Source organism: Mycobacterium sp. E2238, assembly GCF_001672665.1.
Lineage (GTDB): Bacteria > Actinomycetota > Actinomycetes > Mycobacteriales > Mycobacteriaceae > Mycobacterium.
On record NZ_LZKF01000246.1, the window covers coordinates 57,672 to 105,640 of the forward strand.

The following is a 47,969-nucleotide window of genomic DNA, read 5'->3' on the forward strand; positions in this document are numbered from 1 at the left end:
GCGAGCCGGATGGCGGGGGAGTCGGCCCACGTTTGCGGTACCGACAACTTGCCGACGGTGGCGGATTCGCCCAGACCCGCCGAAACCCCGGCATTGCCAAGGGAGCCCGCGGCCGGCGAATTCGCCAGGGTGCCCATGCCGGCGTCCGCCGGCGACACGTCGGCCGCCGCGGCCGCCGTCGAGGGCAGCGCCAGCCCGTAGAGGCCGCCCATCAGCGGCGTGATGCCGGAAGCCGTGAACAAGGGCCCACTGATGACCAGGGCCCAGTTCCCGATGTTCTGGGTCAATTCGTTGAGACCGGTCGGTCCGCTGCTGGGGCTGAACAGGCTGCCCAGGTGCGGATCGAGGTTCGATGGGCTGACAATCGAGCCCGCCGAGATGTTCTGCAGCATGTTGGGGACGGCGTTGAGTGCCGACTGCGTGCTGGACCCGGTCGCCGATTGCCCGGCCTGGCTGACCGAAGCGGCCTGCATCGTCGTGCCGTCCGGGTTGGTGGTCTGCTGCGGTGCGGCGAACGGCGTCAGCCGGGTGGCCGCCGCCGAGGCGCCGGCGTAGCCGTACATCGCCGCGGCGTCCTGGGCCCACATCTCGGAGTACTGCGCCTCGGTGGCCGCAATCGCCGGGGTGTTCTGCCCCAACAGGTTGGTGGCCACCAGCGACGCCAACAACGCCCGGTTGACCTCGATCTGCGGCGGCGGCACGGTAGCCGCGAACGCCGCCTCGTAAGCCGCCACCGCCGCTCCCAGCTGGCTGGCCGTCTGCTGGGCCTGCGCGGCCGTGCTGTTCATCCACGACACATAGGGCGCCGCAGCGGCCGCCATCGACCCCGACGACGGGCCCACCCACGGCCCACCCGTCAGCTCCGACACGATCGCCCGATAGGCCGCCGCCGCCGAGCCCAATTCGGCCGCCAGCGCGTCCCACGCCGCGGCCGCCGACACCAGGGGCCCAACCCCCGCGCCCGCATACATCCGCCCGGAGTTGACCTCGGGCGGTAACGCCGCAAAATCCACTACAAAACCCCCGTAACCAGCCGACCAGGCGCCAGCTCAAACGCCGCGGGCCCGGACGGGGCGCTGGCTTGGCGATCCGGTTTCGTGCGCCATGGCTTGCGCACGAGTGGCGCGACGCCGAGTTGTTCGCGTCGCCGCACCGCGGCGCCGAGAGACGCTCCGCCGTCTCGTCGCCGTACAACTACCTAATATTCTTAGTTGCACCTGTAACAACCATGGTTAACTCCTGGGAATTTGCTGAAAGTCGATTTTCAGCCGCCGAAATAGTTGTCCGAGGCCCGGTGCCGCATGGGGCCCGGCCGGGCCGGGCGCCCCGGGCGACGGTGAGCATCCGCGCCTCCGGACGGGGGAGTGCGGGACCGGCCGGGGCGCAACCTCGTGGCGAGAGCCCCTTATCCATATTGACTTTGGTGCGAGGCGTCGCCCGATTGTCCCGGCGCGATGTAGTGGCATCGCCAATGCCGCAGCCTCCCCGCCGGTCCGAGGAGGACGGACCGCGCATAGGGATTCGGCGCGCGGCGGCCCAAACGGCAGCAGACAGCAGTATTTGCTACGTGACCAACTAGCAATGACCAACTGTTGGCCTCGGTGTCGTTACCCGGCGGTTTGACCGGGACTAATCTCCTAAGCGCGGGCGCTGGGTGGAGACCGCAAGTAGACAGCCCGACAGGCGGATTTCATAACCCACCTCGTCAGTCGGCGAACGGGCCCCAGGCGTGCCGCTTGAGCGCGGCCGGCTTCTTGCCGAGCTTGCCCGCCCGCACCATGACCGCCAGGCTGTCCAGGATGACGCGGCTGCTCATCAGCGCGGTCTGTTCCGCCCAGTCATACGGCGGTGAGCACTCCACCACCTCGATGCCGTTCAGTCCGGGTTCGGAGATCATCCGGATCAGGTTGAGCGCCTCGCGCGGTAGCAGGCCGCCGGGCTCGGGCCAGCCGGTGCCGGGCACGAATCCCGCGTCGATGACATCGATGTCGAACGACAGGTACACCGCCTTGGCGTCCTTCCACGCCGTCTCCAGCGCGATCTCGGCGACCTTTTCGATCCCGACGCGTTCGACGTCACCGACGGTGATGACGGTGCTGCCGCGCTGGCGGCCCACCTGGACGCCGGCGCGCGGAGCCTGCCATCCGCCGATGCCGATCTGCACCAGGTTGGTGGCCGGGGCGTTCTTGATGTTGGTGGCGTGGAACCACGGGGTGGTGTGCATCCGCTCGTCGAGGTCGGTTTCCTGGGTGTCGACGTGGCGGTCGAAGTGGATGATCCCGACGTTGCCGTCCAGGTAGGGGGCCAGACCCCGCACGGTCGGGAAGCCGATCGAGTGGTCGCCGCCGAGCACCACCGGGAACACGCCCTTGGAGACCACGTGGGCCATCGCCTGGCTGATCTGGTCGAACGACTTCTCGATGTTGGCGGGGATCGTGACCACGTCGCCGATGTCGACGATGTTGAGCTGTTCCCGTAGGTCGACTCCCAGCTCGTAGCAATAGGTGCCGAACAGGTTGGTGGAGCGGCGAATGCCCATTGGCCCGAACCGGGTGCCCGGGCGGTAGGTCGTCCCGGCGTCCAGCGGCGCTCCGAAGACGGCCACCTCGGCGTCGGCGACGTCGTTCACATCCTCCAGGAACGGGGCCTTGAGGAACGTCCCGCGTTCCCCGGCGAAGTGGGGGAGCTCGCCGCGGGCGAATGTCGACAGCGTGCGGTCGTTGATGGTGGGGGCGGCTTCAAGCCCGTGGCTGAGGCAGCGGTCGATCTCTTCGCGGTGACGGCGCGTGGACAGCTCCGCTTCGGCTTGCTGCGCCCACGCACCCTCACGGTTGGGAATGTCGGCCTGGCCGGCGAACGGGTTGAACATCGAAAATCCTCTCGTCGAGTTTCAATTCACGGCGGAGGATGCCCCGACGACCGAAACTAAACGGAGGAGAAGTTCGCAGACCGTTTTCGGTTGACCGGCACGCCAGGCATCCCGCGGTCACCGTCTTGTCGCTCTCCGGGTACGGCGAACTCGTCCGGGCGGCCGTTTCGGCCGCCGCCATACAACGTACCTGTTCGACCTTCGTCTACAACTTTGACGTACCCGGCAGACAGCTGTGACTTTCCTGGCAACGACTGGGCGGTCGCAGGACCACTCGCACGACTTGGCCATGATGTGGTCGATACGCTGCCTACCAACGCGCCCGCGCGCCAACCGCTTCCATCAGTCCGCTGAAAGACACGAGATGCCAACACATTCACACGGCCACCCGCATCCACCCCTCGAGCGGCCGCGACGGGTCCGGCAACCGGGGGAGCCGCTGCGCGTCGGCGTCGGCGGCCCGGTCGGGTCCGGCAAGACCGCGCTGGTCGCCGCGCTGTGCCGGCAGCTCCGCGACGAGCTGTCGCTGGCGGTGCTGACCAACGACATCTACACCACCGAGGACGCCGACTTCCTGCGCAGGCACGCGGTGTTGTCGGACGACCGGATCGCCGCGGTGCAAACCGGCGGCTGCCCGCACACCGCGATCCGCGACGACATCACCGCCAACCTCGATGCGATCGACGACCTGATCGCCGCGCACGAGCCGCTGGACCTGATCCTGGTCGAATCCGGAGGCGACAACCTGACCGCCACCTTCTCCTCGGGCTTGGTCGACGTGCAGATCTTCGTCGTCGACGTGGCCGGTGGCGACAAGGTGCCCCGCAAGGGTGGGCCCGGGGTCACCTACTCGGATCTGTTGGTAGTCAACAAGACTGACCTGGCACCACTGGTCGGGGCGGACCTGCAGGTGATGGCCGACGACGCCGCCGCGGTCCGCGATGGCCGGCCCACCGTCCTGCAGTCGCTCACCGACGACCCGGCGGCGACGCAGGTGCTGGCGTGGGTCCGCACGCAATTGCGCGAGGCGGCCAACGTGTGATGCGATCCCGGGTCCTGGTGGTCGCGTATGCGAACCGGCTGCCACGCATCGAATGTGGCGGGGGTGTGGCGGCCCGCCGCACCTCGCCCGACACGGTCCATCTGGTGTCGGCGGCGGCCACGCCGCTGGGCGGCGACAGCATCGACCTTCGCGTCATCGTCGAACGCGGCGCCCGGCTCAGGCTCCGCAGCGCCGCCGCCACGGTCGCGTTGCCCGGCGCGAATGTCCCGACTTCCCACGCCCATTGGGAGATACAGGCGACCGGCAGCCTCGATATCGACCTGGAGCCGACCGTGGTCGCCGCCGACGCCCGCCATGTGTCCAGCGCCGCCTTCTCCTTGCACGACGGGGCCCAGGTGCGCTTCCGCGAGCGCGTGCAGGTCGGCAGATGCGAAGAGCACCAGGGGTTTTGGTCCGGGTCGTTACACGCCGACTGCGATGACCGCCCCCTGCTACGCCACCGGGTGGAGCTGGGCGCCGGATCGTCGGGCGACGACATCATTTCGGCGCCGCGCGCCTCGATTCACGAATTGCGTTACCCCGAAACGGCTTTCCCGAACACCGCGATCGATTCCGGCTCGACGGTGCTGATGTTGGCCGGCGGCGGACTACTCAGCACGTGGCAAGCCGACCGGCTGGCCGGTTAGCTCGCCCGCCTGGCGGTCGCTGGGCGCTTGGTCTCCGCGGCGAGCACCGCCAGCTGTTCGAGGCGGGTGCGGGCGAACGCCTGCTGCTCGGTGATGGTCAGCTGGCCGCGCCGCGTGCTCAGGAAGGTCACCGTCCACGACAGCAACGTGCTGACCTTGGTCTTGAACCCGACCAAATAGACCAGGTGCAGCACCAGCCACATCAGCCAGGCGATGAAGCCGCTGAACTCCAGCGGACCGACCTTGGCCACCGCGGAAAACCGCGAAACGGTGGCCATCGAGCCCTTGTCGAAGTACTGGAACGGCTCGCGCTCCGCCGGATCGGCGCCGCCCAGTTCGGCTTTGATCGTGCCGGCGACATACTTGGCGCCCTGGATCGCGCCCTGCGCCACGCCCGGAACGCCTTCGACGGCGGCCATGTCGCCGATCACGAACACGTTCGGGTGCCCCGGGACGGACAGGTCGGGCAGCACCTTGACCCGCCCGGCGCGGTCGAGTTCCACCGACGACTGTTCGGCGAGGTCTTGGCCCAGGCCGCTGGCCTGCACGCCCGCCGACCACACCTTGCAGGCGGACTCGATGCGCCGGATGGTGCCGTCGGAGTCCTTGACCGTGATGCCGTTGCGGTCGACGTCGGTGACCATCGCCCCCAACTGGATCTCCACACCCATCTTCTCCAGCCGGGCGCGCGCCCGCGCGCCCAATTTGTCGCCGAACGGCGGCAACACGGCGGGGGCCGCGTCGAGCAGGATCACTCGCGCCTTGGTGGAGTCAATGCCACGGAACGAGCCCTTCAGCGTGTGGGCCGCCAATTCCGCGATCTGCCCGGCCATTTCGACACCGGTGGGTCCGGCGCCGATGACGGTGAACGTCAGCAGCTTGGCGCGTCGTTCGGGGTCACGCGACCGCTCGGCCTGTTCGAACGCGCTCAGGATCCGTCCGCGCACCTCCAGTGCGTCGTCGATCGACTTCATGCCGGGGGCGAACTCGGCGAAGTGGTCGTTACCGAAATACGACTGTCCGGCGCCGGCGGCGATAATCAGGCTGTCGTAAGGGGTTTCGTAGGTGTGGCCGAGCAAATCGGATACCACGTATTTGCCGGCCAGGTCGATATGCGTGACGTCACCCAACAGCACCTGGACGTTGCGCTGCCTGCGCAGGACGACGCGGGTGGGCGGGGCGATGTCGCCTTCGGACACGATGCCCGTCGCCACCTGGTACAGCAACGGCTGGAACAGGTGGTGGGTGGTGCGCGCGATCAGCTTGATGTCGACGTCGGCGTGCTTGAGCTTCTTTGCCGCATTGAGCCCGCCGAATCCCGAACCGATGATGACCACCTGGTGGCGACGTTCGGTTCCAGCTGTGGTTTCTGGTGGGGGGCTCATGTTTCCGCTGCTCCTGACGGGGGCTTTTGGACACGCGACTGCAGTTAGCCACAACGCTAGTCAGGCGGGTACCCGGAAACCTAGTTGATACCCATGTGTTGTTTGCAACACTAAAGGTGTCCGCGGGCGAAATCCCTGGTGAGCGTCCAGCGGTGTGGCGCAGTTATCAGGGTTGTCAGCTATCGGCGCGCGGGCGGCGTCACTGGCTGGAGCCCTCACCCGCACAGTGGTCGTGGCCCGCTTGGATCGTGCCGCCGGGGGCACGCTCGAGCGCCTGCGCTTCGGCTTCTTCGCGGGTCGGACCCCAGCCGCCGAAGTATCGGGATTTGGCCGCATTCAAAACGAGCGCCACGCACCCGCCCTGCCCGCTGGCCAGCAGTCGGCAGTCGCTGATGCTCTTGCGGCAGGTCTCCATCACCGCCTTCTCGGCCGCGCCCTGGCTGGCCGCTCCGTCGGCGATGTTGATGCGGCCGGTGGAGTCCGAGATCGCCATGGCGATCCAGTTGTTGTCGGCATGCGCGATCGGGGGCGCGGCGAACGCCACGCCGGCCGCGACCGCCGCCAGGGCTCTTTTCTTCATGGCCGTCCCGGCCCCTTACCTCTGCGCTGCGCCGTTGTGGCGCAGGTCGACGCTGCTACATCGAAGTATTACCGCGGCGGCACCAATCCGCGACCCCAAAGTGGCGGCGTCGGCGGCTAGAGGCCGACGACCGGGCGCAGCGCCTCGCCGACGGCGCTGATCACGCCGGGGGTGTAGAAGGGCAGATTGATGATCACGCCGTCGATGCCCGCGTCCACCACTTTGGTCTTGATCTGGTCGGCGACCGAATCGGGACCGCCGACCACCATGCGCTGCTGCATTTCGGCCGGAATCTGATCGGGTTTCGCGTTCTCGTCGACCAGCACCGTGGTCAGCGTGCTGGTTTCCAACGTCGCGGGGTCCCGGCCGATGTCCTCGCAGCGCCGCCGCACGACGTCCAATTTCCCTGGCAGCTCGTCGAATCCGGCGATCACATTGAGATGATCGAAATGGCGCGCCGCCAGCGGGATCGTCTTCTTCTCACCGCTGCCGCCGATCATCAGCGGAATGTGGTCACGGAAGCGCGGATTCGCGAGCGCCTCGCGCACCTGGTACCACTTGCCGGAGAAGGTAGGCCGCTCGCCCTTGATCATCGGCAGGATGATCTGCAGCGCCTCCTCGAGCCGGTTGAACCTGTCCGTGAAGGTGCCGAATTCGAAACCCAGCTGGTCGTGTTCGAGTTCGAACCAGCCGGTGCCGATGCCCAGGATCGCGCGGCCCTGGCTCACCACGTCGAGGGTGGTGATGGTCTTCGCCAGTAGGGCCGGGTTGCGGTAGGTGTTGCCGGTTACCAAGGTGCCCAACTGAACTCGTTCGGTGCCGGTGGCCAGCGCGCCGAGGGCGGTGTAGGCCTCCAGCATCGGCTGGTCGGGGTCGCCCAGCATGGGGAGTTGGTAGAAGTGGTCCATCACGAAAACCGAGTCGAAGCCAGCCGATTCGGCCTCGCGGGCCTGAGCCAGAACAGTGGGGAAGAGTTGTTCCACCCCGGTGCCGTAGGAGAAGTTGGGAATCTGCAGACCGAGTCGAATAGCCACGCGATCTACCGTAGTGCGACGCCGAGCGGGACGATACGGCTCGGCCGCGGATTACGCCCTCAGCCGAATTGGGCGAGCGCGCCGTGGCTGACGTGCAGCGTCTGGCCGGTGATGTGGCGAGCCGCCGGGGTGGTCAAGAACAACGCCAACCGCGCCACTTCGCCGGCGACCGACGGGGGCGTGCGAGAAAGGCCGTCATAGCCGGGCTGGGCGCTGCGCCCGCTGGCTACGGCGTTGACCGTGATCCCACGGGTGCCGAAGATGCCGGCCTGCCCCGCGACCCAATTCGACAGGGTCGCTTTGATGGCGGCGTCGACGCTTCCGGCCGGCGGGTTCTCGGGCACCACGCTGATGATGGAGCCACCCGAGCGCAGGTGATCGCCGACGGTCTGCACCGTCAGAACCGCCGACAGCACGGTGGCGTCCAAGGCGTTTCGCCACGCGGTGGCCGTGTCGGCGATCGAGTAGGTGCGTGGGTCGCCGGCTTCCCATGAGGGCGCCGGCACGTTGACGATGGTGTCCAGATGATGGGGGAACGAGGCACGGGCCTCGGTCAGGCTCGCCGGGTCGGTGGTGTCGCAGACGATCGCGTCCACATCCAATTCCTTGGCGGCGATCTCCAGGTCGCTGCGCCGCGCGCCCACGAGCGTCACCTTGTGACCGGCATCGCGGAAGCCTTCGGCCACTGTGCGCCCCAGTTCGGTGTCTCCGCCGGTGACCAGTACTTCCACTGCCATGACCTCCTCGTGTTCAACGTTGAACCCAGACCCGGGCAGTTCCGTGTGGCCATCCACAGGGACCGCCGAGGGGATCTGCCTGGGATCTCAGCGCGTTATGGCATCAATCTGCCTAGATGTTACTGGACAGTAGCTGGTCGGCGAAATTGTTGACGCCGCGACGCGCGGATCATTTGCGTAACTATTCGGCGGGCACTTTTTTGCGCGATTAAGCCCGTAATTGGTCCGCATCGTCGGCGGGCTAGGGTGCATGCATGCGGCGGATCGGGATGCTGGCCGGTGTGGTGTCGATGGTGCTGGCGATGGGCCTGTCCGGGTGCGGTTCGAGACCGCCCTCCGCATCCGGCAAAGTGGTGGTCTTCGCCGCCGCCTCGCTCAAGCCCGCGTTCACTCAGATCGGTGCGCAGTTCAGAGCCCAAAATGCGGGCAGCAACGTCGACTTCGAATTCGCGGGATCGTCGGAACTAGCCATTCAGTTGACGCAGGGTGCGATCGCCGACGTCTTCGCCTCGGCGGACACCGCGCAGATGGACACGGTTGCCAAGGCCGGCCTGCTGTCCGGCAACGCAACGAACTTCGCGTCGAACACGCTGGTGATCGTCACCGCCCCGGGCAACCCCAAGAAGATCGGCGCCTTCGCCGACCTCGCGAGGCCGGGGCTGGGGGTGGTGGTCTGCCAGGTGCCGGTGCCGTGCGGAGCGGCGACCCAGCGGGTCGAAGTCAGCACCGGCGTCCATCTCAACCCGGTGAGCGAGGAACCCAGCGTGACGGACGTCCTCAACAAGGTCACCACCGGCCAGGCGGACGCCGGGCTGGTGTACGTCACCGACGCCCAGAGCGCCGGGAACAAGGTGACCCGCGTCAGCTTCCCGGAGGCCGCCGGCGCGGTGAACGTCTATCCGATCGCGGTGCTGAAGAATGCTCCGCAGCCGGCGTTGGCGCAACGGTTCGTGGCCATGGTGACCGGTGACATCGGTCAAAACATTTTGGCCCAGTCGGGCTTCGCCAAACCCTAGAATTCAGCGGGCCGTTCGAAATCGGTTCGGATCTTGTCGATTTGGGCATAGGCGTAGGTCACGATGTCGGCCGTGGTCATCACCTCGCCCTTGCGGGCGAGCGATTCGTAGCTTTGGTCGCCGAGGACCTTGCGAAGATCGGCGATCATTTCTCCGAGTTCGGGCAAGGTCGTTGCCGCCATCGCACTGACCGCCGCCAGCCCGGCGATGATGGAAGCCGGTTCGTAGCGTCCTAGCCGGTTGAGGAACACGGCGAAGACAGCGAGCGCGTTGTACATCATGCCGATGTTGCCCGACTCGTGGTTACTGCGAATGGCCACGGCGAGATGATCCAAGGCCGCCCAGGGGTCCCCTTGCTCGGCCATGAGTCCGGCGGCCCAGTATGGGAATTGGGTCTCGTAGAACCGGTTGCCGCTGTCCCGCGCGACGAGCAGGCTACGGCGCAGCGCCGCCAGGGCGCGACCCGGATCGGTGGCCCGGACGGCGTACCCGTACACGAAAAGTACGTAAGCAAGCACCCATGGATTTCCGTTCGCTTCGGCGGCATCGATGAGGCTGTCGGCGATTGCCGTCGCCTCGTCGGCCGAACCGCAGACGGCCAAAGCGAAAGCCAGGTTCGCCCTCCCGAACGTGTTGGCGTCGCCGCTGCGCCTCACCTGGGCGCGACAAAGCTCGAGGTACCGTTCGGGCTGCCCGACGAACAAATACGCACTGCCGAGAAACGCCTCGCCGAAGTACGACACTTTGTCGCCTGCGGCGGCGATAACCGTCTGACCGATTTCGCTGTAGCCCACAGCCTCTTGGTACCGGCCGACAAGAACGGACAGCGATGCCCCCACGCATACCGCTGCCAGCCGGGGGTGTTCGACGGCATGAAGGGGTCCGACCATTTCTTCGGCCCAGGCGATGGGTTCGTAGTTCTCGAGAAACGGACCAAGCAAGCCCGCATACGCGGCGATGGCGGCGCCCGCATCCAGGTCGCCGTGGTCGGCGGCCCAACGAAAGGCGATGCGCAGGTTGGCCAGCTCGACCGTGAGCCAGCCGTACGCCTCGCGCTGTCGCGGGCTGTCCCACAGCGCCATGAGGTCGGCTTCCCGTCCGGCGAAGTAATGGGCGTGCGCGGTCCGGACCGCGTCTGCCTCACCCGATGCGATGAGTTGTTCCTCGGCGAACTGGCGGATGGTTTCCAGCATCGAAAAGCGGGTGCGCGCCGCGGACTTGTCCGTCACGAGCAGCGACTTGCGCACCAGGGCGTCGAATACCTCCAGGATGGCGTACTCGTCGAGCTCTTCCGATCCGGCCACCGCGCACGCGCTTTGCACGTCGAAACCGCCCGCGAAAACCGAACAGCGTTGCAGCACAGTCTTTTCGGTGTCGTCGAGAAGGTCGTAGGACCAGGCCACCGCGTGGCGCAGCGTGTGATGACGTTCCAGGCCCCGACGCGAGCCGACCAGCAGCCTGAACCGGTGATCGAGGCGATCGCGCATCTCGCCGGCGGTCATCGACGCCATCCGTGAGGCGGCCAGCTCGATGGCCAAGGGAATCCCGTCAAGGCGCCGACAGATCTCGATGACCGCGCCGGCCTCACCGCCGTCGGCCAGCGAGAAGCCCGGCGAAATGCCTTGGGCGCGTTCGACGAACAGGGTCACCGCCGCAGAATCGACGCCCGCCGCCGCGTCCAGCGAGCGCACCGGCCGCACCTGCTCGTCGGGGACTCCGAGTCCTTCGCGACTGGTGGCGAGGATTCGTACGGCCGCCGAGCGCGCCACGATGGCCTCGATCAGGTCAGCGGCGGCGTCGAGAACGTGCTCGCAGTTGTCGAGCACCAACAGCCGTACCCTGCCCTCCAGTGCCGCGGCCACCGATTCGGTGACGGTCTTGCCCGGTTGCTGGGTGATGCCGAGCACCGCGGCAACCGCGTCGGGCACCGCCGCCGGATCGGTGACCGCGGCCAGCTCGAATAGCCAAACCCCGTCGGGGAACACATCTGCCAGTCGCGCGGCGACTTCCGTCGCGAGGCGGGTCTTGCCGACCCCACCCACGCCGGTCAGCGTGACCATCCGATGCGCCTTGACCGCCGCCTCGACGTCGGCGACCTCAACCTCCCGTCCGATCAAGCTGGTGGTCGCGGGCCGCAGGTTTCCCGGAGGCGTGTCGAGCGCCCGCAACGGCGGAAACTCGGCACGTAGTCCCGCTGCCCGTACTTGAAACACCCCGACCGGCATCGGCACGTCCCGCAACCGTCGCGACCCCAGATTGACGAGGTCGACTCCGCTGAGCAGACCCGCGGTCGAGTCGGCCAACAGGATCTGCCCGCCGTGACCGGCCGCCATCACCCGTGCGGCGCGGTTGAGCACCGTGCCGAAGTAGTCACCCTCGCGCAGCTCGGCTTCGCCCGTCGCCAGCCCCATCCGCACCGGCAACTCCAGGTCGCGCTGAGCGGCCACCGCTGCGTCGACCGCTGAGCGCGGTGACGCGAACGCCGCGCAGACGCCGTCGCCGGTGTGCTTGAACAACCAACCGCCGTGCGCCTCGATTGCCGTTCGCAACACCATGTCGTGGGCGGCCAGCGCCACCCGCATCCCGTCGGCGTCGGCCTCCCACCGACGGGTCGAACCCTCAATGTCGGTGAACAGGAACGTCACGACACCCGAAGGAGCGGGCATCTCAGCAGAATCTCACAACAGACGTGCTCCGAACTGGCTCATCGGCGGAAACTCCCGCGCGTTACCCGGTTGGCGATACGTCCGGCGCTAGGTTGAGGCGGTCCAGATCTCCCGATCCCTGTTAGGGGTGTACGTATCAGCGAGCGCCCTCCGGATCTGCCGCGGTGGGTATACCTACCCGCCGCGGTGGGGGCGGTGTTCGTGGTGCTGCCGTTGCTGGCCATCGCGATCAAGGTCGACTGGCCGAATTTCTGGTCGTTGATCACCAGCCCGTCGTCCCGGACGGCGCTGTTGCTCAGCCTCAAGACCGCCGCGGCCAGCACCCTGCTGTGTGTGCTGCTCGGCGTGCCGATGGCGTTGGTGCTGGCCCGCAGCACGGCGCGGCCGGTGCGGCTGTTGCGGCCGTTGATCCTGCTGCCGTTGGTGCTGCCGCCGGTGGTGGGTGGGATCGCGTTGCTCTACGCGTTCGGCCGGCTCGGATTGCTCGGCCGGTACCTCGACGCCGCCGGCATCAGCATCGCGTTCAGCACCACCGCGGTGGTGCTGGCGCAGACGTTCGTCTCGCTGCCGTTCCTGGTTATTTCCCTGGAGGGGGCCGCGCGCACCGCCGGCGCCGACTTCGAGGTCGTCGCGGCGACCCTCGGTGCGCGTCCCAGCACCGTCTGGTGGCGGGTCACCCTCCCGCTGCTGCTGCCGGGCCTGACGTCGGGCACGGTCTTGGCGTTCGCCCGCTCGCTGGGGGAGTTCGGCGCGACCCTGACGTTCGCAGGGTCGCGGCAAGGAGTCACCCGCACGCTGCCGCTGGAGATCTACCTGCAGCGCGTCACCGACGCCGACGCGGCGGTGGCGTTGTCGATCCTGCTGGTGGCCGTGGCCGCCGTGGTGGTGTTGGGGTTGGGCGCCCGCCGGCTGACCGGCACCGAGACCCGGCAGACCGGACCATGAGCGAACTGCACCTGCGCGCCGTGGTGGCGGAGCGCCGCCTGGACGTCGAATTCTCCGTATCGGCGGGCGAAGTGCTGGCGGTCCTGGGACCCAACGGCGCGGGCAAGTCGACCGCGCTGCACGTCATCGCCGGGCTGATTCGCCCGGACCGCGGGATGGTGCGGTTGGGGGGCCGGGTGCTGACCGACACCGAGTCCGGGGTGGACGTGGCGACCCATGACCGCCGCGTTGGCCTGCTGCTGCAGGACCCATTGTTGTTCCCGCACATGAGCGTTGCCGCCAACGTGGCGTTCGGGCCGCACAGCCGTCGTGGCCGGCTCCGCCCGGCCCGGGCCGCGGAGAGGGCAACAGCGCTGCGCTGGCTGCGCGAGGTGGAGGCCGAGCCGCTGGCGGACCGGAAGGCGCGCCAGCTGTCCGGCGGTCAGGCCCAGCGGGTGGCGATCGCGCGGGCGCTGGCCGCCGAACCCGACGTGCTGCTGCTCGACGAGCCACTGGCGGGCCTCGACGTCGCCGCGGCCGCCGGGATCCGCGCGGTGTTGCGCGGCGCGGTCGGCCGCACCGGCTGCGCTGTCGTGCTGATCACGCACGACCTGCTCGACGTGTTCACCCTGGCCGACCGGGTGCTGGTGCTCGAGGACGGCAAGGTCTCCGAGATCGGCCCGGTCGCCGACGTGCTGACGGCGCCGCGCAGCCACTTCGGGGCGCGCATCGCCGGCATCAACCTGGTCAACGGGATCATCGGCCCCGACCGCTCGCTGCACGCGCGCTCGGGCGCCCGCTGGCACGCGGCCCCCGCCGTTGAGGGAGGCGACGAGCTCGCTGAGGGACGCAACGCGATCGCGGTCTTCCCGCCGACGGCGGTGGCGGTCTATCGGGAGCTGCCACACGGCAGCCCACGCAACACCGTCGAAGTGACGGTGGCGGAGATGGACATTCGCGGGTCGGCGGTGCTGGTGCGCGGCGAGCAGCAGCCCGACGGCGCCCCCGGGCTGGCCGCGGAGATCACCGTCGACGCCGCGTCGGAGCTGCGGCTGGCGCCCGGGCAGCAGGTGTGGTTCTCCGTCAAAGCCCATGAGGTGGCGCTCTATCCGGCGGCGTACTGAGGGACGGGACCGAGCGCGTGGCCGCCCGGTGGGTTGCACATCGGCAACATCGGCAAAACGGCATCGCAATTGTCCGCAAGGCTCCTTGCGTCACAGCGGTAACACGGTAGGTTCGTCGCCATGGACCAGGTGGAACCCAACTCGACACGTCGCAAAGGCCTGTGGGCGACGCTGGCGATAGCCACGGTGACCAGTGCCAGCGCCGTCACGATCGCTTTGCCGGCGACCTCGAACGCCGACCCGGAAGTCCCGACTCCGGTCCCGCCGGCGACGACGACCGCCCCCGCCCCGGCTCCCGCCGCAGGCCCGGCGGCTCCCGCAACCACTCCACCGCCGGCTGCTCCGGCGCCCGGCGCCCCTCCGGCACCGGTCGATCCCAACGCGCCCGTGCCACCGCCGCCGCCGCCCGTCGACCCGAACGCGCCGCCGCCCCCGCCGCCCGCCGACCCGAACGCCGGGCGGATCGCCAACGCCGTAGGCGGCTTCAGCTACATCCTTCCTCCCGGCTGGGTGGAGTCGGACGCCTCCCACCTCGACTACGGCTCGGCGCTGCTCAGTAAGACGACGGGGCAGCCGCCGCTGCCCGACCAGCCCCCACCGGTCGCCAACGACACCCGCATCGTGATGGGCCGGCTGGACCAAAAGCTTTACGCCAGTGCCGAAGCCAACAACACGAAGGCCGCGGTGCGGCTGGGCTCGGACATGGGTGAGTTCTTCCTGCCGTATCCGGGCACCCGAATCAACCAGGAAAGCACCCCGCTCACCGGGGCCAATGGCGTCACCGGCAGCGCGTCGTACTACGAGGTCAAGTTCAGCGACGCCTCCAAGCCCAACGGCCAGATTTGGACCGGCGTCGTCGGACTGCCCGCGGCGAACACGCCGAACGGCGGCCCGCCGCAACGCTGGTTCGTGGTGTGGCTCGGCACGGCGAACGACCCCGTCGACAAGGGCGCGGCCAAGGCGCTCGCCGAGTCGATCCAGCCCTGGGCGGGCCCGCCCGCCGCGGCGGCTGGTGCCCCGCCGGCCCCGGGGGCCCAACCCGCGCCGGCTCCGGCCCCAGCAGCACCGGCGCCAGCTCCGGCTCCAGGAGCCCCGGCGCCCTCGCCGGCTCCGGCGCCGGCACCCGCGGGAGAGGTCAGCCCCACCCCGGCGCTGGCACCACCGCGGACGCAATCGACCTGACGCGGCCCCTCGGCGCGCCGCGATGATGCGCCAACCGTCTCCGAATCGGATCCTTTTTCGTTACGCAAAGCGGGTATACCGAAGTGATGGCCCAGCAACTCGCTGGGCTTTGCCAGCGATTGCAAGGAGACCCGCATGACCGTCATGGCAGCTACCGAATATCTGGCCCGCTCAACGACGTTCACGAGCGTCGGCATCATTGGATACATCATCATCGGTGGTCTGGCGGGTGCGCTCGCCAGCAAGATCATCAGGGGCAGCGGTGCCGGCATCCTGATGGACATCGTGATCGGCATAATCGGCGCCTTGATCGGCGGCTTCATCCTGAGCTTCTTCGTCAACACCGCAGGTGGTGGTCTGATCTTCACGTTCCTCACCGCGCTGCTGGGGTCGCTGATCCTGCTCTGGATCGTCGGCATGGTGCGACGGACCTGATCAGTTAGTACGTTGCGGCCGTGGTGGTTAGCGGCATGATGGACGAATGGTTCCACCGCTGACCACCACGACCATGCGCGCGTGGCGGGTGCGCCGGCCCGGACCGATGGACACCGGCCCGCTCGAGCAAACCACCGCCGACGTGCCGCGCCCGGGGCCGGCGGAGTTGCTGGTCGCCGTGCGGGCCTGCGGGGTGTGCCGCACCGACCTGCACGTCACCGAGGGCGACCTGCCCGTACACCGCGACCATGTCACACCCGGCCACGAGGTGGTGGGCGAAGTCGTCGAGGTCGGTCCCGACGCGGGCGACGGGTTTGAGGTGGGAGACCGGGTGGGGATCGCCTGGCTGCGCCACACCTGCGGCGTGTGCAAGTACTGCCGCCGCGGCGACGAGAACCTGTGCCCGCAATCCCGTTACACCGGCTGGGACGCCGACGGTGGCTACGCCGAATTCGCTACGGTGCCAGCCGCTTTCGCGCATCCGCTGCCCGGCGGTTACAGCGACAGCGAGTTGGCGCCGTTACTGTGTGCCGGCATCATCGGCTATCGCTCCCTGCTCCGCGCCGACCTGCCGCCGGGCGGACGGCTGGGTCTGTACGGCTTCGGCGGCAGCGCCCACATCACCGCGCAGGTCGCGTTGGCGCAGGGCGCGGAGGTGCACGTGATGACGCGTGGAGCCGAGGCGCGTGAACTGGCGATGCAGCTGGGCGCGGCGTCGGCGCAGGGCGCGGCCGACCCGCCACCGGTCCCGCTGGATGCGGCCATCCTGTTCGCCCCGGTCGGGGAGCTGGTGCTGCCCGCGCTGGAAGCGTTGGACCGCGGCGGCACTCTGGCGATCGCGGGCATCCACCTGTCCGATATCCCGGTGCTCAACTACCAGCGCCATCTGTTCCAGGAACGCCAGGTCCGCTCGGTCACCTCGAACACCCGGGCCGATGCGCGGGCGTTCCTCGACTTCGCGGGCCAGCACCACATCGAGGTGACCACGCCGGAATACCCGTTGGACCAAGCGGATCGTGCGCTAGCCGATCTCAGCGCCGGCCGTATCGCCGGTGCGGCGGTGCTGCTGGTGTGACCGGCCTCAGGCCGTCAGGTGCCAGACCAGGGCGGCGGCCAGCGCCCCGAGGCCGTTCAGCGACCAGTGCAGCGCGATCGGCGCGATCAGGCTGCCGCTGCGACGGCGCAGCCAGCTGAAGACGAATCCCGCGGCACCGGTGGCCAGCACCGCGCCGGTCACCCCGGCCAGCATCCCGACGACACCGCCGCCGAGAATCCGGGTGAAGCCGACATTGCTGCTGGTAAGCCCGAGCGACGTCGCGACGTGCCACAGCCCGAACAGCAGCGACCCCGCCAGCGCGACGCCGCGGAACCCCCACGCCCGATGCAGCGCGCCGTGCAGCACGCCGCGGAACGCCAGCTCCTCCGGGATCACGGTTTGCAGCGGGATGATGACCATCGAGGCGATCAGCGCGCCGGAGACCGTCGCATAGCGGTGGTTCAGAAACATCGGCCGGGTCACGGGGAGCAGCACCCCCACCGCGATCACCGCGGCCACGACCAGCACCGCGGCCAACGCGTAGCCCAGCCCCGACTTCCAGTGTTCGCGTCCCAACCCGAGATCGGCCCAGTCCAGACCGTTGGCCCGCATCAGGAAAACCAGGCCGACGGCCGCGGCAGGAACCACGGCGATGCCGGCCCACGGGGTGGTGAAGTGCGCGACGAGGTTGGTCAGCACCAAGACCGCGACGACGACGGCGATGTCGAGGTGGATGCGAGCCCGGTGCAGCGCCGAGAGCTGCGAGATCACCGGATGGTGAATGTCGGGTGTCTCGGCGGCGTCAAGCATTCAACCAGCTTACCGATCGGCGGCCGCCGCGACGGTTCAACGAGATTGCCGTCACGGTCGTGGTAGGCCCCGAAGGGCAACCGTGACGGCAATCTCGGCGCGAATCAGCTCGACTCCCAGGTCGATGGGTCGTCTCGCTCCCATCACTCACTACGTTCGTTCTGCTCGCTCGACTCCCAGGCCGATGGGTCGTCTCGCTCCCATCACTCACTACGTTCGTTCTGCTCGCTCGACTCCCAGGTCCAGCCGGCGATTTGCGGGTCATCCTCGCCATGCTCACGGGTGTAGATGCGCGCGGCGAGCCGGGCGTCGACCATCCGCTGGCGCAGCTCGGCGGCGCGGCTGGCCAGCCCGTCGACCCGGTCGATGACGTCCATCACCAAATGGAAGCGATCCAGATCGTTCAGCATCACCATGTCGAACGGCGTCGTGGTGGTTCCCCGCTCCTTGAACCCGCGCACGTGGATGTGCGGGTGGTTGGTGCGGCGGTAGGTGAGCCGGTGAATCAGCCAGGGGTAGCCGTGGTAGGCGAAGATGACCGGCTTGTCGCGGGTGAACAGCGCGTCGAACTCCTTGTCCGGCAGGCCATGCGGGTGCTCGGAATCCGGCTGCAACCGCATCAGGTCGACGACGTTGACCACCCGGACCGCCAGCTCCGGCAGTTCGCGGCGCAGGATGTCGGCGGCAGCCAGCGTCTCCAGCGTCGGGATGTCCCCGGCGCAGGCCAGCACCACATCGGGTTCGCCGGTGGCGGTGCTCGCCCACGGCCAGATCCCCACGCCGCGTGCGCAGTGCGCGATGGCCTGGTCCATGTCCAGGTAGGCCAGCGCCGGCTGCTTGCCGGCGACGATGACGTTGATGTAGTCGCGGCTGCGCAGGCAATGGTCGGCCACCGACAGCAGCGTGTTGCCGTCCGGCGGCAGATACACCCGGGTCAATTCGGCCCGCTTGTTGGCCACCAGGTCGATGAAGCCGGGATCTTGGTGGGACGCGCCGTTGTGATCCTGGCGCCACACGTGCGAGGACAGCAGGTAGTTCAGCGACGCGATCGGTCGCCGCCACGGCAGCTCCAGGCTGGTGGCCAGCCACTTGGCGTGCTGGTTGAGCATCGAGTCGACGATGTGGACGAACGCCTCGTAGCAGTTGAACAGGCCGTGCCGGCCGGTCAGCAGGTAGCCCTCCAACCAGCCCTGGCACAGGTGCTCGGAGAGCACCTCCATGACGCGGCCGTCGGGCGCGAGGTTCTCGTCGTCGGGCCCGAGCTCCGAGAGCCACACCTTGGCCGTCGACCCGTAGACGGCGTCCAGCCGGTTGGAGGCCGTCTCGTCGGGGCCCATCAGCCGGAACCGGTCGCGGTTGCGCGCGATCACGTCCCGCAGGAAGGTGCCCAGCACCCGGGTGGCCTCGTGGGTTTGCCTCGCCGGCTGCGACACCGTGACCGCGTAGTCACGGAAGTCCGGCAGGTCGAGGTCGTGCAGCAGCAGGCCGCCGTTGGCATGCGGATTGGCGCTCATCCGGCGATCGCCCACGGGCGCCACTGCCCGCAGCTCGGCGCGCAGCTTGCCGTTGCCGTCGAACAGCTCCTCCGGCCGGTAGCTGCGCAGCCACTCCTCGAGCTGCGCCCGATGCTGGGGATTGTCGTGCGTCTCGGCCAGCGGGACCTGATGCGCGCGCCAGGTGCCCTCGACCTTCTTGCCGTCCACCACCTTCGGGCCGGTCCAGCCCTTGGGTGTGCGCAGCACGATCATCGGCCAGACGGGCCGCTGCGTCGCGTTGCCGCTGCGGGCGGCGCTTTGGATGGCCGCGATGTCGTCGAAGGCGTCGTCGAGCGCGGCGGCGAGCTGCTGGTGCACGTTGGCCGGGTCGTCACCGGCGACCGTGATGGGCCGGTAGCCATAGCCACGCAGCAGCGCCTCGAGTTCGGCGTGAGGGATGCGCGCCAGCACGGTCGGGTTGGCGATCTTGTAGCCGTTGAGCTGCAGGATGGGCAGCACCGCCCCGTCCGTGACCGGGTTGAGGAATTTGTTGGAATGCCAGCTGGCGGCCAGCGGCCCGGTCTCGGCCTCGCCGTCGCCGATCACGCAGGCCACGACGAGATCCGGGTTGTCGAACGCGGCGCCGTAGGCGTGCACCAGCGCATAGCCGAGCTCACCGCCCTCGTGGATGGAGCCGGGCGTCTGGGCGGCGACGTGACTAGGAATGCCGCCGGGAAAAGAGAACTGCCGGAACAGCTTTCGCAGCCCTTCGGCGTCCTCCTCGATGCCGGTGTACACCTCGCTGTAGGTGCCCTCGAGATAGGCGTTGGCGACCAGTGCGGGGCCGCCGTGGCCGGGCCCGGTGACGTAGATGACGCTGGCGTCGCGGTCGCGGATGACTCGGTTCAGGTGCGCATAGATCAGGTTCAGCGCCGGGGTGGTTCCCCAGTGGCCCAGCAGCCGCGGTTTGACGTGCTCGGCCGCCAGCGGTTCGGTCAGCAGCGGGTTGTCCAGCAGGTAGATCTGTCCGACCGACAGATAGTTGGCGGCGCGCCAGTATGCGTTGATCAGGTCGAGTTGGTCGTCGGCAAGGGGAGCGGTTGTCTGGGTTTGTAGGCTCACTCCGCCGATTGTCCGCGCCCGCGGTGAACGGCGCCCGACGCGATCGCCGACTACTCCTGATGGCGGCGACCCGCTTCGCCCGGCTCCGCCGCGCTCGCGATCGCCGACTACTCCTCATGGCGGCGACCCGCTTCGCCCGGCTCCGCCGCGCTCGCGATCGCCGACTACTCCTCGCCGCGAGCCCGCGACTCGTAGGCCCTGCGCTTCTCGGCGTCGACGTCGTCGGTGAAGACGTGCTCGCCGCCGAGCGCGCGGTTCAGCCCTTCGGACAGCGCGCGGGGCATGAACTTCTGCGACGCGATGATCGCGCCGGCGGTCTTCGTGACCCGCACCCGCGGCCGGGGATGAGCCACCAGTTTGACGATCGCCTCCGCGATGTCGGCCGGCTCGGCGTTCTTGATGCCCTTGGCGCCCGAGGTGCCGGCGATCAACTCGGTGTTCACGAACGTCGGCATGACGACCGAGAACTTGACGCCCGCCTTGCGGCATTCCAGCCGGGCGGTATCGGTGAAGCCGATCACCGCATGCTTGCTGGCGCAGTAGGTGGCGGCCCCGGCGATGTAGGTCTCCCCGGCGAGTGAGGCGACGTTGATGACGTGTCCGGACCGGCGGGGGACCATGCGCTGGGCCGCCAGCTTGCTGCCCAGGACGACGCCGTAGACGTTGATGTCGAGGACGCGCCGGGTGACGGCGTCCGGCTCGTCGACCATCCGGCCGAGCGGCATGATGCCGGCGTTGTTGACCAGCACGTCGATCGGGCCGAGTTGGCGCTCGACCTCGTCCAGGAAGTCCGCGAACGAGTGCGGGTCGGTGACGTCGAGCTTGCCGTACACGTCCAGGCCCAGCGCGGAGCCGGATTCCTTCACCCGCACCTCGTCGATGTCACCGATTGCCACTTTGGCGCCCAGATTGTGCAGCGCGGTCGCGGTGGCCAACCCGATGCCGCGGGCGCCGCCGGTGATCACGATTACCTTGCCGCGGACCTTCAGCCCGACGGACGCCGTGTCTGCCATTTTCGTACCCTCCGGAGTCTTGACGGGTGTCAACTAGGCAATCTGACCCCAGATCGTCGAATACTGCAACGATGACCCAGGTGCGGGCGGCGGTCCCGGCGGACGCCTACGAGGTGGCCTGTTTACACGTGCGGTCGTGGCAGTCGGCCTACCGGGGGCTCATCGGCCGCGCCTACCTGGACAACCTCACCCCGGAGGCGTTGGTCGACCGGTACACCTTCGGCCGCGTGGGGTTGCGGATGCCGTCCACCTTGGTCGCGGTCGAGGGGTCCGCGATCCGCGGCTTCGCCACCACGGGCCTATGTCGTGAAAACGACCTACCGAACTTTGGTGAGCTGATGGCGCTGTATGTCGACCCGGACCATCTGGGTGCGGGGGTGGGGCGCTCGCTGATGGTGGCCGCCCGGGAGCGGTTGCGGCGAGTCGGTGCGCGAGGCGCCGTGCTGTGGGCGCTGGAGGGCAACACCCGCGCGCTGAGCTTTTACGGGCGTGACGGGTGGCGGCCCGACGGGTCTTGCCGCGCAGCGGATTTCGGCACTGACACGCGGCGCTTGGTCCGTTACCGGATAGAGCCGGTGTAGCGGCGCGATCACCAACCCGTCGAGCCGGGGATGCCTTTGAACGGGCCGGTCACCCAGCTGGTGATCCAGCCGCCGTAGAAGCCGCCGGGTTGGGGCACGACGACCTCTCCGTTGACCGTGCAACGGTCGACATTGGCGGCCATCACCGCGACCGCCCCGGCGATGGCTTCGAATCCGGGCGTCGGACTCACATAGCTCCAAGCCGATTTCGGCGCGACGACGCCGCCGCCCAGCAGATCGTAATAGGTTGCCCGGCCTTTGAATTCACACCAGGAGCTGCCGGACGTCTCACGCAGCGCCCCCTCGGCGAACGCGTCACGCGGGAGGTAATACGTCGGCGGATGACTGGTCTCGAGCACCCGCCAGGCCCGACGGGTGGATGCGATGACTTCACCACCCAACTCGACGGTGATGCGACCGGTGAACGGCTCGACGCGGGGCGGGCGCGGGTAGTCCCACACCGACTCGCGGCGTGGTGCGGCGGCTTCAGATTCGGAGTGGCTCATGCGTTGCCTCGACTCGTCGGTTACTTCGTACCTCCGGCCAGGCTAGGGGCGGCCGGTCTATGGCCAGTATTCATTCATCGGCTGCGCGAATTTGTCGTTGTTGGTGAGGCGGGGAAGGTGCAGGGCGTCTTCGATGGTGCGCAGCAGGCTGTAGTGGTCGTTATGGGTGGCCGCGACGAAATGACCCTGGCGCATACCGGAGTTCGGCGATGGGATGACGATCATGGGCACGTGGTTGCCCTCGTTGCCGATCGTCAACGACAGGTTGTTGTAGTCCTCGTCCCAGGTGATGAAGATCGCGCTGCGTTGGGTCTGGAACGCGGGCGAATTCACGATCGTCGGCAGCACCTGCTGCAGGAACTGGTCGCCGGCCTTGATGTTGTATTGGTGGAACGTCAGTTCGCTGCCGATGAAGCGTACGTTGACGGGGCCTTCCATGTTGTGGTCCTCGTCCGCGGCGAACCACACGAAGTTCGGGGTGGTGTTGGCCGACGCGAGATCCGTAGCCATCCGTGGCAGCGGCAACACATGCGCCTGGCACCGGGCGGCGTTGGACACGATGTCGTGGAAGGCGAGGAACGGGAGCTCACCGGGGGAGTAGCCCCCACTCGACGCGGTGGCACACGGGGTGGGCATGGACTGCTCGTAGCCAGCCCACGTCTTGTTCGCCGCCTCGAGCGTGTCGGCCAGGTTCGGTGCGTCGAAACAGTTCATCGCGCAGTCGTAGTTCGCGCCGAAGTCGGACCCACCGAGGACGGGGAAATAGTTCGGGTTGCTCGGGTGGGTCAGGGCGTAGTAGTTGGACCCGTATCCGTAGGTGTTGATGAGGCTGTTGATGTAGGGCGCATTCGGGCTGCCGACAACGTCTTTGACGCCGTGGTTCTCCATGTAGACCAGGAACACGTGATCGAGGGGGCCGACGGTGGAGTTCGGCGGCGCGGGTAGCGGCGGGGCGGGCAAAGGGACGCCGACCGTGAAGGAAATGTTGTCGGCATACGAGTGGTTGTAGGCGCCGCCCGCCCAGTGGGTGTCCTTGAAGGTCACGGTCACCCGCGCGCGGGTTGTGCCCGCGGGAATGGTTCCCGTGGTGTCGCGTTCGACCAGTTCGGTCTGGAAGCCGCGCTGCAGTATCGAGACCGGCCCGATTTTGGCTGTGCCCAAAGGTGATTGGCCGGGCCCCAAGAAGTCAGCGGTGACCGACGCCTCGGACAGTTCCAGCCGGTTGCCGCCGAGCCAACCACTCAGCGTGAAGGGCACGTTGCCGTTGTTGATGGCCGCCGCCGCGCCGCTGAGATCGACGATTTGTGAGATTGTGGACGTCGCCACGTTTCCGCCGCCGAAGTACTGCGCACCGCCGTCGGGTGGGCCGTGCTGGGCGGACGGAAACGCCAGGAACTTCGGCATGGTCGGCCCCGGCGACCCGAGGGGCGAGGGCAGCCGGACCAGGGTGTTGTATTTGATCACCGTCGGCGTGCCGGTCACGGTCCAGCCGGGGATCGATACTCCGCTGTATCCCGACAGTGAGGGGTCCCCGAGCTCGGCGCCCGGGTTGACCAACAGATTCGGGCTCATCGGAGCGGCGGCGGTCGCTCTGGGTGCGGTGAACGCCGACAGCACCAGCATGCCGGCCCCGATCGCGGCGCCGGCCGCCCGGCAAAGGCGACAGAACATTCAGGCATCCCCCCGGTGGTACGGCGCCGCGCGTTGCTCCGTAGATCGTGAGCTACGTCACTGCTGCGCACCTAGCCGTTGCACGAATCGATACGCAGCAGTTGCCGTTTGGTGACCGAGTCGGTGAAGAGATGGCAGAAGAAATCGTGTAAGCCGTTGCGCGTCAGCTGACGGCGAGCCACACCAGGCTGGCGCCGCCGGCCAGGGCGCAGTAGATGGCGAACGGCGTGAGGGTGCGGGTTTGGAAGTACTGCGTCAGGAACCGCACGGCGAGGTAGGCGCACACGAAGGAGGCGACGCTACCGGCCAGCACCTGGCCCCCTATCCCGCTCGCTTGGGGCCCGAACAACTCCGGGATCTTGTACAAGCCGGCGGCCAGGATGATCGGCGTCGCCAACAAAAAGGAGAACCGGGCGGCGTCCTCGTGGGACAGGCCGCGCCACAGGCCGGCCACCATGGTGATGCCCGAACGGCTGATGCCGGGCAGCAGCGCCAGGATCTGCGCGGCGCCGATCAGGATGCCACGGCGCAAGGGGAGTTGGGCCAGGCGGTTGTCGACGGCCTCCCCGGTGTGCAGGGGTTGTTCACCCACCGGCCGCTCGTGGTCGGCCGCGGGCGCTACCCGCCGGCGCAGCACCTCGCCCGCGTACAGCGCGATGCCGTTGAGCAGCAGGAAAATCGCCGCCGGGACGGGCCTGCCGAGTGTGGTGCGGAACGTTTTTTCCAGGACCAGCCCCGCCAGGCCGACCGGAATCGTGGCCCCCACGATGAGCCAGGCGAGCCGCTCGTCGGGGGTGTTGATCCGGCGATGCCGCAATGACGACACAAATCCGGCCACGATGCGCAGCCAGTCCCGCCAGAAGAACACCAGCAACGCGGCGGCCGTGGCCACATGCAGGCCGACGATGAACGCCAAATAGGGCGATTGGGGGGCCGAGACGCTCAGGTCTTCGGCCCACCGGCCGCCCACCACCGCGGGCACCAGCACCGCATGCCCGAGGCTGGAAACCGGGAACAGCTCGGTGACGCCCTGGAACGCGCCGACCACCACCGCCTCGATGTAGGTCAAGTGCGCGCTCATATCAGATGCCTCCGTCGGATCGTTCGCCCGTGGCTTCGCCGATCGGCCTGTGACGATAGCCGACCGCGAGTCCGCCCTCCCAATCAGCTTGCCCAGTTGGCTTTTTGGCTGGTGGGGGGACCGTCCGCCGGGCCGGCCACCACACCGGCGGGTACGGTGTGCTGATGTCCGACGGGCTGCTTGACGCCGTGCGCGTCCTCGACTTGTCGAGCGGTAACGGCGACGCGGTGACGCGACTGTTCGCCGACTTGGGCGCCGACGTGCTCAAGGTCGAACCCCCTACCGGAAGCCCGGCGCGTGATTCGCCGCCGATGCTGGCCGGCGCGAGCATCCCGTTTGCCGTGCACAACGCCAACAAGCGCAGCGTGGTGCTGGACCCGTTCGACGAGGACGACTGCGGCGTGTTCCTCGACCTGGCCGCCCAGGCCGACATCGTCGTCGACGACGGCTTCTATGGGGAGGCCCCGACCTTCGGGACGTCGGTGGAGGAGCTGGCCGCCCAGCACCCGCATCTGGTCGTGCTCTCGATCACCGACTTCGGCGCCACGGGGCCGCGGTCGCTGTGGCGGGCCACCGATCCGGTGTTGTACGCGATGTCCGGCTCGCTGTCACGCTCGGGTCCCACCACCGGCACCCCGGTGTTGCCGCCGGACGGTATCGCGTCGGCCACCGCCGCCGCCCAGGCGGCCTGGGCAACCCTCGTCGCGTATTACAACCGATTGCGTTGTGGCACCGGCGAATACATCGACTTCTCGCGTTTCGATGCTGTGGTCATGTCGCTCGATCCGGCGTTCGGCGCGCATGGGCAGGTCGCGGCCGGCATCCGCCGCACCGGGCAGTGGCGGGGGCGCCCGAAGAACCAGGACGCGTACCCGATTTACCCCTGCAAGGACGGTTACGTCCGGCTGTGCGTGATGGCGCCGCGCCAATGGCGAGGCCTGCGACGCTGGCTGGGCGAGCCGGCCGACTTCCAGGACCCGAAATACGACGTGATCGGGGCGCGCTTCGCCGCGTGGCCGCAGATCAGCGAGTTAGTCCAGGCGCTGTTCGCCGAACAGACCATGAAGGATCTGGTTGCCGCGGGGCAGGCTCATGGCGTGCCGATCGCCGCCGTGCTGACGCCGTCGTGGGTGATGGATTCCGAGCACTTTCAGGCGGTGGGCGCGGTCACCGACGTCGAGTTGGTCCCGGGGGTGCGCACCCGCGTGCCCACCGGTTACTTCGTCGTCGATGGACTGCACGCGGGTTTCCGCAGCCCGGCCCCGGCCGCGGGGCGGGACGGACCGGGCTGGCGGGGGAACCCGGCGGTCGTGCAATCGCCCTCCGGCCGCGTCGGCGACTATCCGTTTGCGGGACTTCGCATCCTGGATCTGGGCATCATCGTCGCCGGCGGCGAGCTGAGCCGGCTCTTCGGCGACCTCGGCGCCGAGGTCATCAAAATCGAAAGCGCCGAATACCCGGACGGGTTGCGGCAGGCCCGTGCCGGAGACGCCATGAGCGAGTCGTTCGCCTGGACGCATCGCAACAACCTGGCGATGGGTCTGGATCTGCGCAGCCCCGCGGGCAAGGGGATCTTCACTCGGCTCGTCGCGGAGTCCGACGCCGTCTTCGCCAACTTCAAGCCGGGAACGCTTACCGCGCTTGGCTTTTCCTACCACGATCTGCGTGCCGTCAACCCGCGGATCGTGCTTGCCGAGAGCAGCGCCTACGGCGACCAAGGCCCATGGAGCACCCGCATGGGCTACGGGCCGCTGGTCCGCGCCGCGACCGGTGTCACGCGGTTGTGGACGGCCGACGAACCGGAGAATCGGAACCACACTGGGCGGCATGCCTTTTACGATGCGACGACCATCTTCCCCGACCACGTCGTCGGGCGGATCACCGCGATCGCGGCGCTGGCCGCGCTGATCCACCGCCACCGGACGGGCGGCGGGTCGCACGTGCACATCTCGCAAGCCGAAGCCGTGATCAACCAACTCGACACCTTGTACGTCACCCAGGCCGCCCTGGCCGCGGGCGTCCCGAGAATCTCCGAGGCCACCAGCCTGCACGCCGTCTGTCCGTGCGCGGGCGACGACGAGTGGTGCGTCATATCGATCGAATCCGATGACGAATGGCGTTGCGCCGCAGGTGTTTTCCATCACCCGGAATGGGCGGACGATCCGCGCTTCGCGACCGGTGAGGCGCGGCTGGCCAATCGGCGAGAGCTGGTTGAATTGGTGTCGGCGTGGACCCGCACCCGCACACCGGTACGGGCCGCCCAGCTGCTGCAATCCTCCGGCGTTGCGGCCGGGCCGATGAACCGGCCGCCGGACATCTTGGAGGACCCCCAGCTGGTCGAGCGAAAACTCTATGCCGAGATGCTGCACCCCCTCATCGAGCGTCCGCTGCCGGCCGAGACGGGCCCCGCGCCGTTCCAGCACATCCCGCCGGCCCCGCAGCGCCCGGCGCCACTGCCAGGCCAGGACACCGTCGAGATCTGCCGGAAGGTACTGGGCATGGGCGACCCGGAGATCGACCGGCTCGTCGCCGACGGCGCGCTGTTCGGGCCGCCCTGACGCGCGGGGAATCCGGCCCGCGCGACCACCCGGATCGATAGCCACGCTAAATTCACTGTCATGACCGTGCACCCCAGGACGCCGGTGTTGATCGGCTACGGCCAGGTCAACCACCGCGACGAGATCGATCCGGAGAAGCGGTCCGTCGAGCCGGTGGACCTGATGGAGGCCGCCGCCCGGCAAGCCGCCGATTCGGCCGTGATCGAGGCCGTGGATTCCATTCGCGTGGTGAACATCCTGTCGGCGCACTACCGGGACCCCGGGCTGCTGCTCGGCCAGCGGATCGGCGCGACGGACTTCACCACGTTGTACAGCCCCGTCGGTGGCAACGTGCCGCAGTCGCTGGTCAACCAGGCCTGCTTGGACATCCAGCGGGGCAGCGCCCAGGTGGTGCTGCTGGCCGGTGCCGAGACCTGGCGCACCCGTCGGGGCCTGCGGGCCAAGGGCGGCAAGCTCGAGTGGACCGTTCAGGACGACTCCGTCCCGATGGCCGAGGTCAGCGGCGCCGACGTCCCGATGGCCGGCGACGCGGAAATCAGGATTCGGCTGGACCGGCCAGCGTTCGTCTACCCGCTGTTCGAGCAGGCCCTGCGGATTGCGAACGGCGAATCGGTTGAACACCACCGCAAGCGCATCGGCGAGCTGTGGGCCCGCTTCAACGCCGTTGCGGTCGACAATCCGCACGCGTGGATCCGCAAACCGGTGAGCGCCGAAGAGATCTGCGAGCCCGGCCCGCAGAACAGGATGATCAGCTGGCCGTACACCAAGCTGATGAACTCCAACAACATGGTCGATCAGGGCGCCGCGCTCGTCTTGACCTCGGTGGAGCAGGCGAGGCGCCTGCAGATCCCGGCCGACCGCTGGATCTTTCCGCATGCCGGCACCGACGCGCATGACACCTCCGCCATCGCCGAGCGGGACGAGCTGCACCGGTCTCCGGCCATCCGGCTCGCCGGTGGCCGGGCGCTGGAGCTGGCGGGCATGGGCATCGACGAAGTCGACTACGTCGACCTGTATTCCTGCTTTCCCTCGGCCGTTCAGGTGGCGGCGGCAGAACTGGGCCTGCCGGTCGACGATCCCGCCCGCCCGCTCACCGTCACCGGCGGTCTGACGTTCGCAGGCGGCCCCTGGAGCAACTACGTGATGCACTCGATCGCCACTATGGCGGAGTTGCTGGCGGCTAATCCCGGGCGGCGCGGCCTGATCACCGCCAACGGCGGCTTCCTGACCAAGCACAGCTTCGGCGTGTACAGCACCGAGCCGCCCGATGAGTTCCGTTGGGAGGACGTGCAACCGGTCGTCGACCGAGAGCCCACCCGGGACGCCTTGGTGGAATGGGAGGGCGTCGGGACGGTGGAAGCGTGGACGACGCCGTTCGATCGCGAGGGGCGACCGGAAAAGGCGTTCTTGGCCGTGCGCACGCCCGATGGGTCGCGGACCCTCGCTGTGATCACCGACAGCGCGGCGGCGCAGGTAACCGTGCGTGAAGACATCGGGGGCGCCAAGGTTGCCGTCGCCCCGGACGGCAGCGCCACGCTGCAATAACCCGGCGATAACATTCCCGCCAGCTCATGGCGCCGTTTGCCCCGTAACGGTCGCGTAGGTCGTGCCGTCTTGCCTATTGTTTAGTTTGAGGTCGGGGAGGTGAGACCCAGGTGCAGATCCTGGTTACCGACGCCACCGGCGCACTTGGGCGGCTGGTTGCACGGCAGTTGATCGCTGCCGGGCACACGGTCAGCGGCATTGCTGAGCGGCCGCATCCCTGCCTGGACCGCAACGTCGACCTTGTTTGCGCGTCGCTGCGCAACCGGGCCCTGCAAGAGCTCACCGAGGAAGCCGACGCGGTGATCCACCTGGCCCCCATCGACACCACCGCGCCCGGCAGCGCCGATATCGAGGGCCTCGCGCACGTGACCGATGTGGCCGCCCGCGCCGGCGCACGGCTGCTGTTCGTGTCCCAGGCCGCGGGGCGGCCGGAACTGTACAAGCCGGCCGAGGAACTGGTGTCCACCAGTTGGGGGCCCAGCCTGGTCGTCCGGATCGCCCCGCCGGTGGGCCGGCAGCTCGACTGGATGGTGTGCCGCACCGTGGCCACGCTGCTGCGCACCAAGGTTTCGGCGGAGCCGATGCGGGTGCTGCACGTCGACGATCTGGTGCGCTTCCTGGTCTCGGCGCTCAACACCGACCGCTCCGGTGTGGTGGACCTCGCCTCCCCGGGCACCGTCAACGTGATCACGGCGTGGCGGATGCTGCGATCCGCCGACCCGCGGTCCCGGTTGAATCGGGTGCGCAGCTGGCCGCAGCTCATCCCGGACATGGATATTGCTGCGGTACAGGAGGATTGGGCATTCGAGTTCGGCTGGCAGGCGCTCGAGGCAGTGGCCGACACCGCGCGCGGCCTCGTCGGCCGTCAGATCACCGCCGCGGGTGCCACCGACCACGGGCGCCAACTGGCGCTCCCGGTCGAGGTCGCCCCACGCCCCGCCCCCTCCGGCGAGGAGCACAGCGCGGCGCCCGAGGGTGTCGAGGGCGAATTCGACGACCGGGTCGATCCGCGCTTCCCAATTTTCAGTGCGGGCAACCTCGGCGAGCCGCTGCCGGGGCCGCTCACCCCGATTACCTTGGATGTCCAGCTGAGCGGATTGCGCACCGCGAACCGGGCGCTCAGTCACGTGCTGGCGCTGGGCGGCGTGGTGGGCGAGGAGTGGGGGAACAGGGCCATCGCCGTGTTCGGTCATCGGGCCTATGTCGGGGTTTCGGTCAACATGGTCGCGGCCGCGCAGCTGCCCGGCTGGGATCAGGATGCCGTCGCCCGCAACGCCCTCGTCGGCAGGCCGCACGTCGGAGACCCCCTACCGTTCGGTGAGCCCGCGCTGGCGGGCGGCGCCCTCGGCTACGTCGCCAAAGCCGTCGTCGCGGGACGATCGCTGGCCCTGTTGCGCCACCTCAAGTCCGATACGCGTGCCTACGGCGCGGCGGCCGAAACCGAACACCTCGACGCCGCACAGTTGGGATCGCTGCCCGACGCCGGCCTGGAAGTACGGATTCGCTTGCTGCGGGACCGCATTCACCAAGGCTGGATCCTCACTGCGTTGTGGCTGATCGATTCCGGCGTCACGGCGGCGGCGCTGGAACGCAGCAAGGCGGCGCGCAGCGTACCCGGAGTGGACATGATCATGGACAGCACCGTGGTCGCGACCGAGACCGCCGAGCTCGCCGCGGTCCTGCGGGCCGACCCGCCGCTGTGTGCGCTCGCCCGGGAAGGCAACCTCGCCAGCATCCGCGCGCTGTCTCCCAGCACCGCCGCCGCGGTCGATGCGGCCGTCGCCCGCGTCGCACACCGTGGGCCGGGGGAGGCCGAGCTGGCCAGCCAGACGTATGCCGACGATCCGGTGATGTTGCTGCGCGCGGCCGGAGAAGTCGCGGTGGCCGACGCGGCTTCGACCGAAGTGCCGCCGCCGACGCTGGCCCAGCGGCTGACCACCAGCGCTCGCGACTCCCGCGAGCTGGCCCACGACACCACTCTGCGATTCACCCATCAACTCCGGATGACGTTGCGGGAATTGGGATCCCGTCGAGTCGCGGCGGACCTGATCGACGTCGTCGAGGACGTGTACTACCTGACGTGTGACGAGCTGGTCACCATGCCGGGCGACGCCCGCCTCCGGATCAAACGCCGCCGCGCCGAACGGGAAAGGCTACAGGTGCAGCGCCCGCCCGACGTGATCGACGGGACATGGGTGCCCGTCGAACCGTCAGCCCGATAGCTCGGCCAGCGGGACCTCGACATCGGCCAGCCTGTCGGGGTCGACGGATGTCCGGGACCTGATCAGCGCTTTGACGTCGTCGAGCACATCCCAGATGTTGACGTTCATCCCGGCCAGTACCCGGTTGTCGCCGTCGAGCCAAAACGCGACGAATTCGCGTCCGGGAACGTCGCCCCGGAACACCACGCGCTCGAAGCCGGGCGCGTGCCCCACATACTCCATCCCGAGGTCGTACTGATCGGTGAAGAAATAGGGCAGCTCAGCGTATTCCCCTGGGCTGCCGAGCATCCCGGCCGCCGCCACCACGGGCTGCTTGAGTGCATTGGCCCAGTGCTCCGTGCGGATCCGGCCGCCGAACAGGGGGTGCGCTGCGGCGGCGATGTCGCCGACCGCGTAGATGTCCGGATCGCTGGTGCGCAGTGACGCATCGACCAGCACGCCCCCGTCTCCCATGGCGAGCCCGGCTTGTTCGGCGAGTTCGACGTTCGGCTTGGCCCCGACGGCCACCAACACGGCATCAGCGGACACCGTCGACCCGTCACGCATCTTCAGTCCGGTGGCTTTGCCGCCGGTCGTGGTGATCTCCTCGACCTGCGCCTCGAGCCGTAACTTCACCCCGTGATCGCGATGAAGCCGGGCGAACACCTCGCCCACCGTTTCGCCGAGCGCGGCCACCAGCGGTTGCTTCGCCGTCTCGACGACGGTCACATCGGCGCCACGCTGGCGGGCGGCGGCGGCCACCTCCAGGCCGATCCAGCCGGCCCCCACCACCGCCAGCGAAGACCCTTCGGTAAGAACCGAATCCAGTGACACAGCATCGTCGTAGGTGCGCAGATAGTGGACAGCGTCGGCATCGGATCCGGGTATCGGCGGTCGCCGGGACGCCGATCCCGTCGCCAGCAGCAGCTTGTCGTATCGCATCGTGGTGCCGTCGGGAAGCGCGACGGCATGGTCGCCCGCGTTCACGGCCGACACCCGCGAACCTAGTCTCAAGTCGACATTGTGGTCGCGATACCAGTCGGAGTTCTGCACGGTGAAATCGGTCAGCGACTTCTTGCCGGCCAGATACTCCTTCGAAAGCGGAGGTCGCTCGTAGGGCAGACGCTTCTCATCTGCAAATAAGGTGATTTGTCCGTCAAAGCCACTGTCGCGCAACGCTTCCACCGCTTTTGCTCCAGCAAGTCCACCGCCGATGATGACGAATGTTGTAGGGCTGGCCATGATTGTGACTCCGTCCTGCAGTCGACATGCCCAGCCTACGCGCGCCGGCTTACCGCAAGAGGTCTTGCAAGGTCAGCGCATTGCGCACCGCGTGGCCGCCCAGGTCGTTGTTGAAATACATCCATACGTCCTTGCCGTCGTCCTGCCACGCGGCGATCCGGTCCGCCCACCGCCGCAACTCATCGGTCGAGTAGCTGCCGGCATAGATCTCGTCCTGATCGGGACCGTGCATCCGGATGTACACCAGATCGGTGGTCGCCCGCGGCAGGCACGCCAGCCCGGCGCCGCTCATGACTACGTAGGCGGCGCGACGGCGGGCCAGCAGGTCGAAGACGGCCTCGTCATTCCAGGACGGATGTCGCAGCTCGACGGCCACCCGGATCGACGCCGGCACGCTACCCAGGAAGGCATCCAGGCGCGCGTCGTCACGCTGCAGCTCGGGATGCAATTGAACCAGCAGCACCCCGGCGCGATCACCCAACAGTTCCCAACAGCGCTCGAAGCGCTCGATCCACGGCCCGGCGGACGCCAGACGGCGGTAGTGCGTCAGTCCTCGATGCGCCTTGACCGACATCCTGAAGCCGTCCGGCAACTGTTGACGCCATCCCGCGAAGGTCGAATCCTTCGGCCAGCGGTAGAAACTCGCGTTCAGTTCGACGGTGTCGAACACCTCGATGTAGCGGGCCAGCCGGCGCCCGGTGGGCAGGCCAGGCGGGTACAGCACGTCGGCCCAATGGTTGTAGGACCACCCGGAGGTACCGATCCGCACGGTCAAGCGCTCACCTGCCGGCGCAGTTCGTCGTCCAGCGATGTCCTGATGAGTGCGGCAGCAAGTCGCGCATTGCCTTGCGGCGCAAGGGCTCCGAGCTTTTCGGGCTGGGTGGGCAGACCCAACTTCTTAGCCGCGGCGGTGGCGCGGGCGTCGAAATACGGCCGCACCCAGGTCCACACGTCCTGCACCTCGCGCAGGTATATGTCGGCTCCGGTATCGCCGATTCCGTTGAACCCCTTGAGTAACCGTTTCGCGGCGGCGACGTCGCGTTCACTGCGGTCGGCGAGTTCCCGCAGATCGCCGGAATACTCGTCGCGCACGCGTTCGGCCATGTCGGTGAGCCGGGTGGCCGAACTTTCGTCGTAACGCACGTAGTGGGCGCGGCCGAAGGCGTCGATCATGGTCCGCCGATCGCAGTCCAGCACCGCCTTCGGCGTGCGCAGCCCCGCCTTGAAAAGTTCGCGCCCGGCGCCCATGGCGATGGCGGCATCGATCGGCTTGCTGGCCAGCATGCAGATGACCAGCAGCTGAAACAGCGGCATCGGCTTGTCGGCGAGCTTGATTCGCGCCTCGGCGGCGTAGGTCGTCCCGGCGACGTCGAGCAGCCGTCGCACCGGTTGCTGGCGTTCGGACATACCTGGTCACGTACCCGCGCCGAGTGCTAGCAAACCGCGCCGGTCACTTGGGCGGCAGGCTGCGCGCGTAGCCGACGCCGCGGGCCACCCAGCCCTCGAGCTGTCGTTTGGTCCGCAACCCCGCGGGCTCCACCCGTACCCAGCCGCGAACGTCGCGGCCCGCCATCACCATTGGGCTGACGTGGGCGCGCCGCAGCACGTTGTCGAGCTCATCCGCGGGCACCCGGACCAGCAGACCACCCTGGCCGCTGACGGCCACGGACATGTTGCCGTTCACCAGGAACGCGAGCCCGCCGAACATGCGTTTCTCTTCGATGCCGCGCTCGGAGGCGACGAGTTCGCGGATCTCGTTGGCCAGGTCCTCGTCGTAGGCCATGCGCGGCGCGTCAGTCCAGATCCACCCGGATGGTCAGCAGGTCGCTGCCCATCAGGCGCACCACCGCGCTGTTGAGCCGCGGGAGATCGCCGAGCCGCTGCAGCGGATCGTCGTCTGGCAGCAGGTGAGCGGTGCCGCTGCGCCATCGACCGCCGATGCGCACCCGCACGGCGGGGTTGGCCTTGATGTTGTGGACGTAGTCGGAGTGCTCGCCGTGTTCGGAGACCATCCAGAATTGGTTGTCGACCAGGCGTCCGCCGACGGCGGTGCGCCGCGGCTTACCGCTCTTGCGGCCGGTGGTTTCCAGGATGATCCCGGGCATCTGCCGGCCCACTGGGTTGACCAGCAGGCGCTGCACGCGGTGGACGACTTGGCGTTTGAGAGTCACGGCTCCCATTCAACGCCGACCTCGGCGCCATGTCACAGTGCAACGAAAACAGCCGCCCCCGAAGGGGCGGCTGCCTCGTCATGCCGTTTTAGGTCCCGGGGTTGACCCCGCCGCTGACCTGGCCTGAACCAGAGGTCCCGCCTGCGGGCGTGAACACCTGGAAGCCAGTCGACGTGTTGACGCCCCACTGACCCAGCTGCGGGTTGAACACGACGGGAAGCTGCGTGCCGTCGGGGTCACCCACTGGCGGAACCCACGTGGCCGGGAGCCCGTAGCGAACCGGGTCGTTGTAGTGCCCCGGCGGCGGGAACCCGTTCTGTCCCGGAGGAAGCGGGCTGCCCGGCTGGTTGCAGTTGACGCCCGGCGCGCCCGGGTTACAAATCGGCTGTCCCGGCACGTGTTGGCCCGGACCCGGTACGTCCCGGTCGCCTCCTGGCACGTTCGGACCCGGAATGTTCGGATTTGGCACATTCGGACCGTCCGGACCGGCTTGTGCGATGCCGGCGCCGATGCCGAGCGCCGCGGACGTGATACTTCCGGCCATGAGAGCGCCGGCTGTGATTTTGCTCAGATTCATAAGTGAACCCCCTTGTCGAGCAGTTGGCTGCCTGAACAGCAGCTGAACCAATTGACTTGGTGATTCGCTCACCCCACCGCCCTCATCGGGCAGTCGAACCTCCAACCCCCTGATACCCGAGGCATGGAGGCTGAAAACCTTTTCTCCCAAAGCGCCGGCATCAGGCCAGGTCAGGGCGGGGGACAGGCGGCCCAACGTGCTTGGCCGGGACGCGAGCCAATTTGCTACGCGTCCCGGCCAAGCTCAGGTCAAGCAGCGACCGTAACGGTCTCGGCCACCGGCTCGAGTGCCTGCGCGACGATCTCGGCGACGTCGGTCATCGGTTTGACCGTCAGCGCGTCGAGCACCTCGGCGGGCACGTCGTCCAGGTCCGGCTCGTTGCGCGCCGGGATGAAGACCGTTGCGAGGCCGGCCCGCTGGGCCGCCAGCAGCTTTTGCTTCACACCGCCGATCGGCAACACCCGCCCGTTCAGCGTGACCTCACCGGTCATGCCGACATCGGAGCGCACCTGACGTCCGGTGGCCATCGAGACCAGCGCGGTCACCATGGTGACTCCGGCCGACGGGCCGTCTTTGGGCACGGCACCCGCGGGCACGTGCACGTGGATCCGCCGGTCGAGGGCCTTGGGGTCGACGCCCAACTCGGCAGCGTGGGAGCGCACGTAGGACAGCGCGATCTGCGCCGACTCCTTCATCACGTCACCCAGCTGACCGGTGAGCTGCAAACCCGCCTCACCGTCCGTCGCGCCCGCTTCGATGTAGAGCACGTCGCCGCCGAGGCCGGTGACGGCCAGACCGGTGGCCACTCCGGGCACCGCCGTGCGTTCGGCCGATTCCGGAGTGAACCGCGGACGGCCGAGGTATTCGACCAGATCCGGCTCGTCGATGGTGATCGGATCGGGGGTCTCCGCCAGCTTGGTGGTCACCTTGCGCAGCGCCTTGGCCAGCAGCCGCTCGAACTGGCGCACGCCGGGCTCCCGGGTGTAGTCGGCGGCGATCTTGCGCAGAGCGGCGTCGGTCAGCGTGACCTCGTCCGCGGTCAGCGCCGCCCGGTCCCGCTGCCGGGGCAGCAGGTAGTCCCGCGCAATGGCGACCTTGTCGTCCTCGGTGTAGCCGTCGATCTGCACCAGCTCCATCCGGTCCAGCAGGGCCGAGGGGATGTTCTCGATCACGTTCGCGGTGGCCAGGAACACCACGTCGGACAGATCCAGGTCCAGGTCCAGGTAGTGGTCGCGGAACGTGTGGTTCTGCGCCGGGTCGAGCACCTCGAGCAGCGCCGCGCTCGGGTCGCCCCGGTAGTCGGAACCGACCTTGTCGATCTCGTCCAGCAGCACAACGGGGTTCATCGAGCCCGCCTCACCGATGGCCCGCACGATCCGGCCCGGCAGCGCGCCCACGTAGGTCCGCCGGTGCCCGCGGATCTCCGCCTCGTCGCGCACACCGCCCAGGGCGACGCGCACGAACTTGCGGCCCAGCGCCCGGGCGACGCTCTCACCCAGCGACGTCTTGCCGACGCCGGGGGGACCGGCCAGCACCATCACCGCGCCGGAGCCGCGGCCGCCGACGACTTGCAGCCCCCGCTGAGCGCGGCGGGCCCGCACGGCCAGGTATTCGACGATGCGGTCCTTGACGTCGTCCAGCCCGTGGTGGTCGGCGTCCAACACCCCGCGCGCGGCCTTCAGGTCGGTCGAGTCGTCGGTGTGTGAGTTCCAGGGCAGGTCGAGCACGGTGTCCAGCCAGGTGCGGATCCAGCCGCTTTCCGGGCTTTGGTCGCTGGACCGTTCCAGCTTGCCGACCTCGCGCAGCGCGGCCTCGCGCACCTTTTCGGGCAGCTCGGCGGCCTCGACGCGGGCGCGGTAATCATCGGAACCGTCGGGCTCGCCCTCACCCAATTCCTTGCGGATGGCGGCCAGCTGTTGGCGCAGCAGGAACTCCTTCTGCGTCTTCTCCATGCCCTCGCGCACGTCCTCGGCGATCTTGTCGTTGACCTCGACCTCGGCAAGGTGGTCGCTGGTCCAGTCGATCAGCACCCGCAGCCGCTCGGCGACATCCTCGGTCTCGACCAGTCGCCGCTTCTGCTCGCTGGAGAGGTAGGAGGCGTAGCCGGAGGTGTCCGCCAGCGCCGACGGGTCGGTCAGCCTGTTGACATAGTCGACGATCTCCCAGGCCTCGCGCCGTTGCAGCATGGCCAGCAGCAGCTTCTTGTATTCGGCCGTCAGCGCCTTGACTTCGTCGGTCGGCTCGACGTCGGGAACCTCGGTCACCTCGACCCACAGCGCAGCACCGGGCCCGGACGCTCCCGCCCCGATCTGCGCCCGGCGCTCACCGCGCACGACGGCCGCTGTGCCGCCGCCTGCGATGCGTCCGACCTGCAAAATCTTGGCGATCACACCGTGCGACGGGTACCGGTCGTCCAGCCGGGGCGCGATCAGCAGCTGCCCGGATTCACTCGCCTGAGCAGCGTCGATCGCCGCCCGCGCGGCCTCGTCGAGCGCGACGGGAACGACCATTCCGGGCAACACGATGGTGTCGGTGACAAACAGCACCGGCATCGATTTGGCTTCAGCCATCAATCCTCCAAAAACTGAGTCTGATGCGCTCAACCCAGGCGGGCGTCGGTTTGTTCCCCCCGGACGCTCCGCCGCGGGTCAGCCGGCGGAATGTGGTGGCTATCACGTTGGCGGTCTTGGATAATCGGCTCGTGCCGCTGACGCGCACCGCCCCGACCGCCCTCGACCCGGATGTCCTCGAATCCGCGGCCAGAGATCTCGCCTCAGCGGGCGCCATCACCTTCCTCGTCGGCGACGAGGCGGTCACCTATGCCGTCGAGGGCTCGACGATCCGCGTCGGCGAGGGGCAGCGCACCGGAGACGCCGTCGTCCGGCTGTCCCGACGGGCCTGGGACGACATGGTTGGCCAAATCCGCACGGCGATCAACCTCCTGCTCAGCGACGAATTGTCCTTTGAGCGGGGTGGCTTCGACCAGCTGGCCGACTGGGACCCGGTCCTGCGGTACCTGCATGCCGGGGTGCCGCCCTACGATCCGGCCCGCGCCGACTTGGCGGGGCGTGACCCGCTCGCCACGTTCACGCTGGACGAGAACGACGCCGAGTTGACCGCACAGCTGCAAACCATGGGCTACCTGCACGTCAGGGGTGTCTTCGCCACCGACGAGATGCGGGCCGCCAACCGCGAAGTCGACCGCCTCGCGGCCGAGGCCCGGCTGGGGGACGACCGTTCGTGGTGGGTCACCGACGAGGACGGCGGCAGCGCGCTGTGCCGGTTGGTCTACGCGACGCTGCGCTCACCCGTCCTCGCCGCCTTGGAAAACGACCCGAGGATTCGCAGGCTGGGCACCCTCATCGATCCCGCGCTGCGGCCCGCACCCGACCGGATGGAAGGCAGCGCGGTGCTGCTCAAGGTGCCCGGAAACACCAGTGGGCTGTCCAACATCCCCTGGCATCAGGACTGCGGCATGGGTGGACACGCCCTCATGTGCCCCGCGGTGAGCATCGGCATCCAGCTGACCGGCTCGGACGCCTCGACCGGCAACCTTCAGGTGGTGCCGGGCAGCCACGGCCAGGCGATTCACTACCGCTGGGAACATCGGCTCCAAGGGGTACCGGTGGTCAGCATCGACACCGCCCCCGGCGACGTGACCGTCCATGTCCAGGACCTGATGCACGCCTCACCCCGGCCGACCGCCACCGGGGGCCGCCGCACGATGTATGTCACTCACTATCCGCCGCAGCTCTTCGAACACGTCGGGCCCGGCGAGGCATTCAACGACCTGGTGCGCAACCGCACGGAACGCGTCGCCCGCCTGCAGTAACGCGGTCACGCGGGCGGCTGGACGGGCCCCAGGCGTTCCAGTTGCGTGACGTGTTTGGGGGAGAGCTCCTCGAGACAGGTGACACCCAACAGGCGCATGGTGCGGATCACGCCTTCGGCGAGGATGTCGATCGCGCGGGCGACGCCGGGCTCCCCGCCGGCCATCAGCCCGTACAGGTAGGCGCGTCCGACGAGCGTGCACCGCGCGCCTAGCGCGATCGCCGCCACGATGTCGGCACCCGACATGATGCCGGTGTCCAGCAGGATCTCGGTGTGCTTGCCGACCTCGCGCGAGACCGAGGGCAACAGGTGGAACGGCACCGGGGCCCGATCCAGTTGGCGCCCACCGTGATTCGACAACACGATGCCGTCGACGCCGCGCTCGACGACGGCGCGCGCGTCGTCGAGCGTCTGGATGCCCTTGACCACCAACTTGCCGGGCCACTGGGCCTTGATCCACTCCAGGTCATCGAAGGTGAGGCTGGGGTCGAACATGGTGCTCAGATACTCGGCGACGGTCCCCGGCCAGCGGTCCAGCGACGCGAAGGCCAGCGGCTCGGTGGTCAACAGGTCGAACCACCATTTCGGGTGCGGTACCGCGTCCAGGACGGTGCGCAGTGTCAGCGTCGGCGGGATCGTCATCCCGTTGCGGTTGTCGCGCAGCCGGGCGCCCGAGACCGGGACGTCGACGGTGGCCAGCAGGGTGTCGAAGCCGGCATCCGCGGCGCGCTGGACCAGTGCCATCGAGCGTTCCCGGTCGCGCCACATGTACAGCTGAAACCACTTCCTGCCCTGGGGAACAGCGGTCACCAGGTCCTCGATCGCGCAGGTGCCCAGGGTGGACAGCGAGAACGGAATGCCCGCCTTGGCCGCCGCCGCCGCGCCCGCGATCTCGCCCTCGGTGTGCATCAGTCGGGTGAATCCGGTGGGCGCGATGCCGAATGGCAGGACCACCGGCTGGCCCAGCACATTCCAGCCCGCGGTGACGTTGCTGACGTCCCGCAGGATTGACGGGTGAAACTCGATGTCGCGGAACGCCTGCCGGGCGCGCTGGATCGAAAGCTCGTCCTCTGCGGCGCCGTCGGTGTAGTCGAACGCCGCCTTGGGCGTGCGGCGTTTGGCGAGGCGTCGCAGATCTTCGATGGTGTGCGCGGCCTCGAGGCGGCGCTTGGTCGCGTCGAACTGCGGCCGCTTGAACTGGATCAGCGGCGCGAGGTCGCGAACCGTGGGCACTCGTCGTTTGACGGCCTTCCGTCTTTTGGATTCCACAGTGTGCAACCGTAGTCACATGGAATCGACGAGCGACCCCTTCGATCTCCAGCGCTTCGTCGACGCGCAGGCCCCGGTGTATCGCAACGTGGTCGAGGAGCTGCGCTCCGGTCGCAAACGAAGTCACTGGATGTGGTTTGTCTTCCCGCAGTTGCGCGGGTTGGGCGGCAGCCCGACCGCGGTGCACTACGGCATCTCCTCGCTCGAGGAGGCCCGCGCCTACCTTCGGCACGAAGTGCTCGGGCCGCGATTGCGTGAGTGCACTCGGCTGGTCCACGCGGTGCGGGACCGATCGGTCGCCGACATCTTCGGCTCGCCCGACGACCTGAAGCTGCGCTCGTCGATGACGCTGTTCGCCCGCGCCGCGGACGACAACGAGGATTTCCTCGCGGTCCTCGACAAGTACTACGACGGCGGGCAGGACCAGCTGACTGTGGAACGCCTAGGCGGGGCTTAAAATTCGCCAGCCGTGCGGTTCCACGACCAGCGCGTCCACCACCTCTTCCGGCGGGGCCGATGACCCGCCGACGACCCGCTTGTGTGACGTGCCCAGTTCCGAGAGCGCCACCCGCATCGGCTCGTCGTCGATGTTGAGCGCGACCAGCAGCGCGTCGTCGCCGCTGCGGGTCTCGTAAAGGTAATGCCGGTTTTCCAGTCTTAGCGCGGTGGTCGACGCCCTGTGTAGCCACGGGTGACGACGGCGCAACCCGACCAGGAACTGGTGCAACGCCCACATCTCGGCACCAAACGCATCCAATTGCACTGGGGGAGAGGCGAACTCGGGACGAACCGCGTCGTCCCCGCCGTAGCGTTCCTCCTTGACGCCGCGGAATCCGAGCTCGTCGCCCGCGTAGATGCTCGGGACCCCGCCGACGGTGAGCATGGTCACCAGCGCATGGGCCACGTGCTCGGGGCGGTCGAGCCGGCTGGCGATGCGGGTGACGTCGTGGTTGCCGATGAAAGTGAGCGGGACGAAGCCGGCCAGGAACTCGCCATGCCGCTGCAGCGCCCAGTCCAGCTCGAAGAAGTTGCCGTCGTTGAGGGCGCTCCAGATCGCCTTCCACAGCTCGTATTGGGTGGCCGAGTCGAAGGTGGCGGCCCGTACGACGGCGGCGTAGTCGCCGTGGATGAGCTCACCCACGAACCAGGCGTCGGGGAAGCGCTCGCGCACCCGCGGCAGCGTTGACGCCCAAAACCGTTCCGGCACGGTGTATGCCGCGTCGAGTCGCCAGCCGTCGGCGCCGCGTTCCAGCCAGTGCGCCATCACGTCCGCGGTGTAGTCGACCACTTCGGGGTTGTCGTGGTTGAGCGTGATCAGTTCCGAGTGGCCCTCGAACGTGTGAAAGCGTCCCGGACGCCCCCGAAACCAGCGCGCGGCCGCCTCATTGTTCGGCGCCTGCTGGTAGCGGGGGAAGTCCAGGCCGACGTGATTGAACACGCCGTCGAGCAGGATGCGCAGGCCGCGGCCACGGGCCTCGGCGACGAGATGGTCGAAATCATCGTCGTCCCCGAGCCGCGGATCGATGCGGTAGTGGTCGGTGGTGTCGTAACCGTGGGTGCGCGAGGCGAAGATCGGGCCCAGCGCAACGCCGGACGCGCCCAGCGCGATGGCGTGGTCGAACCAGTCGACGAGCCGCCGCAGCCGGTGTTCTTCCGGCCGCGGCGGCTCCGACGAAGGAAAGGCGCCGACGAACCCCAGCGGATAGACCTGCCACCAGATCGCGTGTTCTACCCAGGCCGGTGCCGTCACTGCGTCAGCCGACGGTGGCCAGCGTCTGGGCGGCGACAATCGCTTGTGCCACGCCGGAAATGATGGCCGCGGCCTTCAGCGCCTCCTGGATGGTCTCCCGGGTGACTCCCGCCTCGCGCAGCGTGTGCTCGTGGGAGGCCACGCAGTCCGGGCATCCGTTGATCGACGACACCGCGAACGACCACAGCTCGAAGTTCGCCTTCTCCACGCCGGGATTGGCGATGATGTTCATCCGCAATCCCGCACGCAGGTCGTCGTACTTGCCGTCGAGGAAGCCCCGGCCACGGTAGAACACGTTGTTCATGCCCATGATCGATGCGGCTCCCAGCGCCGCGTTGTACGCCTCGGCGGACAGGATGTCGGCCGCCTCGGCACCGATCTCGCTGATTACCTGAGCGTTTCGCGTCGCCGCGGCGCTCGCCAGCAGGGTGCCCCACAGCTGCTCCTCGTTGAGCTCGGTCGTGCGCGTGATCGAGCCGAGGTTGAGCTTGAGGTCCTTGGCGTACTCGGGCAGCGCTTCCTTGAGGTTTTCTACGCTCATCTCGCCTCCCTGATCAGACCCTACGTGACTAAGCCGAGGCCTTGAGCAGCTCGGCGGCATTCAGCGTCGGGTCGCCCTTGCGCCAGTTGCAGGCGCACAGCTCGTCGGACTGCAACGCATCGAGGACCCGCAACACTTCCTCGACGTTGCGCCCCACCGATCCGGCGGTGACCGACACGAACTGGATCTCGTTGTTGGGGTCCACCAGGAAGGTCGCCCGGTCGGCCACACCGTCGGCGTTGAGAACGCCGGTGGCCAGGCTCAGCTCACGCTTGATGTCCGAGAGCATCGGAAACGGCAGCTTCTTCAGGTCCTCGTGCTGCGCGCGCCAGTTGAAGTGCACGAATTCGCTGTCGATCGAGACGCCCAGGACCTGCGCGTCGCGGTCGGCGAACTCGTCGTTGAGCTTGCCGAACGCGGCGATCTCGGTCGGGCACACGAAGGTGAAGTCCTTGGGCCAGAAGAACACAACGCGCCACTTCCCGTCGTGGTCCTCGTTGGTGACAGTGGTGAAGTAGTCCTCGGGCTGCTTGGCGTCGACCTTGGACAAGTCGCCCGCGATCAGCGCGGTGAGCTCATAGGCGGGAAACTGGTCGCCGATGGTCAGCAAAGGCATGGCTCTCCTAATTTGGATTCACTCAAGAATAGCTTTCTCTGCCAATGCTGCCCGCTCGGCCGGTCTGAAGTAAAGGTGATATTTCCCACTACACTTATAGGCATGCCCGATAAGATTTATCAGCCGACGATCGCCGGCCTCCGCGCGTTCGCCGCCGTCGCCGAAAAGCGTCAGTTCAGCGGCGCCGCAACCACTCTCGGAGTCAGCCAGTCCACGTTGTCGCAGGCGCTCGCGGCGCTGGAGACCGGGCTCGGCACCCAGCTGGTCGAGCGCTCGACGCGGCGTGTCCTCTTGACGGCGGAGGGCGCGGAGCTGTTGCCGCGCGCCCAGGCCGTCATCGAGGCGGTGGACGCGTTCACCGCCGCCGCCGCGGGTTCGTCCGATCCGCTGCGGGGCGGCATGCGACTGGGACTGATCCCGACGGTCGCGCCCTACGTCCTGCCGACCGTGCTGGCCGGCCTGACCGAGCAATTCCCCGGAATGACCTTGCGGGTGACCGAAGACCAGACCGAACGGCTGATGACGGTATTGCGCGAGGGCGCACTCGATGCGGCCCTCATCGCCCTGCCCGCCGACAGCGGCGGTGTCACCGCGATCCCGATCTACGACGAGGATTTCGTCCTCGCGCTCCCGCCCGGACATCCGCTGTCGGGAAAGCGGCGAGTTCCGGCGACGGCACTGGCCGATCTGCCCCTGCTGCTGCTGGACGAGGGACACTGCCTGCGCGATCAGGCGCTGGACGTGTGCCACAAGGCGGGCGTTCGACCGGAGCTGGCCAATACGCGGGCGGCGTCACTGGCCACCGCGGTGCAGTGCGTGACCGGCGGCCTGGGGGTGACGCTTATCCCGCAGAGCGCGGTGCCGGTCGAGGCGACGAGAAGCCGCCTGGGCCTGGCGCAGTTCGCCGCGCCGCGCCCGGGACGGCGCATCGGGCTGGTGTACCGCTCGTCGAGCGGTCGTGACGAGTCCTACCGGCAATTAGCCGACATGATCGGCAGATTGATCAGCGACGAACATCCCGTCCGGCTGATCAAATAGCGCGGCCGCCGCGGGTAGGTTCTGCCTATGGAAAAGGTCATCGCCGTCCTCATGCGTGCCGATTCGGACGAGGGGTGGTGCGCCCGCCAGCGCGGCCCCGTCGCCGACGCCTTGTTGGAATTGGGCCTGCCGGGGTTGTCGGTCAACGTCCGCGACGACGCCGTGCGCCACTCGCTGATGACGCTCACGACGCTGGATCCGCCGGTCGCGGCGGTGGTGAGCATGTGGACCCAGCAGTGCTACGGCGAGCAGATGTCCGCAGCGCTGACCCTGCTGGAGGCCGAATGCGAACAGCTCGCCGCCTACCTGGTAACCGAATCGGTTCCGCTCAAAGCGCCGGTAACCGAATCCGGTTCGCGCACAGCGGGTTTAGCCAACATTGCGCTGCTGCGCCGGCCCGCCGGCCTGGACCAGGAGACCTGGCTGGCCCGGTGGCAGCGAGACCACACCTCGGTGGCGATCGAGACGCAGTCGACCTTCGGCTACACCCAGAACTGGGTGGTGCGCGCCCTCACCCCGGACGGACCGGGAATCGCGGGCATCGTCGAGGAGTTGTTCCCGCAGGAGGCGATCACCGATCTCAAGGCGTTTTTCGGTGCCGCCGACGACGACGACTTGCAGGACCGACTGGGCCGAATGGTCGCCAGCACCACGGCGTTCGGCGCCAACGAGAACATCGACACCGTCCCCACCAGCCGCTACGTATTCAAGACACCGTTCATCGAGGAACCCACATGACATCTCTGCGTGATGCCGTCGGCCTGGCCGCGGCGGAAAACGGCCTGGCGGTGGTGTCCACCGTTCGGGCCGACGGAACGGTGCAGGCTTCGCTGGTCAACGTCGGCCTGTTGCCGCATCCGGAAAGCGGCCAGGAGGTGTTGGGGTTCACCACCTACGGCAAGGTCAAGCTGGCCAACCTGCGCGCACGGCCGCAACTGGCGGTCACCTTTCGCAAGGGCTGGCAGTGGGCGACGGTCGAGGGCCGCGCCGAGCTGGCCGGCCCCGAGGACACGCAGCCCTGGCTGACCACGGACGACCAGCTGCGGCTCTTGCTCCGCGACGTCTTCACCGCCGCGGGCGGCACGCATGACGACTGGGACGAATACGACCGCGTGATGGCCCGGGAGCGGCGCGCCGTCGTGCTGATCGCGCCCACCCGCGTCTACAGCAACGGCTGACGTCGTTAGGCTGCAGCGGTGACGCTGCAGATCGATGACGAAAACCGGGTGCGCACCCTCACGCTGAACCGGCCCGAGGCGCTGAACGCATTCAACGAAGCCCTGTACGACGCGACCGCCGAGGCGCTGTTGGCCGCCGCCGACGACCCCGAGGTCGCGGTGGTGCTGCTGACCGGCGCGGGCCGCGGCTTCAGCGCCGGTACTGACCTCGCCGAGATGCAGGCCCGCATCACCGATCCGGATTTCGCCCCGGGCAAGCACGGTTTCGTCGGGCTGATCGACGCCCTCAGCGCGTTCCCCAAGCCGCTCATCTGCGCGGTCAACGGTGTGGGCGTGGGCATCGGCGCCACGATCCTCGGCTACGCCGATCTTGCCTTCATGTCATCGACGGCCCGCCTCAAGTGTCCGTTCACCAGCCTGGGGGTGGCCCCGGAAGCGGCCTCGTCGTACCTGCTGCCGCAGCTGGTGGGCCGGCAGAATGCCGCCTGGCTGTTGATGTCCTCGGAATGGGTCGACGCTGAGGAGGCGCTGCGGATGGGCCTGGTCTGGCGGGTCTGCGACCCCGAGGATCTGTTGCCCGAAGCCCGTCGGCACGCGGAAACCCTTGCCAGCCGCCCCATTTCAAGCTTGATGGCGGTCAAGCACACGATGATCGAACCGGTGCGGCCGGAAATCGCGGCAGCCACCGCGCGGGAAAACGCTCACTTCGCCGAATTGATGGGCGCACAGGCCAACGCGGCGGCCCTGGCGGACTTCAACAAAGCCCGGGGCTAAAGCGACGGAGCGGTCTCGAGATTCGCCGACGCGGCGATGATGGCCCGCAGTGTCCTCTTACAACGTCCGCAATCGCCACCGGCACCGCATGCGGCCGCGACCTCTTTGGAGGTGGAGGCACCGCGCGCAACCACTTCGGACACCGTGTGGTTGGTGACGCCGACACACAGGCACACATACATCAGTGCATCCCCTGCATGCGGGCGACATCCCCTTCGTCGGCGGCGTGGCCAAGCGAGCGCACTTTGTCCTCCCTCTCGGCATCCCGGGTTTATCGGGATTTGAAGAAGTAGTACCGAACCCAGACCGTTATTAGTTGAGTCTAACCTAAGTTCGTTAGCGCAGTCTAACCTTACCCGCTAGCAACGTGCCGCACCCGGGCCGCGAGCGACACACACTGAGCACAGCCATACCTTGCTGGAAGATCGCCACGCGTCGTGGCAAAGTGCGGGTACGGCCCGGCACGGTGTGTTCAGCCCAGCGCACCCGGCCCGGAGCCACGAAATGACCACCGTTTCACGTCACCGTAGGGGAGTGATCATGCAAGGGGATCCGGATGTTTTGCGCCTGCTCAACGAGCAGTTGACCGGCGAGCTCACCGCGATCAACCAATATTTCCTGCACTCGAAGATGCAGGACAACTGGGGGTTCACCGAGCTTGCCGAGCACACCCGGGCCGAGTCCTTCGACGAGATGCGGCACGCGGAGGCGATCACCGATCGCATCCTGCTGCTCGATGGGCTGCCGAACTACCAGCGTCTCTTCTCGCTGCGCATCGGCCAGACGCTGCGCGAGCAGTTCGAGGCCGACCTGGCCATCGAGTACGAGGTGATGGACCGGCTGAAGCCCGGCATCATCATGTGCCGCGAGAAGCAGGACACCACGAGCGCCAACCTGCTGGAAGAGATCGTGGCCGATGAGGAAAAGCACATCGATTACCTCGAGACGCAGCTGGAGCTGATGGACAAGCTCGGCGTGGAGCTCTACTCCGCGCAGTGCGTTTCGCGCCCGCCGAGCTGACGCGCCCACGCCTTTCGCGGGTTTTGGTTGCCACGGGTTGACCGTGGGCACTCACTACCATCGAAAGCCGTGGAAAGGCGGGCATGACGAAGGCGACACCAGCGGCGGCTCCGGCCGGCCGCACTTCGGATTCGGGACCCGGGGACGTCGCGGTCGACCCGCAGCGACGCAACTTCATCTTCGTGGCGATCCTGCTCGGCATGCTGATGGCCGCGCTGGACCAAACGATCGTGGCGACAGCGTTGCCCACCATCGTCGCCAATCTCGGTGGCGCAGGCCATCAATCGTGGGTCGTCACCAGCTACCTGCTCGCCTCGACCATCATCACCGCCCTCGTCGGCAAGTTCGGTGACCTGTTCGGCCGCAAGCGCGTTTTCCAGGCGGCCGTCGTGTTCTTCGTCACCGGGTCGGTGCTGTGCGGGCTCTCGAGCTCGATGGGCATGTTGGTCGCGTCACGCGCGCTGCAGGGCATCGGCGGCGGCGGGCTGATGGTGACCGCGATGGCGCTGATCGGCGAGGTGATCCAGAACGCCCAGCGCCAGGTGAAGTGGTCGGTGAAGTAGCCGCCGAGCAAGGGACCGATCACGGTGGTGACGCCGAATACCGCGCCCATCGCGCCCTGATAGCGGCCACGGTCCCGCAGCGGGATCACCTCGCCGATCAGCGCCATCGCGGTCACCATCAGCCCGCCGCCGCCGATGCCCTGCAGCGCGCGTGACGCG

The 47,969-nt window shown here is 68.1% G+C and carries 44 protein-coding genes, 2 pseudogenes and 1 riboswitch (1 of these 47 only partly in view); of the genes and pseudogenes, 20 read left to right on the top strand and 26 right to left on the bottom strand.

The window, feature by feature from the left end:
* Both A5711_RS27955 and A5711_RS22425 read right to left on the bottom strand, forming a co-directional pair.
* Nucleotides 1-1,013, bottom strand: partial view of a PPE family protein gene (locus tag A5711_RS27955; protein ID WP_067950414.1) — the 5' portion only. It extends 364 nt beyond the left edge of the window; the window shows 1,013 of its 1,377 coding nt (coding positions 1-1,013); it begins with the start codon at nt 1,011-1,013; its stop codon lies beyond the left edge, outside the window.
* A 692-nt stretch (nt 1,014-1,705) separates the two neighbouring features.
* Complete coding sequence (locus tag A5711_RS22425) at nt 1,706-2,869, bottom strand: agmatinase family protein (RefSeq protein WP_067950415.1); 1,164 nt, start codon at nt 2,867-2,869, stop codon at nt 1,706-1,708.
* Nucleotides 2,870-2,983: 114 nt separating this feature from the next.
* Nucleotides 2,984-3,047, bottom strand: a riboswitch (guanidine-III (ykkC-III) riboswitch).
* A gap of 186 nt (nt 3,048-3,233) precedes the next feature.
* On the opposite strand from A5711_RS22425, the gene ureG reads away from it, so the two are divergent.
* Together ureG and A5711_RS22435 are read left to right on the top strand one after the other, a co-directional pair.
* Nucleotides 3,234-3,911 (top strand): urease accessory protein UreG, encoded by a 678-nt coding sequence (gene ureG, locus A5711_RS22430; RefSeq protein ID WP_067950417.1) that lies wholly within the window; start codon nt 3,234-3,236, stop codon nt 3,909-3,911.
* A complete protein-coding gene (locus A5711_RS22435) occupies nt 3,911-4,558 on the top strand; it encodes an urease accessory protein UreD (protein ID WP_067950418.1) in 648 nt (215 codons plus the stop codon). The genes ureG and A5711_RS22435 overlap by 1 nt, the downstream gene beginning before the upstream one ends.
* On the opposite strand, the gene A5711_RS22440 is transcribed toward A5711_RS22435, so the two are convergent.
* The 4 genes from A5711_RS22440 to A5711_RS22455 form a co-directional block, all read right to left on the bottom strand.
* The gene (locus tag A5711_RS22440; protein ID WP_067950420.1) at nt 4,555-5,943 is read right to left on the bottom strand and encodes an NAD(P)/FAD-dependent oxidoreductase; all 1,389 of its coding nucleotides are present in this window, start codon (nt 5,941-5,943) and stop codon (nt 4,555-4,557) included. The two genes, A5711_RS22435 and A5711_RS22440, sit on opposite strands and share 4 nt — an antisense overlap.
* A 199-nt stretch (nt 5,944-6,142) precedes the next feature.
* A complete protein-coding gene (locus tag A5711_RS22445) occupies nt 6,143-6,523 on the bottom strand; it encodes a DUF4189 domain-containing protein (RefSeq protein ID WP_067950422.1) in 381 nt (126 codons plus the stop codon).
* A 116-nt stretch (nt 6,524-6,639) separates the two neighbouring features.
* Nucleotides 6,640-7,557 (bottom strand): LLM class F420-dependent oxidoreductase, encoded by a 918-nt coding sequence (locus tag A5711_RS22450; protein ID WP_067950424.1) that lies wholly within the window; start codon nt 7,555-7,557, stop codon nt 6,640-6,642.
* A 59-nt stretch (nt 7,558-7,616) separates the two neighbouring features.
* On the bottom strand, nt 7,617-8,294 hold the full coding sequence (locus tag A5711_RS22455) for an SDR family oxidoreductase (protein WP_067950502.1): 678 nt from the start codon (nt 8,292-8,294) through the stop codon (nt 7,617-7,619).
* 254 nt (nt 8,295-8,548) lie between these two features.
* On the opposite strand from A5711_RS22455, the gene modA reads away from it, so the two are divergent.
* Nucleotides 8,549-9,310: a molybdate ABC transporter substrate-binding protein gene (gene modA / locus A5711_RS22460; protein ID WP_067950426.1), complete on the top strand. Its 762-nt coding sequence runs from the start codon at nt 8,549-8,551 to the stop codon at nt 9,308-9,310.
* On the opposite strand, the gene A5711_RS22465 is transcribed toward modA, so the two are convergent.
* Nucleotides 9,307-11,976, bottom strand: a complete 2,670-nt coding sequence (locus A5711_RS22465) for an adenylate/guanylate cyclase domain-containing protein (RefSeq protein WP_067950428.1) — start codon at nt 11,974-11,976, stop codon at nt 9,307-9,309. The two genes, modA and A5711_RS22465, sit on opposite strands and share 4 nt — an antisense overlap.
* 135 nt (nt 11,977-12,111) lie before the next feature.
* Between A5711_RS22465 and A5711_RS22470 the strand changes: the two genes are divergently transcribed.
* From A5711_RS22470 to A5711_RS22490, 5 genes are all read left to right on the top strand, one after another.
* On the top strand, nt 12,112-12,921 hold the full coding sequence (locus A5711_RS22470; RefSeq protein ID WP_156745029.1) for an ABC transporter permease: 810 nt from the start codon (nt 12,112-12,114) through the stop codon (nt 12,919-12,921).
* Nucleotides 12,918-14,024, top strand: a complete 1,107-nt coding sequence (locus A5711_RS22475; RefSeq protein ID WP_067950433.1) for a sulfate/molybdate ABC transporter ATP-binding protein — start codon at nt 12,918-12,920, stop codon at nt 14,022-14,024. Before A5711_RS22470 ends, A5711_RS22475 begins: the two co-directional genes overlap by 4 nt.
* A gap of 120 nt (nt 14,025-14,144) precedes the next feature.
* Nucleotides 14,145-15,206, top strand: a complete 1,062-nt coding sequence (locus A5711_RS22480; protein ID WP_067950435.1) for an alanine and proline-rich secreted protein Apa — start codon at nt 14,145-14,147, stop codon at nt 15,204-15,206.
* 135 nt (nt 15,207-15,341) lie between these two features.
* Entirely contained in the window at nt 15,342-15,641 is a 300-nt protein-coding gene (locus A5711_RS22485; protein ID WP_067950437.1) for a GlsB/YeaQ/YmgE family stress response membrane protein, read from the top strand.
* 46 nt (nt 15,642-15,687) lie between these two features.
* A complete protein-coding gene (locus A5711_RS22490; protein WP_067950439.1) occupies nt 15,688-16,716 on the top strand; it encodes a zinc-binding alcohol dehydrogenase family protein in 1,029 nt (342 codons plus the stop codon).
* Between the two features lie 6 nt (nt 16,717-16,722).
* On the opposite strand, the gene A5711_RS22495 is transcribed toward A5711_RS22490, so the two are convergent.
* The 3 genes from A5711_RS22495 to A5711_RS22505 form a co-directional block, all read right to left on the bottom strand.
* On the bottom strand, nt 16,723-17,487 hold the full coding sequence (locus A5711_RS22495) for a CPBP family intramembrane glutamic endopeptidase (protein WP_067950441.1): 765 nt from the start codon (nt 17,485-17,487) through the stop codon (nt 16,723-16,725).
* A gap of 203 nt (nt 17,488-17,690) precedes the next feature.
* Complete coding sequence (locus tag A5711_RS22500; RefSeq protein WP_067950443.1) at nt 17,691-20,084, bottom strand: phosphoketolase; 2,394 nt, start codon at nt 20,082-20,084, stop codon at nt 17,691-17,693.
* Between the two features lie 164 nt (nt 20,085-20,248).
* Nucleotides 20,249-21,097, bottom strand: a complete 849-nt coding sequence (locus A5711_RS22505; protein WP_067950445.1) for an SDR family oxidoreductase — start codon at nt 21,095-21,097, stop codon at nt 20,249-20,251.
* 71 nt (nt 21,098-21,168) lie between these two features.
* Between A5711_RS22505 and A5711_RS22510 the strand changes: the two genes are divergently transcribed.
* A complete protein-coding gene (locus A5711_RS22510; RefSeq protein ID WP_067950448.1) occupies nt 21,169-21,678 on the top strand; it encodes a GNAT family N-acetyltransferase in 510 nt (169 codons plus the stop codon).
* Nucleotides 21,679-21,686: 8 nt separating this feature from the next.
* Here A5711_RS22510 and A5711_RS22515 read toward each other — a convergent pair whose 3' ends face one another.
* From A5711_RS22515 to A5711_RS22525, 3 genes are all read right to left on the bottom strand, one after another.
* Complete coding sequence (locus A5711_RS22515) at nt 21,687-22,184, bottom strand: DUF427 domain-containing protein (protein ID WP_067950450.1); 498 nt, start codon at nt 22,182-22,184, stop codon at nt 21,687-21,689.
* Between the two features lie 57 nt (nt 22,185-22,241).
* The gene (locus tag A5711_RS22520; protein ID WP_067950452.1) at nt 22,242-23,855 is read right to left on the bottom strand and encodes an alkaline phosphatase family protein; all 1,614 of its coding nucleotides are present in this window, start codon (nt 23,853-23,855) and stop codon (nt 22,242-22,244) included.
* A 163-nt stretch (nt 23,856-24,018) separates the two neighbouring features.
* Entirely contained in the window at nt 24,019-24,936 is a 918-nt protein-coding gene (locus A5711_RS22525) for an undecaprenyl-diphosphate phosphatase (protein WP_067950454.1), read from the bottom strand.
* Nucleotides 24,937-25,094: 158 nt separating this feature from the next.
* Here A5711_RS22525 and A5711_RS22530 point away from each other — a divergent pair, with 158 nt between their 5' ends.
* The 3 genes from A5711_RS22530 (at nt 25,095) to A5711_RS22540 (ending at nt 31,261) form a co-directional block, all read left to right on the top strand.
* On the top strand, nt 25,095-27,494 hold the full coding sequence (locus tag A5711_RS22530) for a CoA transferase (RefSeq protein ID WP_067950456.1): 2,400 nt from the start codon (nt 25,095-25,097) through the stop codon (nt 27,492-27,494).
* A gap of 60 nt (nt 27,495-27,554) precedes the next feature.
* On the top strand, nt 27,555-29,039 hold the full coding sequence (locus tag A5711_RS22535; RefSeq protein WP_067950458.1) for an acetyl-CoA acetyltransferase: 1,485 nt from the start codon (nt 27,555-27,557) through the stop codon (nt 29,037-29,039).
* Nucleotides 29,040-29,149: 110 nt separating this feature from the next.
* On the top strand, nt 29,150-31,261 hold the full coding sequence (locus A5711_RS22540; RefSeq protein ID WP_067950460.1) for an NAD-dependent epimerase/dehydratase family protein: 2,112 nt from the start codon (nt 29,150-29,152) through the stop codon (nt 31,259-31,261).
* Here A5711_RS22540 and A5711_RS22545 read toward each other — a convergent pair.
* The 7 genes from A5711_RS22545 to lon form a co-directional block, all read right to left on the bottom strand.
* Nucleotides 31,250-32,482 (bottom strand): NAD(P)/FAD-dependent oxidoreductase, encoded by a 1,233-nt coding sequence (locus tag A5711_RS22545; RefSeq protein ID WP_067950462.1) that lies wholly within the window; start codon nt 32,480-32,482, stop codon nt 31,250-31,252. The genes A5711_RS22540 and A5711_RS22545 overlap by 12 nt on opposite strands.
* A gap of 49 nt (nt 32,483-32,531) precedes the next feature.
* Entirely contained in the window at nt 32,532-33,257 is a 726-nt protein-coding gene (locus A5711_RS22550; RefSeq protein ID WP_067950463.1) for a DUF72 domain-containing protein, read from the bottom strand.
* Nucleotides 33,254-33,889 carry an endonuclease gene (locus tag A5711_RS22555; protein ID WP_067950465.1) on the bottom strand — a complete coding sequence of 212 codons (636 nt, stop codon included), beginning with the start codon at nt 33,887-33,889 and terminating at the stop codon, nt 33,254-33,256. The genes A5711_RS22550 and A5711_RS22555 overlap by 4 nt, the downstream gene beginning before the upstream one ends.
* Nucleotides 33,890-33,932: 43 nt before the next feature.
* Nucleotides 33,933-34,265 (bottom strand): TfoX/Sxy family protein, encoded by a 333-nt coding sequence (locus tag A5711_RS22560; RefSeq protein ID WP_067950467.1) that lies wholly within the window; start codon nt 34,263-34,265, stop codon nt 33,933-33,935.
* A 10-nt stretch (nt 34,266-34,275) separates the two neighbouring features.
* A complete protein-coding gene (locus tag A5711_RS22565; protein ID WP_067950469.1) occupies nt 34,276-34,662 on the bottom strand; it encodes a nitroreductase family deazaflavin-dependent oxidoreductase in 387 nt (128 codons plus the stop codon).
* Between the two features lie 79 nt (nt 34,663-34,741).
* Nucleotides 34,742-35,197 carry a hypothetical protein gene (locus A5711_RS27840; RefSeq protein ID WP_231972033.1) on the bottom strand — a complete coding sequence of 152 codons (456 nt, stop codon included), beginning with the start codon at nt 35,195-35,197 and terminating at the stop codon, nt 34,742-34,744.
* Nucleotides 35,198-35,478: 281 nt separating this feature from the next.
* Complete coding sequence (gene lon / locus A5711_RS22575) at nt 35,479-37,800, bottom strand: endopeptidase La (RefSeq protein ID WP_067950471.1); 2,322 nt, start codon at nt 37,798-37,800, stop codon at nt 35,479-35,481.
* Nucleotides 37,801-37,823: 23 nt separating this feature from the next.
* On the opposite strand from lon, the gene A5711_RS22580 reads away from it, so the two are divergent.
* Nucleotides 37,824-39,062, top strand: a complete 1,239-nt coding sequence (locus A5711_RS22580; RefSeq protein WP_067950473.1) for a phytanoyl-CoA dioxygenase family protein — start codon at nt 37,824-37,826, stop codon at nt 39,060-39,062.
* Between the two features lie 5 nt (nt 39,063-39,067).
* On the opposite strand, the gene A5711_RS22585 is transcribed toward A5711_RS22580, so the two are convergent.
* The gene (locus A5711_RS22585) at nt 39,068-40,330 is read right to left on the bottom strand and encodes an alpha-hydroxy acid oxidase (protein WP_067950475.1); all 1,263 of its coding nucleotides are present in this window, start codon (nt 40,328-40,330) and stop codon (nt 39,068-39,070) included.
* A gap of 19 nt (nt 40,331-40,349) precedes the next feature.
* Between A5711_RS22585 and A5711_RS22590 the strand changes: the two genes are divergently transcribed.
* Nucleotides 40,350-40,787: a DUF1810 domain-containing protein gene (locus A5711_RS22590; RefSeq protein WP_067950477.1), complete on the top strand. Its 438-nt coding sequence runs from the start codon at nt 40,350-40,352 to the stop codon at nt 40,785-40,787.
* On the opposite strand, the gene A5711_RS22595 is transcribed toward A5711_RS22590, so the two are convergent.
* Genes A5711_RS22595 through A5711_RS22605 form a run of 3 tightly spaced genes read right to left on the bottom strand, consistent with a single transcriptional unit; the run spans nt 40,773 to nt 43,237 of the window.
* Nucleotides 40,773-42,080 carry an alpha-amylase family glycosyl hydrolase gene (locus A5711_RS22595; RefSeq protein WP_067950479.1) on the bottom strand — a complete coding sequence of 436 codons (1,308 nt, stop codon included), beginning with the start codon at nt 42,078-42,080 and terminating at the stop codon, nt 40,773-40,775. The two genes, A5711_RS22590 and A5711_RS22595, sit on opposite strands and share 15 nt — an antisense overlap.
* Nucleotides 42,081-42,084: 4 nt before the next feature.
* On the bottom strand, nt 42,085-42,621 hold the full coding sequence (locus A5711_RS22600; protein ID WP_067950482.1) for an alkyl hydroperoxide reductase: 537 nt from the start codon (nt 42,619-42,621) through the stop codon (nt 42,085-42,087).
* A 28-nt stretch (nt 42,622-42,649) separates the two neighbouring features.
* Nucleotides 42,650-43,237, bottom strand: a complete 588-nt coding sequence (locus tag A5711_RS22605) for a peroxiredoxin (protein WP_067950484.1) — start codon at nt 43,235-43,237, stop codon at nt 42,650-42,652.
* A 102-nt stretch (nt 43,238-43,339) separates the two neighbouring features.
* Between A5711_RS22605 and A5711_RS22610 the strand changes: the two genes are divergently transcribed.
* The 4 genes from A5711_RS22610 to A5711_RS22625 are packed head-to-tail and all read left to right on the top strand — an operon-like array spanning nt 43,340 to nt 46,227.
* Nucleotides 43,340-44,275 carry a hydrogen peroxide-inducible genes activator gene (locus tag A5711_RS22610; protein WP_067950486.1) on the top strand — a complete coding sequence of 312 codons (936 nt, stop codon included), beginning with the start codon at nt 43,340-43,342 and terminating at the stop codon, nt 44,273-44,275.
* Nucleotides 44,276-44,302: 27 nt separating this feature from the next.
* Complete coding sequence (locus A5711_RS22615) at nt 44,303-45,013, top strand: EthD domain-containing protein (protein ID WP_067950488.1); 711 nt, start codon at nt 44,303-44,305, stop codon at nt 45,011-45,013.
* Complete coding sequence (locus tag A5711_RS22620) at nt 45,010-45,453, top strand: TIGR03618 family F420-dependent PPOX class oxidoreductase (RefSeq protein WP_067950490.1); 444 nt, start codon at nt 45,010-45,012, stop codon at nt 45,451-45,453. The genes A5711_RS22615 and A5711_RS22620 overlap by 4 nt, the downstream gene beginning before the upstream one ends.
* 18 nt (nt 45,454-45,471) lie before the next feature.
* Nucleotides 45,472-46,227 carry an enoyl-CoA hydratase/isomerase family protein gene (locus A5711_RS22625; RefSeq protein WP_067950492.1) on the top strand — a complete coding sequence of 252 codons (756 nt, stop codon included), beginning with the start codon at nt 45,472-45,474 and terminating at the stop codon, nt 46,225-46,227.
* On the opposite strand, the gene A5711_RS26550 is transcribed toward A5711_RS22625, so the two are convergent.
* Nucleotides 46,224-46,409, bottom strand: a complete 186-nt coding sequence (locus tag A5711_RS26550; RefSeq protein WP_066954279.1) for a bacterioferritin-associated ferredoxin — start codon at nt 46,407-46,409, stop codon at nt 46,224-46,226. The two genes, A5711_RS22625 and A5711_RS26550, sit on opposite strands and share 4 nt — an antisense overlap.
* A gap of 358 nt (nt 46,410-46,767) precedes the next feature.
* On the opposite strand from A5711_RS26550, the gene bfr reads away from it, so the two are divergent.
* On the top strand, nt 46,768-47,247 hold the full coding sequence (gene bfr, locus A5711_RS22630; protein WP_055405255.1) for a bacterioferritin: 480 nt from the start codon (nt 46,768-46,770) through the stop codon (nt 47,245-47,247).
* A gap of 83 nt (nt 47,248-47,330) precedes the next feature.
* Nucleotides 47,331-47,786 (top strand): annotated as a pseudogene (locus A5711_RS22635) (MFS transporter); the annotation flags it as partial.
* Here the strand turns inward: A5711_RS22635 and A5711_RS26555 are convergent.
* A pseudogene (locus A5711_RS26555) lies at nt 47,780-47,929 on the bottom strand (MFS transporter); the annotation flags it as partial. The pseudogenes A5711_RS22635 and A5711_RS26555 overlap by 7 nt on opposite strands.
* Nucleotides 47,930-47,969: the final 40 nt, after the last annotated feature.

Coding starts and splice junctions, on each gene's coding strand:
- A5711_RS22425 (WP_067950415.1), bottom strand. CDS start 2,869: ATGTTCAACCCGTTCGCCGGCCAGGCCGACATTCCCAACCGTGAGGGT.
- ureG (WP_067950417.1), top strand. CDS start 3,234: ATGCCAACACATTCACACGGCCACCCGCATCCACCCCTCGAGCGGCCG.
- A5711_RS22435 (WP_067950418.1), top strand. CDS start 3,911: ATGCGATCCCGGGTCCTGGTGGTCGCGTATGCGAACCGGCTGCCACGC.
- A5711_RS22440 (WP_067950420.1), bottom strand. CDS start 5,943: ATGAGCCCCCCACCAGAAACCACAGCTGGAACCGAACGTCGCCACCAG.
- A5711_RS22445 (WP_067950422.1), bottom strand. CDS start 6,523: ATGAAGAAAAGAGCCCTGGCGGCGGTCGCGGCCGGCGTGGCGTTCGCC.
- A5711_RS22455 (WP_067950502.1), bottom strand. CDS start 8,294: ATGGCAGTGGAAGTACTGGTCACCGGCGGAGACACCGAACTGGGGCGC.
- modA (WP_067950426.1), top strand. CDS start 8,549: ATGCGGCGGATCGGGATGCTGGCCGGTGTGGTGTCGATGGTGCTGGCG.
- A5711_RS22465 (WP_067950428.1), bottom strand. CDS start 11,976: ATGCCCGCTCCTTCGGGTGTCGTGACGTTCCTGTTCACCGACATTGAG.
- A5711_RS22475 (WP_067950433.1), top strand. CDS start 12,918: ATGAGCGAACTGCACCTGCGCGCCGTGGTGGCGGAGCGCCGCCTGGAC.
- A5711_RS22480 (WP_067950435.1), top strand. CDS start 14,145: ATGGACCAGGTGGAACCCAACTCGACACGTCGCAAAGGCCTGTGGGCG.
- A5711_RS22485 (WP_067950437.1), top strand. CDS start 15,342: ATGACCGTCATGGCAGCTACCGAATATCTGGCCCGCTCAACGACGTTC.
- A5711_RS22490 (WP_067950439.1), top strand. CDS start 15,688: ATGGTTCCACCGCTGACCACCACGACCATGCGCGCGTGGCGGGTGCGC.
- A5711_RS22495 (WP_067950441.1), bottom strand. CDS start 17,487: ATGCTTGACGCCGCCGAGACACCCGACATTCACCATCCGGTGATCTCG.
- A5711_RS22505 (WP_067950445.1), bottom strand. CDS start 21,097: ATGGCAGACACGGCGTCCGTCGGGCTGAAGGTCCGCGGCAAGGTAATC.
- A5711_RS22510 (WP_067950448.1), top strand. CDS start 21,169: ATGACCCAGGTGCGGGCGGCGGTCCCGGCGGACGCCTACGAGGTGGCC.
- A5711_RS22515 (WP_067950450.1), bottom strand. CDS start 22,184: ATGAGCCACTCCGAATCTGAAGCCGCCGCACCACGCCGCGAGTCGGTG.
- A5711_RS22520 (WP_067950452.1), bottom strand. CDS start 23,855: ATGTTCTGTCGCCTTTGCCGGGCGGCCGGCGCCGCGATCGGGGCCGGC.
- A5711_RS22525 (WP_067950454.1), bottom strand. CDS start 24,936: ATGAGCGCGCACTTGACCTACATCGAGGCGGTGGTGGTCGGCGCGTTC.
- A5711_RS22535 (WP_067950458.1), top strand. CDS start 27,555: ATGACCGTGCACCCCAGGACGCCGGTGTTGATCGGCTACGGCCAGGTC.
- A5711_RS22545 (WP_067950462.1), bottom strand. CDS start 32,482: ATGGCCAGCCCTACAACATTCGTCATCATCGGCGGTGGACTTGCTGGA.
- A5711_RS22555 (WP_067950465.1), bottom strand. CDS start 33,889: ATGTCCGAACGCCAGCAACCGGTGCGACGGCTGCTCGACGTCGCCGGG.
- A5711_RS22560 (WP_067950467.1), bottom strand. CDS start 34,265: ATGGCCTACGACGAGGACCTGGCCAACGAGATCCGCGAACTCGTCGCC.
- A5711_RS22565 (WP_067950469.1), bottom strand. CDS start 34,662: ATGGGAGCCGTGACTCTCAAACGCCAAGTCGTCCACCGCGTGCAGCGC.
- A5711_RS27840 (WP_231972033.1), bottom strand. CDS start 35,197: ATGGCCGGAAGTATCACGTCCGCGGCGCTCGGCATCGGCGCCGGCATC.
- lon (WP_067950471.1), bottom strand. CDS start 37,800: ATGGCTGAAGCCAAATCGATGCCGGTGCTGTTTGTCACCGACACCATC.
- A5711_RS22580 (WP_067950473.1), top strand. CDS start 37,824: ATGCGCTCAACCCAGGCGGGCGTCGGTTTGTTCCCCCCGGACGCTCCG.
- A5711_RS22590 (WP_067950477.1), top strand. CDS start 40,350: ATGGAATCGACGAGCGACCCCTTCGATCTCCAGCGCTTCGTCGACGCG.
- A5711_RS22600 (WP_067950482.1), bottom strand. CDS start 42,621: ATGAGCGTAGAAAACCTCAAGGAAGCGCTGCCCGAGTACGCCAAGGAC.
- A5711_RS22605 (WP_067950484.1), bottom strand. CDS start 43,237: ATGCCTTTGCTGACCATCGGCGACCAGTTTCCCGCCTATGAGCTCACC.
- A5711_RS22610 (WP_067950486.1), top strand. CDS start 43,340: ATGCCCGATAAGATTTATCAGCCGACGATCGCCGGCCTCCGCGCGTTC.
- A5711_RS22615 (WP_067950488.1), top strand. CDS start 44,303: ATGGAAAAGGTCATCGCCGTCCTCATGCGTGCCGATTCGGACGAGGGG.
- A5711_RS22620 (WP_067950490.1), top strand. CDS start 45,010: ATGACATCTCTGCGTGATGCCGTCGGCCTGGCCGCGGCGGAAAACGGC.
- A5711_RS26550 (WP_066954279.1), bottom strand. CDS start 46,409: ATGTATGTGTGCCTGTGTGTCGGCGTCACCAACCACACGGTGTCCGAA.
- bfr (WP_055405255.1), top strand. CDS start 46,768: ATGCAAGGGGATCCGGATGTTTTGCGCCTGCTCAACGAGCAGTTGACC.